This window comes from Acinetobacter sp. GRABPA_MV_2, assembly GCF_056725885.1.
Map to the genome: position 1 here is coordinate 57,672 of NZ_JBWZNA010000015.1, position 47,133 is coordinate 104,804.

The window sequence follows — 47,133 nt, forward strand, 5'->3', positions numbered from 1 at the left end:
CAGGGCCGATCAATATACAAAAATGCTTTGGAAAAATGGTGCGGGTTTTACTTTGGAAATTGCTCGAAGCCAAGGTGAGGCTGATTTCGATTGGCGTATTTCGATGGCAGATGTGACCACTTCTGGGCCATTTTCACTATTTCCCAGTAAGCAGCGCATTATTAGCGTACTTGATGGACAGGGCATGGTATTGCATGTCGATGATCTTCCTGCCAAAAAGCTGAACCAAGGCGATATTTTTGCTTTTGACGGTGAAAGTCAGGTCAAAAGTGAATTGGTCGATGGGGCAATTCGAGATTTAAATTTAATTTATGATCCTGCAAAATTTCATGCCCGTTTTCAGCGGTTGAATGATGCGGCGGAGCAGACATTTATTAGCTCGGCAGACCTGATTTTTATTTTTAATCAGGGCGCTGAAACGGAAGTAAATGTTGATGATCATTCCTTTCAGATTGCTGCTACTGAGACTTTAAAAATTGAAAAAAATAGTGGGTTAACATCGGTTCATTTTACGCAAAATCAGCCAAACGGTTGTTACGTTATTGAGCTAATTCAACGTTAAAACTTAAGTAATTCGCTTATTTGAAAGCACATGTCTAGTGAAAAGATATGTGCTTTTTTTATGCTAGATACAAAAATAAATTAATTTAATTCATAAGTTTATTCAATTTCTCTAAAAAAATATAACTAACCCTCTTCACGCCAAAAAATATTTGTGTAGTATATAGATGTATATACAAGTTAATACATTACTATACAAATGCAGAAACAAGTGATGTTCTGCTGATGTAAGCTCAAAGGAAGGAGTCCGCCTGTGACAACAATGACAACAAAATTTCGTGATGTAGAAATTCGTGCGCCACGCGGCACTGAATTGACGGCTAAAAGTTGGTTAACTGAAGCTCCATTACGTATGTTGATGAATAACCTTGATCCGGACGTTGCAGAAAACCCGAAAGAGTTAGTTGTATACGGCGGTATTGGCCGTGCAGCACGAAACTGGGAATGTTTCGACAAAATTGTAGATACTTTAAAAAATCTTGAAACTGATGAAACGTTATTAGTTCAATCAGGTAAGCCAGTAGGCGTATTTAAAACTCATAAAGATGCTCCACGCGTTTTAATTGCAAACTCAAACCTTGTACCGCACTGGGCAAACTGGGAACACTTCAACGAGTTAGACGCAAAAGCTTTGGCGATGTATGGTCAAATGACAGCAGGTTCGTGGATCTACATTGGTAGCCAAGGTATTGTACAAGGTACTTACGAAACTTTCGTTGAGGCAGGTCGCCAACACTACAACGGTGACTTAAAAGGCCGTTGGGTTCTTACTGCTGGTTTAGGTGGTATGGGTGGTGCTCAGCCTTTAGCTGCAACACTTGCAGGTGCGTGTTCTTTAAATATTGAATGCCAACAAGCAAGTATCGATTTCCGTTTACGTACGCGTTATGTAGATGAACAAGCGACTGATTTAGACGATGCTTTAGCGCGTATTGACCGCTATACAAAAGAAGGTAAAGCAATTTCAATTGCGCTTCATGGTAACGCTGCTGAAATTTTACCTGAGCTTGTACGTCGTGGTGTACGTCCAGATATGGTGACTGACCAAACAAGTGCGCACGATCCCCTTAATGGCTACTTACCAGTAGGTTGGACTTGGGATGAATACCGTGCACGTGCGAAAACTGAACCAGAAGCTGTTGTAAAAGCTGCAAAACAGTCGATGGCAAAGCATGTACAAGCGATGCTTGATTTCCAAAAAATGGGTGTTCCAACTTTTGACTATGGTAATAACATCCGTCAAATGGCGAAAGATGAAGGCGTAGCAAACGCTTTTGATTTCCCAGGCTTCGTACCTGCATACATCCGTCCATTGTTCTGCCGTGGTATTGGTCCATTCCGTTGGGCAGCGCTTTCTGGTGACCCAGAAGACATTTATAAAACAGATGCCAAAGTTAAAGAGTTAATTCCTGATGATGAACATTTACATCACTGGTTAGACATGGCACGTGAACGTATTAGCTTCCAAGGCTTACCAGCGCGGATTTGCTGGGTAGGTTTAGGCTTACGTGCAAAACTTGGTTTGGCATTTAACGAAATGGTTCGTAGCGGTGAATTGTCTGCACCAGTTGTGATTGGTCGTGACCATTTAGACTCAGGTTCGGTTGCGAGTCCAAACCGTGAAACCGAAGCAATGCAAGACGGATCAGACGCAGTATCAGATTGGCCTTTATTAAACGCGTTGCTCAATACAGCAGGCGGCGCAACTTGGGTGTCTTTACATCACGGTGGTGGTGTAGGTATGGGCTTCTCTCAACATTCAGGCGTTGTGATTGTGTGTGATGGTACAGATGAAGCTGCTGCACGTATTGCTCGCGTATTAACCAATGACCCTGCAACAGGTGTTATGCGTCATGCTGATGCAGGTTATGAGATTGCGATTAACTGTGCGAAAGAGCAAGGCCTACACTTGCCAATGATCACGCAATAAAAATACACGGAAGAACTGGCGGTGCTTTTTGCAATTGTGAAAAGCACCGTCTCAGCAGAATATAGTGCAAAAAATTAGGAAGCCAACATGGAATTACTGATCCAACCGGGAAAACTAACCTTAGCCGATTTACGTCAAGCTTACCTCAACCCAATTAAAGTTAAATTAGATGAAAGTGCTTCATCTGCAATCAATGCAAGTGTGGCTTGTGTAGAGCAGATTGTAAATGAAGGGCGTACAGCTTACGGCATTAATACTGGTTTTGGTTTACTTGCTTCGACCAAGATTGCTCCTGAAGATTTAGAAAAATTACAGCGTTCATTAGTTCTCTCGCATGCGGCAGGTGTAGGTGAAGCACTTGATGATGCAATGGTTCGTTTAATTATTCTATTGAAAGCAAATAGCTTGGCGCGTGGTTTCTCTGGTATTCGCCGTAAAGTCATTGATGCTTTGTTGGCTTTAATTAATGCTGAGGTTTATCCGCATATTCCTCTTAAAGGTTCAGTAGGTGCATCAGGTGACTTAGCACCACTTGCACATATGTCCCTAATTTTATTGGGTGAGAGTAAAGCACGTTATAAAGGTGAATGGTTACCAGCAGTTGAAGCTTTAAAAATTGCAGGCTTAGAACCAATTTCTTTGGCTGCTAAAGAAGGTTTAGCACTTTTAAATGGTACACAGGTTTCGACTGCTTATGCTTTACGCGGCTTATTTGAAGCGGAAGATTTATTTGCTGCTGCGACAGTTTGTGGTGGTTTAAGTGTTGAAGCGATGCTGGGTTCACGCTCACCGTTCGATGCACGTATTCACGAAGTACGCGGTCAACGTGGTCAAATTGATGTTGCTGCGGCTTATCGCGATTTATTGACTGATTCGAGTGAAATTTCTCGTTCGCATGAAGAATGTGGCAAAGTTCAAGACCCGTATTCATTACGTTGCCAACCACAGGTGATGGGTGCATGTTTAACTCAAATCCGTCAGGCTGCTGAAGTATTAGAAATTGAAGCCAATGCCGTATCTGATAACCCGCTTGTGTTTGCTGAACAAGGTGACGTGATTTCTGGTGGTAACTTCCATGCAGAACCTGTTGCAATGGCAGCCGACAATTTAGCATTGGCAATTGCAGAAATTGGTTCACTGTCTGAACGTCGTATTTCGATGATGATGGATCGTCACATGTCACAACTTCCACCGTTCTTGGTGGCAAATGGTGGTGTTAACTCAGGCTTTATGATTGCTCAAGTTACCGCTGCTGCTCTTGCAAGTGACAACAAAGCGCTTGCACATCCAGCAAGTGTTGATAGCTTACCGACTTCTGCCAACCAAGAAGACCATGTATCAATGGCTCCGAATGCGGGTAAACGTCTTTGGTATATGGCTGACAACGTCCGTGGCATTTTAGCTGTTGAATGGTTAGGCGCTTGTCAGGGGTTAGACTTCCGTGAAGGCCTAAAAAGCTCGCCTAAACTTGAACAAGCTCGTAAAATCTTGCGCGCTCAAGTGCCTTACTACAGTGAAGACCGTTTCTTTGCTCCTGATATTGAACAAGCAAGTGAATTACTCTCAAGCGGCTGCTTAAACGAGTTACTTATTCCAAAACTACTCCCTAGTTTATCTGAAGTGTGATTAATAAAACGGTCACATGGAGTGGCCGAATCTAACTAAATATCCTCAAGGATTGGAGATTATAATGTCACAAAGCTCCACATTACAGCGGGGGTTGAACACCCGCCACATTCGTTTCTTGGCATTAGGCTCAGCAATTGGAACTGGGCTTTTCTATGGTTCGGCAACTGCCATTAAAATGGCAGGGCCTTCAGTATTACTTGCGTATATCGTTGCAGGGATTGCAATTTATATCGTGATGCGTGCACTGGGTGAAATGGCAGTCCAAAATCCAGTTTCTGGTTCGTTTAGCCACTATGCTTCGCAGTACATTGGTCCTTTAGCGGGTTTCACCACAGGGTGGACTTATGTCTTTGAGATGATCATTGTTGCTTTAGCTGATGTCACTGCTTTTGGTATTTATATGGGGTTCTGGTATCCCGATGTGCCACGGTGGATCTGGATTCTATCGCTGATTATGTTCTTGGGGGCAATTAACCTGATTCACGTTAAAGTCTTTGGTGAACTCGAGTTTTGGCTTTCTATTGTCAAGGTGAGTGCCATTGTTGCCATGATTTTAGGTGGAATAGGCTTAATGTTCTATGGATTCCATGCTGACCATAGCAGTGTGGTACCGGGGATTCAAAATTTATGGATTTATGATGGCTTTATGCCACATGGGATTGCAGGCCTAGTGGCATGTTTATCTGTGGTTGTATTTGCTTTCGGTGGTATCGAAATTATTGGTATTACAGCAGGTGAATCACAAGATCCAAAAACCACGTTACCAAAAGCAATTAATGCAGTTCCAGTACGTATTTTACTTTTCTATGTACTGACCATTTTTGTACTGATGTCGATTTTTCCATGGAACCAGATCGGTAGCCAAGGTAGTCCTTTCGTACAGATTTTTGAGAATTTAGGCATTAAATCGGCGGCAACAATTTTAAATATTGTTGTTATTACAGCAGCAGTTTCAGCGATTAATAGTGATGTCTTTGGTGCAGGGCGTATGCTTTATGGCATGGCAAACCGTGGTCAAGCACCTCGAATTTTCCAAAAATTGTCACGTAATGGTGTGCCATGGATGACTGTTGTGGTTATGGCTGGTGTGCTATTAATTGGTGTAGTGCTGAACTATCTGATTCCTGAAAATGTATTCATGATCATTGCCTCAATTGCAACTTTCGCAACTGTTTGGGTGTGGCTCATGATCTTGCTTTCACAAGTCGCGATGCGCCGTAAGTTATCTACTACTGAAATTAAAGCACTTGATTTCCCAGTTATTGGCTGGCCTTATGCTCCTGCTTTTGCAATTGGTTTTATGGTGTTCATTTTAGTCATGATGGGTTATTTCCCAGACTCGCGTCCTGCAATTTATGTCGGAATCACATGGCTTGTTCTGTTAATGATTGCTTATCGTATTTGGGTAAAACCTCAGCAAAATTTGGGAAAGCAAAATAATTCAGTCCCGCAAAATATTGAGATGGAAAGCTAACAAGTCAACTGCCTGATAGTATTGCTATTGGGCAGTTTTGAGGAAAGGCGAATGAAAAAACTTTGGCAAAATTGCCACATTGCGACCATGCAAAATGGGCAATATTCCTACATTGAAGATGCTGCAATCGTCACAGAAGGGCATCTCATTCAGTGGATTGGAAAACAACAAGAACTTCCTGCCGACACTTATTCCGAAACATTTGACTTAAATGGCGCTTGGGTAACCCCCGGGTTTATTGATTGTCATACGCATAGTGTTTTTGGTGGCAACCGTAGTGTTGAGTTTGAAAAGCGCTTACAAGGCGTGAGCTATGCTGAAATTGCTGCAAGCGGTGGCGGTATTGCCAGCACAGTGCGTGCAACGCGTGAAGCAAGCGAAGAACAATTACTTAAATCAGCCCTTAAGCGTATTCGCTGCATGCAGCAAGACGGTGTAACGACTATCGAAATTAAGTCTGGTTACGGACTCAATTATGAAAATGAACGCAAGATGTTGCGTGTGATCCGTCAAATTGGTGAAGCTTTACCAATGACAGTCAAAAGCACCTGTTTGGCTGCTCATGCTTTACCGCCAGAATACAAAGATCAAAGCGACGCTTATATCGAGCATATTTGTACAGAAATGCTGCCGAAACTGCACGCTGAAGGTTTAGTCGATGCAGTAGATGCGTTCTGTGAGCATTTGGCATTTTCGCCCGCTCAGGTTGAACGTGTTTTTAAAACGGCACAATCATTGGGTCTACCCGTTAAGCTTCATGCTGAACAGCTCTCATCGCTAGGTGGTTCAAGCTTGGCAGCACGTTATCATGCTTTGTCGGCTGACCATTTAGAGTACATGACCGAAGATGATGTGAAAGCCATGGCAGAGTCGGGTACGGTTGCTGTATTACTACCAGGTGCTTTTTATTTATTGCGTGAAACACAATATCCACCAATTGAAAGTCTCATTAAACATGGCGTGCGTATTGCGCTGTCGAGTGATTTAAATCCGGGTACATCTCCAGCACTTTCTGTACGTTTAATGCTGAATATGGGCAGTACGTTATTCCGCTTAACACCTGAGCAAGCTTTAGCGGGTGTCACCATTCATGCGGCACAAGCGCTCGGTTTAGAGCAAACACACGGCAGTTTAGAGCAAGGTAAAGTCGCTGACTTTGTGGCTTGGGATATTGAACATCCATCTGAAATAGTTTACTGGCTGGGCGGAGATTTGCCTAAGCGAGTCGTTCAGCATGGAAAAGAAGTTATTTTTTAGACGGTGGCACATGAATCACACATTTAAATGGCAAGGCCGACATGATGGCGAGGGTGAGGCACACCAACGTATTCACCATATTATGAATAAAACCCAACCTGCTGAATTTGCCCTGATTGGCTTTAGTTCTGATGAAGGTGTGAAGCGTAACAAAGGCCGAGTCGGAGCTGCCGATGCACCAGATGCAATCCATACTCAACTTGCTAACTTACCTATTCATCGCCCAGTCAGTATTGTCGATTTGGGTACGGTGACCTGCGAATCTGAGAATTTAGAGCAAGCCCAAACCGAGTTGGCGGAGCAAGTCGCAACTAGCCTACAAAATGGTTTAAAACCGATTGTACTTGGTGGTGGACATGAAGTTGCATTTGGTAGCTTTAGTGGTCTGTTCCAATATATACAAGCCCACGCGCCAGATAAAAAAATAGGCATTATTAATTTTGATGCCCATTTTGATTTGCGTGAAGCTGAACATGCCACCTCTGGAACACCATTTTTACAGGCAGCTCGACTTTCAGAACAGCATCAAAAACAATTTAATTATTTATGTATTGGGGTCGCCAACCATGCCAATACTAAAGTTTTGTTTGATACAGCTGATGCTCTAAATTGTTCATATTTAAGAGATCATGAGGTTAATATTTTTAACCTAAACAACGTGCTCGCAGCGGTTGATGCTTTTATTGAAAAAGTAGACTGCTTGTACGTTACGATTGATTTAGATGTTTTCGCGGCTGCGGTTGCACCCGGAGTCAGTGCGCCAGCTGTAAAAGGAATTGATTTAGCCACTTTTGAGGCAATTTTTAAGCATATTCAAGAGACTGGGAAAATCAAACTTCTAGATATTGCTGAGTGCAATCCTAAATTTGATTTAGACAATAGAACAGCAAAACTGGCTGCCTATATTGTTTATCAATATTTGTTTTCTTGAGAAACAATTTTTAATGTAGAAATTCAAAAGTGCACTGAGATTGCTCATGTGCACTTTTTTTTAAGTTCTTGGTCTATTAAAGTCAGATGTGGAATATAGATAGCAACTATAAATAATATAATTAAAAAGAAAATTAATTTATAAAATCATTTAGTTAAAAAAATACTCGATTTTTACACCATTTTATATGCTGCTTGGCACGTAATTTGTTTTGTCTTTATTTTAACCTTTGTTAAATATTTCTGGATAATTAAATGAAAAACAGAACCTTACAATTGGCTTGTATCAGTGTTTTATTTTGGATGTCTCATTCTTCTAATGCTACAACCCCCGAAATAAATACAAATAGCATCGAAAAATCACAATCTAAACAAAAGAGTGATATCTCTGTTCGGGTGAAAGCTTTAAACCAACTTTTACAGGAACAGTGGGAATATACTTTGAAAAATAGTCCTGAAACTGCAACCGGTTTAGGAGATTTACGCTACAACAATCGATGGACAGAGCTTTCAAAAAATCAGATCGAGAAAGATAAAAAAAGTACCCAAAATTTTTTAAAACGTTTTGAAGCGATTGATAGCACAGGATTTTCAGCAACTGATCAATTAAATAAAGATTTAATGATTTATCAGTTGAAAGAAACACTTAAAAATTATGATTTGAAATTGTATGAGATGCCTTTTAATCAAATGTGGGGACTACATTTACAATTTCCGGGATTTATTAGTTCGATTCCATTTGATAATGCTAAGCAATATCAAGACTATATTTCTCGTTTAAAACAAATTCCTCTTATTCTTGATCAAGGTATTCAGTTAGCGAAACAAGGTCAAAAAGATGGTTTGATGCCACCCAAATATTTAATTGAAAAGGTGGCAAAGCAGATTAATAGCATTGCAACTCCCGCAGGGAAGGACAGTGTTTTTGCCTCTCCATTAAAGCAATTTCCAAAAAATATTTCGAAAGCAGAACAAGAGCGTTTAAGCCGTGAATTACTACAGGCCATAGATCAAAATGTTCGACCTGCCTATCAAAAACTCGGGATGTTTATTCAGAAAGATTACTTACCCTATGGACGACAACACGAGGGTATATGGAGCTTGCCAAACGGTGACGAGCTCTATCGCTTTTATGTAGAAAACAATACGACAACCTCTGAAAGCCCTGAAAATATTCATCAGCTCGGGTTAAAAGAAGTTGCTCGTATAGAAGCGGAAATGTTGAAAATTGCCAAAGCGCAAGGTTTCAATGACTTAAAAAGTTTCCAACAATCCTTAAAAACAAATCCAGCGGTTTTCCCAAAATCTCGTGAAGAAATTTTAGAAATTTATCGCGGGTATATTGCGCAAATGCAACCGGAGTTGCCGAAGCTCTTTGGTTTATTACCTAAAAATAAAGTCGAAGTTTTACCTGTAGAGCAATATCGAGAAAAAGAAGCGGCAGGTGCGGAGTATCACCAAGGCACACCTGATGGTTCACGTCCCGGACAAGTGTATGTGAATACAGGGGACTTCTCTGAACGTTCAAAAATATCAATGGAAGCGACCGCTTACCATGAGGCAATTCCTGGCCACCACATGCAGATTGATATTGCCCAAAACTTGCCAAATTTACCGATGTTCCGAAAGCAACCCAACCATACCGCTTATATTGAAGGATGGGCACTTTATGCAGAGCAGTTGGGTAAAGATGTGGGTTTCTATAAAGACCCGCTTTCAGACTATGGAAGACTATCGAGTGAGTTGTTCCGTGCTTGTCGTCTAGTGGTTGACACTGGGGTACATTATAAAAAATGGACCCGTCAGCAAATGATTGATTTTATGCGAGAACATTCTGCTTTAGATGAACCAGATATTCAGGCAGAGACAGATCGCTATATTGCTATTCCTGCCCAAGCATTAGCTTACAAGATGGGACAACTAAAAATCCTAGAGTTACGGGAGCTAGCCAAACAAGAGCTTGGAGACCGTTTTGATATCAAAGCATTCCATGACATGGTTTTAGATGCAGGAACATTGCCTTTAAATATTCTGGATGCACGTATTAAAAATTGGATTAAGGAACAAAAAGCTGCAGCTTAAAACAAAAATCGAAATTTAGGTCAGGTCCTCGTTGGGCCTGATTTAAAAACCGATAGAAAACAGAATATAATAATGAAAAATATAGTTTCTTTTAGAATTTTAAATTGGAAAAAATAATGAACCAGAAGAATAACCCGATAGGAATGATTGATTCTGGTTTAGGCGGGCTGTCTCTATTTAAGTACATTCGGCAGGCCCTTCCGAATGAAGATATTATCTATTTCGCTGACTCGAAATATGTCCCGTATGGAGACAAAGAAAGCGACTGGATTGTTTCACGAACCACACATTTAATTTCAAACTTAGTTGCTCAGGGCAAATGCAAAGCGATCGTGATTGCTTGTAACACCATGACGGCTGTAGCGATTGAAACGATTAGAGCGCAAATTAATGTGCCACTTATTGCGATAGAACCAGCGGTAAAACCCGCTGTAGCAATGACCATGAGCAAGCATATTGCTGTCTTGGCAACAGCAACGACGGTTAAGGGAAAAAATCTTAAGAATTTAATCGAAACTTACGCACAAAATATCAAAGTGTCTTTAGTACCTTGTATTGGTTTGGCCGAAAAAATTGAAACGGGCAAAGCGCATACCGCGGAAGTTAAGGATTATTTAGAAAATATTTTGGCGCCGTTAGTCGAGCAAAAAGTCGATACGATTATTTTAGGATGTACGCACTATCCATTTGTCTCGGATACGATTCAGGAAATTGTAGGTCGTGATATTCAAATTATTGAGCCTTCGGAAGCTGTAACAGCGCAATTAATTCGGCAGCTCAATCAATATCATTTAAGTTCTGAAAGTCCAAATGAGGGAAATCATATTATTTGGACCAGTTCAGACCCGTTGGAAGTTGCGGAAGTGACTTTTTCTTTGTTAGGTGCACGTTTACCTGTAAAAGCTATAGAAAAGTAAACTCTAGAAAAGATGATAAGAGGTATATGCTTATCATCTTATATATTTATATAAACTGTTAAATTAAAATTAACGATAAATATATTTTATTAACTAAGTGTATATAACCAAATTTTATATTTTAAATTTAATTAAAAGCCATAAGTATAATAAAAAGATTAATATTATTTGAATATGAATAAAATTATTATATTTAAACTTTTTTATTAAAATAAATTGACGTTCTTTATTATACCAATTATTATTTCGTTGCTGGCCTACATCGCCAGTCGGTTTTGACAGACCGTGTCTAGCGTGTCGGGTTATACTTTCTCAGTATTTCCCGTGTGGAACCTTTGTGCCCCCTTTTTCTCTATGGTAGGGCGGAAGGGGGACGCGTACGCGCGTGCTGATCGCTAGGCTCAGTCTGTCAACCCTCTTTCGTTCTGCCACCCTAATCAATTGACGGTGATTTGGTGGTAGGACTCCATTTTTAAGGAGTTGGCCATGCCACTATTTAAATTCATTTTCTCTCTCAGTTAATAATTTTATTTATTTAAAATTGGGATTCTTACAACCTAATTTTTAAAATTTATAAATTATTTTTATTTTAAAATTTTAATTATTTTATTTTCCTATATTTGTGGGAGGGTTGATTGTTATTTAAAAAATTATTTTAATATTAAGATTGATCATATTTTTATTTTATTTAAAGATATAAATAATCATGAGAATAATATGAAACTTCATAAATTTATATTAGTTTTAAACCTTGTGTTCGGTGCTTACAGTATTACAAATGATGATGCCAATGCTCAGCAGGAATTTAAAAGAATTTGTTCGTTAGGTGAACACAGGCAAGCCAGTTGCAATTGTATTTGCCAACAGCTTGCACAGGTGTATTCACCTCAAACCGTACAACGTTTAAAACACACCAGTTTGCAAAGTCCTGATCTCCCACAGGACTTTGCCCCTAATTTGTTCAGCAGCATTCAACGCTGCGACAAAACTGAAATGGGCTAAGTTCGCTTAGCTCCTTTATCTCTGTGTCGCAATGATCTCTCAAACTTTAAATCAGCGCAAAAGTAAAAGTCCATTGTGACATAGGGTCCTAGAGGGGCTTTACTATCAAACTAGATTTTCTTTCACATAAAAGCGTCTGTGGAGCGATATGAACGCAATAAAAAAGCCCGATAGGCAATTAATGCATATCGGGCTTTCTAATCAGCAGAAGCGATCTACACCTTTTATGGCATAGATAGCATGTCTGATTATTATTCTACAGTTACTGACTTCGCCAAGTTACGTGGCTGGTCAACGTCTGTACCACGTAATACAGCAACGTGATAAGACAACAACTGAACTGGCACGCTATAAACGATTGGAGCTAGCCATTCGTTTACTGCTGGAATATGCACAACGTGTTGACGGTCTTTTTCATTGATTCCGCTATTTTCGTCAGCGAAAACAAATAACTCACCACCACGTGCCTGAACTTCTTCCATATTTGATTTGAGCTTATCAAGCATTTCATCATTTGGAGCAAGAATGACGATCGGCATTTCACTATCAACAAGTGCTAATGGACCGTGTTTTAACTCACCAGCTGCATAGCCTTCTGCATGAATATATGAAATTTCTTTTAGCTTTAATGCGCCTTCCAACGCGATTGGATAATTCGTACCACGGCCTAAGAATAAGCAGTGATTTTTTTCAACGAATAATTCAGACAAACGCAAAATTTCTGGGTCATTTTTGAGGGTATCAAGAATAACTTTCGGGCTGTGCCATAACTCACGTGTAATTTCTTCAAGCAGAGCAGGGCTAATACGTTGTTTCACTTGACCAATTTTCAAGATCAACAACATAAGCGCAGCAAGCTGAGTTGTAAACGCTTTAGTTGAAGCAACACCAATTTCAGGACCAGCAAGCGTCAATAAGTGATGATCAGTTTCACGAACCATTGAAGACGTAGCAACGTTACAGATGGTTAAAGTCTGAATGTCGATATTGTTTGCTTTCGCACGCTTTTGAGTTTCACGTAGTGCAGCTAAAGTATCGGCAGTTTCACCTGACTGTGAAATACAAATATAAAGTGTATTTTCAACAATTACAGGGGTGCGATAGCGGAATTCACTTGCGATTTCAACTTGGCAAGGCACACCAATCAGTTGCTCAAACCAATATTTCGCAATCATTCCTGAGTGGTAACTTGTACCACACGCAATGATTTGTACGCTTTGAATTTTGTTGAAATCTGCATCAGCATTTTTCAAGAAATCATCACGTAAGCTGTTGCCATCAAGTGCTTGAGAAATCGTTTGCTTGATTGCTTCTGGTTGCTCATAAATTTCTTTGAGCATGTAGTGCTTGTATTCACCTTTTGATGCACTACTTACAGTTGCATCAAGCTCTCGCACTGGACGCTCAACGCGTTCGCCATTTGCAAATACTTCAATTGAAGTACGGGTAAGACGGGCAATATCACCTTCTTCTAGGTACATAAAACGATTAGTTACAGGCAAAAGTGCAAGTTGGTCTGAACTAATAAAGTTTTCACCAATACCTACACCAATCACGAGTGGTGAACCTTCACGTACAGTAATCAGTTCATCTGGATAATCGCTATGGATAATACCTAACGCGTAAGCACCTTTAAGTTGAGGTACAACAGTTTCAACAGCTTCTAAAAGGCTATCTGTACTTTTTAATGCTTCAGCAACTAAGTGTGCAACAACTTCTGTATCTGTTTGAGAAGTAAAAACGTAACCTAAAGCTTGAAGGTCATCTTTTAGTTCTTGATAGTTTTCAATGATACCGTTATGTACAACAGCAACCTTACCAGACATATGCGGGTGAGCATTGTTTTCAGTTGGTTTACCGTGTGTTGCCCAACGGGTATGTGCAATCCCGATAGCCCCTGTAAGCTGGTGTTCAGCAACTGCATCGGCAAGATTGATTACTTTACCTACACGACGCTCACGTAAAATTTGTTGGTTATTCAGTAAAGCAACACCCGCAGAATCATAACCGCGGTATTCAAGACGTTTTAAACCTTCAATTAAAATCTCGGTTACACAACGCTGTGCAACGCCTCCGACGATACCACACATACTTCAATCCTCTTATTTTTTAAGCTTTTGGGGACGTTGATAATTTGCTTTTGAAATTTGTTGCGCACGTTCAAAGGAGAGACTTTGTTCGGCTACATCTTTCGTAATCACAGAACCTGCACCAACTGTTGCACCATTCCCAATGGTCACCGGGGCAACCAGCGAGCTATTAGAACCGATAAAAACGGCATCGCCAATAGTGGTTTTGTGTTTATTTGCACCGTCGTAATTACAAGTAATCGTACCTGCCCCAATATTCGATTCAGCACCGATTTCTGCATCACCTAAATAGGTGAAATGGTTGGCTTTACTGCCCAATCCAATCGTTGTGTTTTTAACTTCAACAAAGTTGCCGATATGTACTTCATTTGCCAATTTAGCACCCGGGCGTAAGCGTGCAAATGGTCCAATTTGAGCATTTTCACCGACAATGGCACCATCAAAAACGCTATAAGCCTGAACTTTGGTGCCTGCGGCAATTTTTGTATTCTTTAGAATACATCCAGCGCCGATTTCTACAAAATCGCCCAGTTCACAGTCACCTTCAATAATCACATTTACGTCAATACGAACGTCATGTCCAACTTTCACAGAACCGCGTAAGTCAAAGCGTGCAGGGTCTGCAAAAGTTACGCCTTGTTGCATAAGCTCTTTTGCTTGCTGTTGCTGGAACTCACGTTCAAGTGCAGCAAGTTGTAAGCGGTCATTGACGCCTTCAACTTCAAAAGCGAGTTCTGGTTGAATAGATGCGATTTCTAGACCATCTGCAACAGCCATTGCTACGATGTCAGTTAGATAATATTCGCCTTGCGCATTTTCATTTGAAAGTTTAGGCAACCACTCATGAAGTTTTGCATTGCTAACACAGTAAATACCTGTGTTGATTTCTTGAATCTGACGCTGAGCTTCTGTTGCATCTTTATGTTCAACAATCGCTTGAATCTTACCTTCTTGACGAACGATACGACCATAACCTGTTGGGTTGTCGACATGTAAAGTAATCATGCCAATGCCCGTTTTACTTGAAACTTCAACAAGTTGCTCTAGCGTTGTTTGACGTACTAAAGGTACATCACCATAAAGAATTAATGAAATACCGTCTTTAGGAAGTACGGGTAAGGTCATTTGTACTGCATGGCCTGTACCTAGTTGTTCTGCTTGTTCAACCCACTCAATATTTTCTTGTGCAAAAGTTTGTTTGACGTGGTCACCACCATGTCCATAAATTGTAATAATATTTTCTGCGTGTATTTTTTTTGCTGTTTGAATGACATGTCCTAAAAGTGGGCGACCCGCTAAAGGTTGTAGTACTTTAGGAAGCTGAGAACGCATACGCGTTCCTTTGCCTGCAGCAAGAATAATGACGGTAGTTGACATGAATAACTCTAATGATTTAACTCAAATGGATAATAATTAGTGTACAAAGAGCAGCCCATACACCGGCAATAATATCGTCAAGCATAATACCAAAACCACCATGCACTTGACGATCAATAACGCGTATAGGCCAAGGTTTCCAAACATCGAAAATCCGAAATAATATAAATCCCCCAATCACCCACATCCAATTCATTTGTTGTAAATAAAGCAGAGGAAGAAAGGTAATAGATTGACCTGCAAACTCGTCCCACACAATTCGACCATCATCGTGTACATCAATAACTTTTGCAGTTTGACCACAAATATAAATTCCTACCAAGGACATGATAAGGATAGCGATTAAGCTTAAGTTAAAGCCAAGCGATAACCAGATTGGAACGAAAAGTAGGGCAAAGGCAGAGCCAAAAGTACCGGGAGCTTTAGGTGCGAGACCAGATCCGAAACCAACTCCACAGAAAACGATGCAGCGGTTGAACCAAGACATGTCCTTAAAATGAATCGGTGGCTTATGCAAAGTGTTGGTATCCATGAATTTGCAATGGGTAATCTGAACCCAAATGCTCAAAAGTTAGTTGTGTTTGCTCAACGATCTCTCCGATCATTGTAATCTTAATGTCTAGTTGTATTTGCAAAAGTTTTTCATAATTTTGCGGTGTTATTGTAAAACATAACTCGTAATCATCACCACCAGCTAAAGCATATTGCCAGCGCTGTTGTTCTGGTAGTGCTTGTAGTGTTGAATCAATCGGTAACTTTTCTAAAAGTAACCGAGCACCGACCTTTGAAGCTTTTAAGATATGGCCTAAATCTTGGGCTAATCCATCAGAAATATCAATCATACTAGATGCTAATCCCTTCAGCTGTTGTCCAAGCTGACAACGTGGTGTCGGGTAGTCTAGTCTTTCTTGTAATGGATGACCTAGGTGCTGTAAACCATACGCGGCATCACCAACTTGACCGCTCACACAAACATAGTCACCGACTTTGGCACCTGAACGTAACACGGCTTGGCCGGTTTCAACCCAGCCCATGGCTGTGACAGTAATAGTGAGATGAGGGCCTTGGGTCGTGTCTCCACCAATGAGAGCAACCCCAAATTGATTACAGCAGTCATAAATTCCCTGACTGAATCCTTCAAGCCATTCATGATCAATTGTAGGTAGGCTGAGCGCCAGTAAAATACTATGCGGTTTTGCCCCCATTGCTGCAATATCTGAAAGATTGACAGCTACGCTTTTCCAGCCAATTGCATGGGCAGAGGTATCAAGAGGAAAATGACGTCCAGCAACGAGTGTATCTGCACAGATCACCAATTGTTGGTTTACGGGAGGGGTAATTAAGGCTGAGTCATCTCCAATACCCAAGGTGACATCTGTGTAAGATTGTCTGTTAAAGTATTGGTCAATAATAGAAAACTCAGCCATATCAACTTCAAACCTATTAGTTTGCTTGTTGTTTTTCAGCACTACGTAGTGTTGAACTTAAACGATCTAAAACGCCATTAATGTATTTATGGCTATCTGCTCCACCAAAGTGTTTAGCGAGTTCAATAGCTTCATCTAGAACTACTCGATAAGGTACTTCTAAATGATCACGTAATTCATAAGCACCCAAGCGTAATGTTGCTAGCTCTACACCATCAAGTGCACTAAGTTCACGGTCAAGTACCGGAATAAGTAATGCATCAAGATCTTCGTGCTGTGCAATCACTTGTGTTAGCAGTTCGTGATAGTAGTTTAAGTCTACCTTGTGCATTGCATTTTCAGCACGAGTGCGTGCTTCGATTTCATGTACAGGGTTGTGACTCATTTGCCACTCATAAATACCTTGTACAGCAAAACGACGTGCTTTACGTTTTGCTGCATAAGCGGCTTGCAGTGTTTGAGACATGCTTTAAATTGCCTTTAATAAATTAACCATTTCAATAGCAGTCAATGCAGCTTCGCTACCTTTGTTTCCTGCTTTTGTACCTGAACGTTCGATGGCTTGCTCGATGCTATCAGTAGTTAATACACCATTGATGACAGGCAAGCTGCTTTCTAACGCGACTACACCTAAACCTTTTGCACATTCACCTGCAACGAAGTCAAAATGTGGTGTGCTACCACGAATAACTGCGCCAAGTGCGATAATGGCATCAAACTGGTTTGATGTAGCTAATTTTTTAGCAACAATCGGGAGTTCCCATGCGCCAGGAGCGTGAATAACAGTAATGTTATCTTCATTTACACCATGGCGTTTTAATGTGTCGATTGCACCATCCAATAAATGTTCAACAACAAAGCTGTTGAAACGACCCACTAAAATCGCATAACGACCTTCGCTTGCGAGATGTAATAAACCTTCAATACGGCGAATTGCCATAGCAACCTCGATTATTTCGTTGTGATTTGATCAGCAGTGACATATTCCACTACTTCTAAATTAAAGCCAGATAAGGCATTGAAACGTAATGGTGAGCTGAGAAGCTTCATTTTTTCAACACCTAAGTCACGCAAAATTTGAGCACCGACACCAATGGTTTGATATTGATGTGAAAGTGCTGCATTGGATTTCACCGGTTTTGGCTTATTTAAATCATCCAACGCTGGTCCCAAGTCTTGCAAATGATCTTGTCCGATCCAGACTAAAACACCGCGATCACTCGCTGCAATCGTCTGTAGGGCACGGTCTAAATTCCACGCAGGTTCACCATCAGCTTTATTTAGCTTAAGCAAATCGCGAATTGGACTAAAACCATGTACACGTACTGTTGTAACACCTTCTTTTGGCTCGCCTTTAACTAAAGCCAAATGAATGTCTGGGTTACCAATCTCACGATAACGATAAAGTTCAAATGAACCATATTCTGTTTGAATCGTTTTTTGATCCAGACGTTCAACCGTTTGCTCATTGGTCATGCGGTAGTGAATCAAGTCCGCAATTGTACCAATTTTTAAGCCATGCTTCTCAGCAAAAATTTCTAAATCTGCACGGCGTGCCATTGTGCCATCTTCATTAATGATTTCACAAATGACAGAAGCTGGTTCAAGACCTGCTAAACGTGCTAAATCACAACCTGCTTCAGTATGACCTGCACGATGTAAAACACCGCCTGGTTGTGCCATTAACGGGAAAATATGACCCGGCTGTACGATATCAGTTGGTTTTGCATGCGCTGCGACAGCAGCTTGAATTGTATGTGCACGCTCTGCTGCTGAAATACCCGTGGTAATACCTTCAGCGGCTTCAATTGATAAGGTAAAGTTTGTACTGTGCTGAGCACCGTTTTGGTCAACCATCAACGGAAGGTTTAACTGTTTACAGCGCTCACGGCTTAGCGTTAGGCAAACTAGACCACGTGCATGGGTAATCATGAAGTTAATATCTTCAGGACGAACATGCGTTGCTGCAATGACAAGATCACCTTCATTTTCGCGATCTTCGTCATCCATCAAGATAACCATTTTGCCTGCACGAATATCGGCGACAAGATCTTCAACACGACTCAGCGGCATTCGCTTTCACCTTTTTTTGTCGTAAGACAATTTCTATTTAATAAATTTTGCATAGTTTACGCTGTTTAGAGAATTTTGCCTATGATTCTGATTTATCCAAATTTGTGACATCTAAGAATAGATCGAGATTTATTTATACAAATAAATCATAAGAAAATGGAGTGGTTTTAAATAAAAGCCATGAATTTAAATAAAAAAAACCTAGCCAAAAGGCTAGGTTCTGATGCGCGTAGTTACTTTTTATGAAGCTGCACTACTTGGACTATCATTTTGTGGGATTGATTTTTTCCCCATTAAAATTTCAGTCCGGATATTTTGAGCAAGTTCAGCACATTCTGCATTCATACCATTGATCATAAATGCATGACGTGTCATCACATTGCTTGGGTTTGGCATTGCAACAAGTTGGTAGCTGTCTTGAATTGCTTTGAGCTGTTCATTTTCGAGATATAAAGCTGACTCTTTAGCGTGAAGATGCTGTGCTAAACGTTGAGCAGCTTCTTTTGCATCGATTTGCATAGCTTCTACAGCATTACACGTTGCACTACGAGTTTGCAGCGCAAAACGTTTATCTTCACGGTAACGTTTATATAAAACATCTGAAAGTAATTGGAATACGGTTCCAATCATAAGCAGACATTCTACGGCATGCGTATGAGGGGTTGAAATCGCAAGTGTCGCGCCTTCGGCATTAAATTCATCTACTACTTCAATATCTGTGAGCTTCAATTGGTAATGCTTAACGCATAACTCAATACTCTTGTTTAAAAAGAGCTGGCAGAGCTTGAAATAAGGAACAGATACCGATTGATTAACACTGCTTAATAATTGTTTAGGGTCATAAAACTGAATATTGAGTGCCAACGTATGTTGGTCAGCTGAATCTGAAGTTTTCTCGGCTTGTTGGCGAACTGCTGGTTTCGCTTTAGCTTGTTGCTGAGCTTGTGCAACCAAGGTTACCGTATTTTGTTTTTCTAGAGCCAATGCTTGAGTTAACTGCTGAATTTCATGCTTCAAGCGGTTTTCTTCATTAATGCGTGCCAAATATTCGCTTCGTGTTGGACGAGCAATCGCGCGATAGGCAAGCCACAATAAAACATGCAAAAACAGAGAAGCTAAAATTGCAAGCCATTGAGTACGAAGAATTTCTCCAATACTTGGCTGAATCAACGTAACTTCGATAGATCCCACTTTCTTTTCATTTTGAAGGGCATCACGAGCAAAAATTTCGCCTTGGCGGGTTTTTGAAATTCCGCTTGTTGCTAGAACCTGTTTGTTCGCATCAAGAATGCGAATAGAGGCAACACTTGGATTGGTCGCATAGCGATTGGCAATCAGAGCTAAAGACACCGTATTAGCAGGTTCAAGCTCAGATAAGCTGTCTGCAACGAGCTGACTGGTCATGAGCTGACCTTGACTCGCACGGTTTTCATTAAGCTGGTGTGTCGTTGCAATGACCAATAAAAAGGTATGCAATGCAAAACTAACGATCAGTAGGCTAGCAAATAGCCCTTGTCTAGGCGCAATCAAGTTAAACTTCCAAGGCAATTATATTGAAATTCGATTATGATTCTTACAATAGTTGTCACTCAGACTAGAGTCAATTCATGCGAGAAATCATTCTTATATCCTTTTTAGGACCGGACCAACCAAACCAGTTTACCCGATTAATGCAAGTACTATCCGTACATTCATTGCAAATACTGGATGTAGGTCAGGCTGTTATTCATAATCAACTTACATTAGGCATTGTGGTCGCTTCTGATAATGAAACTGCGACCGCATTGGCAATGAAAGAGATTTTGATTTTAGCACATGATATTGGCTTAACAGTGCGCTTTAAACCAATCACGGGCGCAGAATACGATCAATGGGTAAGTGAAGGTGGTCGGACTCGTTATATCGTCACGGCTTTAGCGCCAGAACTCACTGCGGCACACTTACAAGCAGTTACAAAAATTGTGTCTAGCCAAGGCTTTAACATCGAAACAGTAACGCGTTTATCAGGTCGTGTAGACTTCGAAAGAGATAATAAATTCCCACGTCGTGCCTGCGTACAGTTTGGTCTAAGTAGCGGCCTAACTTTAGATGCACAAGCCATGCGTGCCGCATGTTTACTTCTTTCAAGCGAATTAAATATTGATGTTGCTGTTCAAGAAGACAATGCTTATCGCCGTAACCGCCGTTTGGTGTGTTTCGATATGGACTCAACATTAATTGAACAAGAAGTAATTGATGAGTTGGCGATTGAAGCAGGGGTAGGTGCACAAGTTGCTGAAATTACTGAAAGAGCAATGCAAGGTGAGCTTGATTTCCAGCAAAGCTTCCGTGCACGTGTTGCATTATTAAAAGGGCTTGATGCTGCTGTTTTGCCTAAAATTGCAGAGCGTTTAACCATTACCGAAGGTGCGGAGCGTCTTATCTCGACCTTAAAGGCACTTGGTTATAAAACGGCAATTTTATCTGGTGGATTCCAGTATTTTGCTGAATATTTACAAGGCAAACTCGGTATTGATGAAGTTCACGCCAATATCTTGGATGTCCAAGACGGCTTTGTAACAGGCGAAGTGAAAGGTGCGATTGTAGATGGTGCCCGTAAAGCTGAGCTATTACGCGAGCTTGCAAATAAGATGGGGATTTCTCTAGAGCAAGCGATGGCAGTAGGCGATGGTGCAAACGATTTACCAATGCTTGCGATTGCAGGCTTAGGCGTTGCCTATCGTGCAAAACCATTGGTACGCCAAAATGCAAATCAAGCGATTTCAAGTGTTGGTTTGGATGGTGTGCTGTATTTACTCGGTATGCATGATAAAGATTTAAATCGTGCTTAACCTATATGAATAAGCTTTAAGCGCTACTTCAGAGTAGCGCTTTTTTTATGCAGAATAGTTATAAAAACAAGCAAGTTATGACAAAATTTTGCACAGAAAAAAGGCAATAAAAAAATCTGAAAAAAACTTATTTTGGGCCTTAAAAACAGCATATTTTTTTGTAATGACACGCCAGAATTGATGCCATATAGGGAATCGAACTTTTTGAATTTTACAAAAATGTAATGACAAAAGAATGTTGCGACAAAGTATGTCGCATTAAGAAAAAACGGGTCTTTTTTTCTAAAAAAAAACATCCATAATGCATCGTAAGCTTCAACACAAATCATGAATTAAAGTTGTTTTTGGAATGAGGTCGGGTATTTAAGACCGAATGTTTTTAGACGTTTTCATTAAGACGGAGGTTTCTATGGTAACAGCGAATTTTGCCGCTATCGCCGGATTCAGCTTAATTGCTGTCGCGCTTGTTGCTGTTTTCTTTTCTCCTTACCGTCGTTGGCTTGGTTTTATGCTTGCAGGGATGTTCTTTTGGGGGCTATTGGAAGTGGTCCGTTTTGGAGTTCAAGTCACTTTTGAAATGCCAGTCACATATAGTTATTTAACTGCACTAAGTCTAGCGATGGTAATGGTTACATTTATTCTGTTACGTGAGGATAAACAAGCACAAAAGGCATTGGCAAATCGCCAATATATAGAACACACGCCAGTATATGAAGATGATCAGCAGCAATGTTCTAGCCGATAATTAAATTGTTATCTAACGGTAAAAAGGTATGCACAGCATGCCTTTTTCATTTACGAAACGTGATTTTTATTATACAAAGCATTTATTAAAAAATAGCCAGTTATGCTACGATAGATGCGTCTGTTGACGTTTCATCTAGATTGCGTTGCCAGCTAAAAAATTATCAATTGATGCATAAAACACAGGCAATGGTATGTCGTTGCTAAGTTTTGCTCTAAAGTTTTCATAAAAATACAATAGGCGTGAATGTTCATGAAACTTTCTTCCATACCTGTAGTCAAGTTACCTCTCGTTGATGTCAGTACAGACCCGTTAGATTTATTGGTAGCAGGTTTAGTGCTGCGTATGAAGCAGTTGGCGCGTACTAGCCCTAAGTTTATTGAACTGATTCATGACCGCGCGTTCCGTATTCAGATTGGTACAGACCTAGGCGTTGCACGTCAGATCATTATTAATAATGGTCAAATTGACACGGTTGCAGGTGCACCTGAGAAAGCTGATTTTATTTTGCAATTCGCAGACAGTGAGCAAGGTGTAAAAACTTTGATTAAAGGTGACCCAACAGCATTTATGACGGGTATGCAAGACGGCAGCATTAAAATGGAAGGTGATTTCAGCCTATTGGTATGGTTTAACCAAGTCGCTAAGCTCATTCCACCTAAGTTACCAAAGCCAGTAAAAGAAAAAGTACGTCAGGCGCGTGCTTTCATTAAAGAGAAAACTGGACGTTAATTGCTAGACATAAAAAAAACTCCCATTTGGGAGTTTTTTTTATGTCTATGCTTCAACTTCCAAATTGAAAGTTACTGGCCCATCATTAATGAGGTGTACTTTCATATCCGCAGCAAAAATTCCTGTTTGAACGTTTTCAAATTGAGAATGTGTATATTCAACCAATTGTTCGTATAACGCTTTTGCATCGCTAGGTGGCATCGCTGGGCCAAAGTCTGGACGCAAACCTTTTTGTGTTTGTGCCATTAAGGTAAATTGCGACACAAGCAGGATTCCACCATTTGCTTGAGATACATTCCAGCCCATTTTGCCTTGCTCATTATCAAAGATTCGATATTTCAAAATTTTATCAATAAGCTTTTGGCCAATAGCCAAATTATCATCTCGGCCAATGCCTAAAAAGACTAATAGGCCTTGTTGGATTTCGCCTGTAGTTTCACCGTCTACCACCACTTTGGCTTCAAGAACTCGTTGTATTAAAGCGCGCATAGTTAAAGCAAATTTCTTTAATTAATTGAATTAACTTAGTTTAGCAGAATTTAAATTAAATGATTTTTAAAAGGAAATTTCATGGAACTGCAACAATGGTATAAAACCTCGCAATTCATCCATAAAAATATGCTTTAATGCTAAGAAGCAAGCGAATAATCATTGACTATGTCTCCAATTATCCATTCTTTACTAGATACAGACTTGTACAAATTTACGATGTTACAAGTGGTTTTGCATAAATTCCCGCAAACCCATAGTGTCTATCATTTCCGCTGTAGAAATTTAGAAGATACTGTCTATCCACTAGTAGATATTTTGGATGATTTAAATCAGCAACTCGACTATTTGTGTAGCCTTAAATATAAAGAAGATGAGCTTCAATATTTACGTAAATTACGCTTTATCAAAAGTGACTTTGTTGATTATTTAGAACTATTTCAACTGAAACGACGTTTTATTCAGGCTAGCATTGATGCAGAAGGTCGTTTGGATATTCGTATTGAAGGTCCAATGGTCCAGGCCATGATGTTCGAGATTTTTGTTCTGGCAATTGTAAACGAGTTATATTTTAGCCGTATCAAAACAGACCAAGTTTGGGCTGAAGGCGAACGCCGTTTACAAGCAAAACTTGATTTGATTCAGCAATATGAAAAATCTCAACAGCCGAATGATCCACCGTTTTTAGTTTCTGATTTTGGTACACGCCGTCGTTATAGCTTTGCATGGCAAAAGCATGTCGTAGCGGCATTTCATAAAACTGTACCAAATGTGTTCCGTGGTACAAGTAATGTGTTGCTGGCTAAAGAGCTTAACATTACACCAATCGGGACCATGGCACATGAGTTCCTGCAAGCTTTTCAGGCACTTGATGTACGTTTGCGTGATTTCCAAAAAGCTGCTCTGGAAACGTGGGTACAAGAGTACCGTGGAGATTTAGGAATTGCCCTAACCGATGTGGTAGGGATGGATGCTTTCTTACGCGACTTTGACCTGTATTTTGCCAAACTCTTTGATGGTTTACGTCATGACAGTGGCGACCCGTATGAGTGGGGCGATAAGGCGTATGCGCACTATCGTAAATTAAAAATTGATACTAAAACCAAAATGTTGACCTTTAGTGATGGTCTTAATTTGCCAAAGGCATGGGAATTGCATCAGTACTTTAAAGATCGTTTTCAGGTGAGTTTTGGCATTGGAACTAATTTGACCAATGACATGGGGCAAAAGCCGCTGAATATTGTGTTGAAACTGGTTGAATGTAATGGTCAGTCAGTTGCGAAAATCTCAGATAGTCCGGGTAAAACCATGACTGACAACGATACTTTCTTGGCCTATTTACGTCAGGTTTTTGAAATCGAAGAACTTGAAGAAGCGGTTTAAGTAAAAAGTAGTCTCGCTATTTTTTATTTTTAAAAGTGAGAATGCTGATATCTGATTTTCTGCTAAAGCGTAGCAGAAAATCAGAGTTTGTTAGATATATGCTTATGCTAAGATTGAAAATAAGCTGGTATAAAAAGAAACCATGACGATGACACTCCCTGATTTTAAACTCGATTTATTAATAGAAGCAGAAGAATTAGTGCCTTATTTAGGCAATGAATATATTCGCATTATAGATTTGAGCCGTGCATCGGTTTATGAACAACTCCATATTCCACATGCCATTCATTTACAGCCTAAATGGTTAGTGGCTCAGCATGAAGAAGCAACTGGTGTTTTGCCGGATGAAGCGGGTTTACAAGCACTTATTGAAAAATTGAATATTTCACCTAATCATCATGTTGTAGTGTATGACGATGAAGGTGGGGCATGGGCTGGACGTTTAATCTGGAATTTGCATTGCCTAGGATTTACCCGTACCAGTTTAATTAACGGCGGTATCCATGCATGGTTAGGTGCAGGCTTACCCACTACAGCAGAAGTCGAAAAAGTTTCTCCTGTTACAGACTTAATTCAAATTGATTTATCACATGCCGCTCAGTTCCGTGTGAACTATGAAGAGTTGCGCAAACAAGTTGAACAAGAAAGTGTGCAACTATGGGATTGCCGTACGAGTGATGAATATAGTGGTGTCCGTTTAGCAGCGCGACGCGGCGGTCACATTCCAAATGCCCTCCATTTTGAATGGAGTACTGCACTTAATCGTCAAAATCATCTAAAATTGCATCCGCTTGAACGCACGCGGCAGCGCCTTGAACAACTTGGGTTCGATTTACAACAACCTGTAGTCGTGTACTGCCAGTCACATCATCGTTCCGGTTTGGCCTATATTCTGGCTAGACTCTTGGGCTGGGAAGCAAAAGCCTATGATGGTGCGTGGAGTGAATGGGGCAATCGCCTCGATAGTCCTATTATTACTGGAGAATCACCCTCGTGAGTTTCACATCTCGATTAAAAAAAGAATTATTTATTAAGGCACAAAACCTTGTACCACAGCACCAATTGAGCCGTGTGGTAGGTAAAGTTGCTGCGAGTGAAAATCCAGTTGTAAAAAACGCTGTTATTCATGCGTTTAAAGCTAAGTATGGGATTGATTTATCGATTGCTGAACAAGGCAATGCACTGAAATATAAATCTTTTAATGACTTTTTTACCCGTGCATTAAAAGAAGGTGTACGTCTAATTGATGAAAATGCAGATAGTATTGTGTCACCAGCGGACGGCGCAATTTCCCAAATTGGTAAAATTACTGCGGGTGAAGTCTTTCAAGCAAAAGGTCAAAGTTTCTCTGTAGAGAAATTAATTGGCGATCCACAACTTGCTCAACCATTCCAAGATGGTGAGTTCGCGACAGTTTATTTATCACCACGCGATTACCACCGTGTTCATATGCCGTTTGCAGGTACTTTAACAGAAACGTTATATGTGCCAGGTGAGCTATTTTCGGTAAATCAGGTCACTGCTGAAAATGTACCGGGATTATTTGCTCGTAATGAACGTATGGTGTGTTTGTTTGATACTGAACTTGGCCGTATGGCTGTTGTTCTAGTGGGGGCGATGATTGTTGCTGGTATTGAAACTGTGGCAACAGGCAAGGTAAAACCTTCAGGTCGTATCGAATTACAGCATCATCAGTTAAAGCTAGAGAAAGGTGCTGAGCTTGGACGTTTTTACTTAGGTTCTACAGCCGTTATTTTATTTGAAAAAGATAAGATCGAATGGGAACAACGTTTTAAAGCTGAGTCTGTGGTTGTAATGGGCGAGCGCATGGGACATACAGTTTAGTAAAAGATATAACCACTATAAAATAAGTAAACCCTGACTTTAATTATTCAGGGTTTATTTTTTTGATTTAAGTTATATAAAATTAAAATATATAACTATGTTTGGATTTATATTATATAGAAAAATAATTATTATTAAGTGATCTAAATGAGTACGTTATATGAGCTAGTCTATAAATATGTATCTGAAGAGAGCAAAAATATTAATATGATTAAAAATTAATAAATAAAAATAGAATGAAATATTTAAGTTAGACTTAAGTCGAGGTTTTAATTTTATTTGAAGATAAGTTATTAAATCTAAAAAAATTATTTATTTTTTATAACCATGAAGCGCTTTTTTGATATTACACAACTTTAGCCTTGGCACAATGCTTGCTACTTGTTTAGGACTTTACTGTAACTTTCATATTTTTTAGGTTCTGAAATCATGTTAAAAGTTAAACGCCTGACAGCTTCGGTTTTATCTGTACTTTGTATTTCACTCACCCATGCCAATGATTTTAAAGTTTTAAATCAAATTTCAAAACAGCCTACTCAACTTCAAAGTGGCGAATATAAAGGTAATTATTATGTTCCCTCTACTTTAAATACCATTACATGGGGCTATTTACCAAATCGAGATGCTAAACCCGTGCTTACTGTTCCGTCGGGTAGTGTAGTGACATTCGATACGGTTTCTCATGAAGGTTTGCTTGAAGACCAGGGGCGTAATGCTGAAAAGTTCTTTAAATCGAAGGGTGTAAATTCTAATCAAATATTGGAAGATGCAAAAACAATTACACAGTCAAATTTAAAGCATGATTTTCATAAAGATGGGCCACATATTGTGACAGGTCCTGTTGCCATTGAAGGCGCACAGCCCGGTGATATTTTGAAAGTTGAAGTACTTAAAGTTGAACCGCGTGTTCCTTACGGTGTGATTTCAAATCGACATGGTAAGGGGGCTTTAGTCGGGGAGTTTCCTAAAAAAGCGAAGCAAGAAAATGCATCGGCTGAACATCCTGAACGCTATGGAAATGTATCGATTTTCACCCCAATTGAAAAAAATGCACAAGGTGAATATGAAGGGGTATTAAAAGCAGAATCTGGTAAATCAATACGTTTTCCGCTGTATCCTTTTATGGGAATTATGGGGGTAGCAGCCAATACATCTGAGCCTGTTCACTCTGTACCACCTGCAATGTATGGCGGAAATATTGATATTAATGAACTAGGGGCAGGTTCAACCGCGTATTATCCTGTTCAGGTTAAAGGTGCATTATTCTATACGGGTGATAGCCATTTCGCGCAAGGCGATGGGGAAGTGGCATTAACGGCACTAGAAGCTTCAGCCCGCGCCACGCTCAAATTTACCTTACTCAAAGCAGGTAAGGACAAAATACCGGGCAAAGATTTAAAACAACCTTTAGCTGAAAATGCTGAATTTTGGATTACACCGGGACTTGATGAAGATCTTGATGAAGCGATGAAGAAATCTACACGTGAAGCCATTCGTTTCTTAAACCAAGAATACGGTATTGACGAAGCAACAGCGTACGCCTATTTAAGTGCCGCGACTGATTTTGAAGTTTCACAAGTAGTAGATAAAACCAAAGGTATTCATGCAAAAATAAGAAAAGCTGATTTTAAAGAATTTGAAAGTAAATAATTGAGATGATCTGAGCTTGGTATTTAAAATATTAAATACCAAGTTAATCTTATCTTAACTATTTATAAGTATTATATAATTTATAATTAAGTATAATAAATATCACACATATTTATTAGTATAAAATCTAATGCAATCACTTCCAAACGTTCTACTATATCTTGCTGCTTTATTAACATTCTGTGCTGCATTACTTCATTTTGTTTGTGTGTTCTGGGGAGCAAATGGTTTTCGGTTTTTAGGGGCGGGGAAAAGTATTGTCCATATGGTTGAAAGAGGGCACTGGTATCCTAATTTTACAGCTATAACTGTGGGGTTAATTCTAACTGTATGTGCTATTTATGCCTTCTTTGCAGCAAAGGGAATACAGGTATTACCATTTACTAAACTTATTTTGTCACTTGTTTCAGCGGTTTTTCTTATCCGTGGTTTTGCTTTTCCATGGTTAAAGTCAAAATTTGTGGGAAATAGTGATTTATTTTGGTATATCAGCTCAGCCTTTTGTTTAATACTCGGTGCTTTATATGCCGCAGGCGTATATTTAATTTGAAACGAATATATTCTAAGTGAACTAGAGTGAATAATTTTAAAAATTAAAAAGGGAGCAACGCTCCCTTTTTAATTATTTAGTCCAGCCATATTTTTTGAAAATAGTATTGCCTTGCTGTGAAGATAGAAAATCTACAAAACGTTTAGCCTCAGCATCTTTTAGACTATGTTTGGTTAATGCAACACCTGTATCACGATAGACAACTAGCTCTGGTTCGATAGGGATAATTTGTCCAACATCTGGGTTACTGATTCCCCAAATATTAAAGACTAACCAAGCATCATAGCTGCTATTTTCTTCCCAGCTTTTCTTGGCAATCCCTGTATTGGCTGCATAGGTGGCAATATTCTTTCGAAAAGCTTTTGTTAATTGAATATTTCCGGTTCTGCCAGCAATATCTTCCCACATACCGACTTGACCTGCACCATGTGTAACTAAAACTTTAATATTGGGTTTAGCTAGGTCTTTAAATCCTTTAATATTTTTAGGATTACCTTTGCGTACTAAAATGGCTGCGGGGCGTAAATATAAAGGTTCCACCGAGTCTTTTATAATTTGCTCAGAAAAGGTATTTTCGAAATCAGACATCATGGCTTCGGAACCACTATAGATAACATCTGCATCTAGTTTCGCTTTTTCAGACCATTGAGCAGTAGGACCAGAAGTCACATGGACTGCTATGCCAGTTTTATTGGTGAATTGTTTGGCGGCTTCTTTCATGGCGGGTGCGGGCCCACCCGGACCATAGACTTGTACGTCTGCAAAACTATGGATAGATAGAGAACCGAGAATAAGAAAAATCAGGTAGGGTATAAATTTTTGTTTTGACATTTTAATCACTATAGTAATTAAGAAAATATCAGCATATATTTTTTATTATTGAAATTGGATTAATTTTTGCAACGATATTTATAATACATTTCTTTAAAATATATTTAATGAGATTTTAATAGACTATATATAAATGTAAATTATTTTGAGTTAAATATAAATATAGAAGATTCTATGGTAATTTATATTTTATAAATTAATTATTTAAATAGATGTAATGTAAATAATAGAGGAGTAATCCCTTGATTAAAAAAAGTAATTCTTTTTTTAAAATTTTATTTAGCAGTATTTGTTTGGTGTCTGGCTCTGCTATGGCTGCTCAAATTACCGATTTGGGTAAGCAAATTGTGAGCGAAAAACCAGGCTCAATACTCTCTATAGCACAACAAGATGTGACAAATTTATTTCCTCATGCAGATCAGCGCTTGTTGGTTAATTATCGTAGTCGAGGTATTCAGGGCGAGCCCATTGTGGCATCAGCTTTTATTTTATTACCGAAAGGAACACCACCAAAAAATGGCTGGCCGATACTGGCTTGGGCGCATGGTACGACAGGAGTTGCTGATACTTGTGCACCTTCGGGTGACTATGTGGGTGGACCAGTTCACTCATATCAAGAGGTTGCTTCCAAAGCTTTAGATGGTTGGCTTGCCCGTGGCTATGCAGTTGTTGCACCTGATTATCAGGGCTTAGGTACACCGGACGGGCATCCTTATATGAATGCAAAGAGCCAACTACATACGGTTGTCGATGCAGTGCGTGCATTGCATTTGCTTAAGCCCAAGAGCTTTAATAAACAGTGGTTGGTGATGGGGCACAGTCAAGGTGGGGCTGCGGCAATTGCAGTGTCTGCCTATGGTCAAAAAGATGCACCTGAACTAGATTTAAAAGGGGCAATTGCTCTTGCGCCAGGCGGCTATCAATATGAAGGCATTGCAGAATATGTGAAAACTAATCCGAACCCAGAACCTAGTGTGGCCGCTTTTTTCCCGATTGTGTTATTGGGAGCACAAGCAGCAGAACCAAGTATTGTTCTTGAAAACTTAGTCAGTGCAGAAATGAATGCGGTGCTAACTCAAGCGCGCAGTCGCTGTTTATCTGAACTTCAATCTGATTTGAAGAAGTCTCCTTCTAGCATATTTCTGCCTAATGCAGACTTAAAACCTCTTCTGGCTTATCTAAAACAACAGTCCATTGAAAATATGGTGCCGACTGTGCCGTTAATGATTGTTCAAGGTTCTAAAGATCATTTAGTCGACCCTAGAGGCACATCTGCTTATTATCAGCAGTTATGTAAATTAAAAAAACCAACTATATATCAAACGATTGATGGCGGAGACCATCGTGATGCATTACGCCAGAGCAATACTTTTGCCACTAGTTTTTTAAACGTAATTGAGAAAAATCAGACAAAATCGTATTGCTCTAATTTTAAGTAAATTATTTTAAATAATACAAAAAAGCCGACTTTTCATGAGTCGGCTTTTTTGTATGTGCAGGGAATAGTTTTAGGTCATGTTATATAGTCTTTCTTTTGGAAAAACTGCGGTAAATGTTGATCCCTCGTTTTCTTTAGACTGCACATCTAAATACGCACCGTGTTGCATAAGCACATGTTTTACAATTGCTAAGCCTAAACCTGTACCACCTGTTTGACGGCTACGGTCGCTGTCCACACGATAGAAGCGTTCAGTCAGGCGTGGTAAATGTTTAGGATTAATTCCGATGCCCGTGTCTTGTACACTAAAGTAAGCATGTTCGCCATCATCATGCCAGCCTATGGTAATGGTTCCACCTTTTGGCGTGTACTTGATGGCATTGGTAATTAAATTACTAAATGCGCTGGCAATTTCCATGTCGGAACCAATCAGGTCGCAGTGGCTATCAATGTGTAAATTGAGCGTATGTCCATAATCGGCATTATAGGCCTGAGCATCATCAAATAATTGATTCATTAAACTCGGCATTTCAATAATCTGATTTTTCGCAATTTTCTTGTTATTTTCTAAATTCGATAATAGCAGTAAATCATTGACCAAAGCATTCATACGCTTGGTTTGTGATTGCATTTGATCAAAGGCTCGTTTCCAGCGTGGACTAATATCTTCCTGATCTGTAAAGGTTTCGATATAACCACTCAGCACGGTTAGTGGTGTACGAAGTTCATGTGAAATATTATCGACGAAGTCTTTACGCATTTGCTCAAGGTTATGCATACGAGTCACGTCGTAAGCTACTAATAAACGACTTTCTCCACCAAATCGAGTGAGCTTAACCTGTACATAACGGTCATCATCAAAATTGGAATGGAGTTTAATCCCATCGGGTGCCTGATCAATATTGTTAAAATATTCAATAAAGGTCGGCTGACGTAAAATCGTTAAGAGGTTTCGGCCACGGTCAAGTGGACTAATCCCTAATAAACGCTCTGCGGCTGGGTTCCACCATTCGATTTGATGTTGATCATCAATTAGAACTACGGCCTCAGCAAGGGCAACTAAGGAAGATTGTGCTCGGTCAATTAAACCGACCATTTCGGCCTGAACAATTCGTTCCTGACGCTGAGCACGGTAAACATTAAATAATAATGCACCCCAAATCCCGTTAAGATTTGGAGGCACATCATAAGGTTTATTGGCAATCCAGTCATTGACCAGATATAAAGAACGCAACTGGAGTGTAAAAAACACCACGAAGGCGATAAAAATACAACTCCAGAAATACCCGACACCTAAACCGACTAAACCGGCAATAATTAGAAAAAATAATAAAAGCCGTAAATCTTGTTTGGCAAACGTCCATAAACTACTGTAACGAGAAAGTTTTTGTTCACGTACCTGTTCAGGGACGGGGTAAGGTTCATACATAAATCTTGGTTAACCTGCGGCTAAATCTGCACGTGTTGAGAAACGGTAGCCAGTTCCACGTACAGTCTGAACAAATCGGTCAACACCAAAAGGTTCTAAGACTTTACGCAAACGGCGGATATGCACATCGATAGTGCGGTCTTCAATATATACATTACCGCCCCATACCTGATCGAGCAACTGGGCACGTGTATATGCACGCTCTGGATGGGTCATAAAAAATGCAAGTAAGCGATATTCAGTTGGGCCCATATCTAAAATGCTGTTGCCAAAGCTAACACGCTGGCTTACAGGATCAAGAATTAAGCCATTGGCATCAATTGTTTTTTCACCACTTAATGCATTCGCACGACGTAGAACTGCCTTAATACGTGAAACCAGTTCACGTGTTGAGAAAGGCTTCGTCATGTAATCATCTGCACCCGCATCAAGACCTTGTACTTTATGGTCTTCTTCTCCACGAGCGGTGAGCATAATCACTGGAATTTCTGCTAGGTTCTCATCACGTTTTAAGCGGCGACATAAATCGACACCACTTACGCCTCCAGGTAACATCCAATCAAGCAAGATAAGCGCCGGACGTTGGTCGACGATAATTTGATGAGCCTGTTTGGCATCTTCAGCCTGTAAACACTGAAAGCCTGCCATGTCCAAAGAAGTATGGATCATTTCACGAATAGGGAGCTCATCATCGACAATTAAAATATAGTCATCTTTCACAGCGCAATATCCTATAGATTTAACGGTGAACCGTTTTGTAGTTATGACAGGCTTATTACAAAGATTAATTATGACAATTTCATTGCAGAAAAGTCTATAAAATTGAATTTAGCAATAATTTGTGACAAAACCAAGGCAAAGGCATGACCAAATGATGACATATAAACTTTAAACTTCTTAAATTCATTCAATGGGTTATTACCATAATTGCTTAACCGGTTTTTTAGATTATTAGCTGTCAAAAAACTTTAATATTATTTTGAAACTTGGGCTAATAGGGATAAGAAAACAATACGGCATGCGGTTAAAACCTGCTCAAGAGACTGCTCAAATCCTCCCATGACCCATCGAATCGCAATTTGGGTGACATATCCATTCAAGCCAGTTGCGATTAAAGAGAGCTCATTTTCATGGTGTTGAATTTGCGGCATGGTTAGCATAACAAAGGCCTGAATCATGCGATCAAATTGCGCAAGCGTTTCTTGAATGGTGGCTTGATTATGTAATTCTTGTACCAAAACGGCATCGACATAGATGATACGAGCTAATCTTGGATCATCTTTTAAGGTGGTCAGCAGTGCTCTTAAACCCGCATCGACCATTTTTTCTGGATCGGGTGCAGCTTTAATCACGGCTTGCATCAGATTTTGCTGTAATTCTTCAATCATTTTTAAAAAGATGGTTTGAAATAAATCTTCACTCTTCTTAAATGATTCATAAAAATAACGTTCTGTGAGTTTTGCCTCTTGGCAAACATCTTTTACCGTCACTGAAAAAAAACCGAGCGTTCCGTAGGTCGCAATACCTGCTTCAATCAGTTTTTCACGGCGTGCCTCTTTACGTTCAGATAGAGATAACCCTTTGAACTGACGTTCTTTACTCACACTTTTTGTTTTCTTTTTACTGGTTGAGTCGTTAGTCGCCATAAATAAGTCGTTTCCTAAAGAATGGTGTCCTAATTTATAGGTTTTGGCCAAATATGCTCACTATGATAAAGCCCTCAGAAGAATTGTGCCATTCTATCTGAAATTACAGTGTACTATATTGACAATGAATATTGTCAAAATTATATTGAAGATGTCTGAACTGCACATGCAATGAACCGACTGTGCAAATATCGAAAAACAAAGGATGGACAATGAAAAATTTTAAAAACAAAGTCGCTGCAATTACGGGCGCGGGTTCTGGCATTGGGCAACAGTTAGCAATTCTTTTGGCAAAACAAGGCTGCCATCTTTCGTTGAGTGATATTAATGAAAAAGGATTACAACAAACTGTCGAGCTTTTAAAGCCATACAGTAATATTACTGTTACCACCAAAAAGCTTGATGTATCTGATCGTGAAGCAGTAAAGCAGTGGGCACAAGAAACTGTGCAAGATCACGGTTCTGTTAACCTGATTTTTAACAATGCGGGCGTTGCATTAGGTTCAACTGTCGAAGGTGCGACCTACGAAGATTTAGAATGGATTGTTGGAATTAACTTCTGGGGTGTTGTGTACGGTACGAAAGAATTTTTACCGTTCATTAAGCAAACTCAAGATGGACACATTATTAACATCTCGAGCTTATTTGGTCTGACTGCCCAACCTACACAGTCTGGCTATAATGCAACCAAATTTGCTGTACGTGGTTTTACCGAGTCATTGCGCCAAGAGTTGGATATTGAAAAAAGTGGCGTGAGTTCTTTGTGCGTACATCCAGGGGGAATTCGTACCAATATTGCTAAAGCTGCAAAAATGAGTGACAGTTTGACTAGTTTAGGTATGGACCCGACTAAATCGATTCAAAACTTTGACAAGCTACTTCGTACTCCTCCAGAAGAAGCTGCCCGTCAAATCTTGGATGCTGTTTTGAAAAATAAACGCCGTTTATTGATTGGTAGTGATGCAAAAATTCTTGATGCATTCCAGCGTTTATTCCCGACCGGATACCAACGTGCTTCAACCATTGTGACTAAGTTAATGAAATAATTTTCAATGCAAAAAAGCCATCAATTGATGGCTTTTTTTATAATATTTAAATAGTTCTAAATAAGAACTTTGATCGTCTTTTTCTTCCAGATAAATTGATAATACAAGCCTTGAATAATACATAGACTGACAAATGCCAAGGCATAGGCAACCCAAATGCCTTTAAGTCCCCACATTGAGCTAAACCAGTAAGCACATGGAATCTCAATAAATAAAATGGCAGAGATGTTAATCAGCATTGGAACAGTTACGGTACCGCTCGAACGCATGATAGATGCAAAAATGGCACCTGCGCCAAAGAATAAAATTGCCCAAAGTACAATAAATAAAAGCTGCTGTCCTAACACCACCACAGTTGGGTCTGTGATAAATAAAGCCATCAAATATTTTGAAAATAGATAACCAAGTGCAATTAAGGCACCTGTAAATAAAAAGTTCATTCCCAGAGCGGTGCGTGTAACACGTGCGAGTAGATCTGATTTACCCGCACCAATCGCTTGCGCTGCAAAAATTGAGGCTGCGATGGAGATCGAAATCGCTGGAAACTGAATGTAGTTGAGCACCTGATTCACTGCACCATACGCTGCTGTAGCATGTGAACCATAATGGTTAACCAACCCAACAATAACCAAGCCAGCCATTGAGGTCGTAATCATTTGAATACCCGTTGGGACGCCTAAGCGTAAAATGATTTTGCTCAGTTCTGGATTATGACGGATATGTTGCAGAAGCTGACGATTAGGCCGAAGTGAATGATTTTTCTTATTTAGATAAATCGCAAGAAAAATTAATATTGCGATATAACTAATAATTGATGCTATAGCAGGAGCAATAATCCCTAGGGCAGGAAAGCCAAAATAACCTTTGAGAAGAATTGGTGTAATAATTACACCGATGACACTGGTTAAAGCGAGGGCCAGTAAAGGGGTTGTACTGTCTCCCACACCACGTAAAATTGAGGTATAGATAATATAAACGAACAGAAGAGGGCTACCCGCCAACATCCATTGAACATAAGGCAAAGCAAGATGCATTACCTTGGGATCAGTACCCAATAACTCTAAAATATCTTTAGCAAAGAACACACCAAGAATCGCGGTAACGATTCCACCAATGATGGTCATAAACAGGGTAGAACCGACCACACTTTGGACTTTCTCTATATTTTGCGCACCCCATGCTTGTCCTACTAAAACAGTCGTACCTGTTGAAATTCCGATAATAAAAGCGAGGAGCAAAAATAAGATAGGGAAATATACAGAAACTGCCGCAATTGCATCTACTCCCATCATTTGACCAACAAAGATGGTGTTAATAGTTCCCGACAAGTTCTGCAAAATATTGGTTGCAATCAAAGGTAGCAAGAAAACAAAAAATGTTTTCCATAGATTTTGTTGTTGAATTAAGGACTGTCTTGGTGGCATGTGTTCTCCATCGCCCATCTCTTTGATGAGCGGGGCGGATATTCAACTTAGCATAGTTGGAGCGAATGACTTGTAGTATTTTTACAGCGCTAAGTGGCTAAATTTATTAACATTGATTCAAAATTTCTCCTGCTTTTTGCAGAGTGTCATCATTTTTAGCAAAGCAGAATCGAATCAAGCGTAAAGACTCAGGCGCTTGCTGATAGAAAACCGAAACTGGAATAGCCACAATCTTATGTTGTTCGGCAAGAAACTGGCACATTTCTACATCGTTTAAGTCGGGACGAATTTGACTGTAATCGAGGTTTTGGAAATAAGTACCTTGAGAAGGTTTAAGTAAAAAACGACTATTATGAATTGCCTGATTAAATCGATCTCTTTTCGTTTGGTAAAACTGCGAGAGCTCTTGAATATGTTCTGGATGTTGCTCCATATATTGTGCTAGAGCAATCTGACAAGGAGTCGTACCACAGAAATTCGCATATTGATAAATCTGACGGAATAAACGCATCAGTTCAGGTGAAGCGACGCAGTAACCTGTTTTCCATCCCGTCACATGAAAGGTTTTTCCAAAAGAACCAATTACAAAACTACGCTCTCTGAGCTCTGGAAAATGCAATGCACTAAAGTGTTGTTGACCATCAAAAACTAAGTGTTCATAGACTTCATCGGATAAAACTAAAATATTTTTATCTTGAATCAGTTCAATGAGTTCTAACCAGTCTTGTTTTGCCCAGATCGTCCCAGTTGGATTATGGGGCGTATTCACCACAATCATACGGGTTTTGTCATTGATCAGATCTTTAACCTGTTGCCAGTTCACTTTAAAGTCAGGTGCTTGCAGGGCAATATGAACCGCTTTGCCGCCTGCTAACTCGACAGAAGGGCCATAGCTATCATAACTTGGGTCAAAAATAATGACTTCATCTCCTGCATTGATGCAGGCTTGTATGGCACAAAAAATTGCTATGGTTGCGCCTGGTGTAATCGTGATTTGAGTAACAGGATCAAGTTGAAGTTGATCACGCTGCTGAAATTGTAAAGCGAGTTGCTCCCGTAAACCGAGAATACCATCGCCAGGCGGGTACTGATTATGTCCAGCTAAAGTCGCTTGAGATAAGGCTTCAAGTAAGGCTTGTGGCGCTGGAAAATCTGGAAAGCCCTGTGACAGGTTGAGTGCACCTAGACGATGTGCCAGTGCCGTCATGGTACTAAAAATAGTCACGCCTTGAGTGGCCAATTTTGACTGTAGCTGAAGCATATTGTTCTCTTATTAAAAATATTTAAAGTTATAAAATTGATTCAATCACTGCCCGAATTACACCGAGTGTCAAACCAATAAATGCACCCACTACAACACCATTTACACGGATCATGTGTAAGTCGCCACCGACTTCATTTTCAATTTTCCCGATCATTTCACGTGAATCCCATTCATGAATTCGTTCACTCACATAGCGTATGATTTTATGGCTATATTGATCCGTAAAATTCATGGCAAGTCCTGTCATTTCTTTGTTGAGAACTTCACGTACTTTTACATTTTGAACAAGGTTTTCACCGAGCTGCTGAATCGCAGCCCGCAGGTTCATTGCAATGCCAGAGTCTTCTTTCATTAAATCTTCTTTAATGGCATCACACAAAATGGTGACAGCACCACTAATGAAATTTAGAACTTGAGGACTATCAAGGAGCGCATCTTTACCACTGTTAAGACGTTGACTGGCAACACTATCGGGTTTCGCTAGTTCCAGCATGAGTGAATGTGCAATTGTTTCAATTTCTTGCCGCCATGGGTGTTCATGGTCTGCCAGCATCGATTCTACTTTTTCAACCAATGAGTCGATGGTACGTTGTTGAACATCAATTCCAATCCAGCTTGCACCTCTTGCAAGTGACCAGACGCCTAGTGCTTTAAACATTTTTCGGGTTAATTCACGAGTTTTATCTGGATTTTGTACGACCCATTCATGAGCGATATCGAGACCACGCTGTAAAACGTCTTGGTGGAAATCATTTTCCAATACCGCGCGTAGCATCTCACTGGCGAGTTTGTTGACTTGGGTATTACGTACCCATTGCACACTGTTGTTTTGCACGAAATTAGCAATTTGCTCTTGGCTCACAAATTCAAAAATTTTCGGTACAGTTTGCTGAATGAGCTGCACTACTTGAGTATTGTTTTGTGGACTTGCCAACCATTGACCAATTGCGAGACTTAAGTCTGTTTTTTCTAAGCTTCTTTCGACTACTTGAGGCGAAAGAAAATTTTCCTGTACAAAACGGCCCATTGACTCTGCAATGCGTGCCTTATTACGCGGAATAATCTCGGTATGGTCCCGTAAAAACTTAGGAATCGGTAACTTACCAAAAGGGTTCCGAAATAGAACTGTAATCGCGTACCAATCGGCTAGACCACCAACTACACCTGCTTCGGCTCCTAGCATTAAAATATGAATAAAACCTGTGTACTCTGGCAGAAAACGGTCGGCTACCATCAGTGCAATCCACAGCACAACGACGATGATCAGCGCTAGGGTAGCAAAATATTTACTACGTTTAAGACTGGGCACGTGGTGAACTTCTTCTGCCATGCTCATAAATTTATCCTATTCATTTTTGTTTTACTGGAGGCTCGGGCGGTGGCAACAGCGCTCCTGTCGGACTCAATCCATATTTTTGTCCGATTGATTTCAAGATCAAGGTTGCATCAAAAGCGTCTTGAGGAGCCTGCTTTTGATCCCGATAACATTCAATAGTATACGACACTTGAACAGGGTCGATATTGACCACTTGTGGGAAATCATAGAATGGATCATGCCAGAAACCCGGATAGCGACGACCATAGCCATAAGGATAAAAGCTCGGCGCAGATGGATAAACCACAGCCTGACGTGGTGGTTTCTGACTTTGGTTACTTGGGTCATTCAGTACTTTAAAAAAGCGGAAACCTTTTTGCACGGTCGTTTGTGCTGATTTTACCAAAGTGATTTCTTCAGCTGCACCGTAACTCATATTCGGATCGGCTTGGAAACTAATACGAAACGTTTGCGCATTTAAAGGGTATGCGGAAAACTGGCCAAGTTGATCAAAGGTTTTTGGTTTACTTGGAGTCGTCGCACAAGCAGTTAAAGTTAAGGCAACGCCTAATGCTAAACAAAGAGAGAGATATTTCATGGTGAACTCCCAGCTGAGCATTAAAACAAAGATGACTCAGCATTAAAAATTAATAAGCTTTAAAAACTACTGTTCGGTTCTAATAAAAATTCGGTTTCCTCTGGAGTAGAAACACGCCCAAGAATGGTATTGCGATGAGGATAGCGTCCAAATCGATCAATAATGACTTTATGCTTTTTCTCAAAGCTTAAGTTAATTTCATTGCCAAGACGTTGAAATAGTTTCAAGGCAAATTCATGGATCAATTTTGATTCACTATGCATAAACGGCATATATAAAAAAGAGCGTTGCTCTGGATTAAGCTGTGCGTCTAATTGCAAACTAATTGCTTCTTGTGCCAAAGCTAATGCCAAGCTGTCATAGGCAAAAGATTGGGGCTGATCACGATAGATGTTGCGAGAAAACTGGTCTAGTACAATAATCTCTGCCAAACGACCTTCTGCTGTTTTTCGCCAAGACCAGAGTTCTGCTTGAGTTGCCTGTCGATGAACATCAGAAAAATTTTCACGGATTTTTTTGTCAAAATCATCACTTTTTGCAAACCAAAGTGAACGGTGTTCAGGAGAAAACCAGAAGTTTAAAATGTCTTGTTCGTTCATGATATTGACAACTCTTTAGCAATTATTCTTCAATAAAATCACAATTCTTTCGTGTCTTAAATAACAAGATTGTGATAAAAATTGCCAAACTGGAATGATGTGATTATATAAGTAACCGTATCATCTCACGATTTTGTATATAGTGATCTTTAATAAGCGAGCAAATGCATGAGTCAACCCACTACACCATCTCAATCAGTTATTCCTGCTTGGGTGGATTCGTCGCTACTACAAGGCATGTTACGTGGAATAGAGCGTGAAAGCCTACGTATGCAAAGTAATGGGTTCTTATCACAAGAGTTACATCCGAAAGCATTAGGTTCAGCTTTAACACATCCAAAAATTACGACTGATTATTCAGAAGCGTTGATGGAGTTTATTACTTCACCTAAGGCAACCATTGAAGAAGCTCTGCATGAGCTTACCGATATTCATGCGGTTGTGCATCGTCATTTAGAAAATGGTGAAAAACTCTGGCCGCTGTCTATGCCATGTATGTTAGATGACAATGAAGAACGCATTCGTCTAGCGCAGTACGGCACCTCTAATATTGGTCGTTTTAAAACACTATATCGCCGTGGGTTAGGAATTCGATATGGTCGTCGTATGCAGACCATTTCAGGGGTGCATTACAACTTATCTTTCCCAGATACACTTTTTGCTGAGTTACAAGCTCATGAAACTGACGAACAATTAAAATCATTAAGTTTGCAGGATTACCGTAGCCATCGTTATTTTGGCCTTATTCGTAATTTTATTCGTTTAACACCATTGGTTATGTTCTTGGTGGGCGCGAGTCCAACAGTATGTCGTTGTTTCTTGACCGGACACAAACATCATTTGTTGCCTTTAATCAAAGGGTCATACTATTTACCGTATGCTACAGCACTCCGTATGGGGCGATTGGGCTATCAAAACTCAGCCCAAAAAAGCTTAGGTATTCATTACAACAATTTGTCTGGCTATCTGGATGGTTTACAAAAAGCCGTTCATTCTCCTTACCCACCATTTAGCCGTTTAGGGTTAAATGATGCATCTGGTGAGCCGTTGCAAATTAATGATCATGTTTTGCAGATTGAGAATGAATATTACAGTTTAGTACGTCCAAAACAGGTGCCTCAAGCAGGTGAAACACCGTCTCAAGCTTTAAAAAATCGAGGCGTGGGCTATGTTGAGTTACGTGCTGTAGATGTAAATCCATACTCGGCAATTGGCATTGATGAAACGACAGCAGGCTTTCTTGAAGTGTTAGCACTTTATTGTTTGTTAAGTGATAGCCCAGACTTGTTATGTTCTGAGCAAGACTTGGTTGAGAAAAACCAGACAGAGGTGGTGAACCGAGGTCGAGCGCCAAACGCAACCATTACAGATTTAACTGGGTCATATCACATCGAAGATTGGGCACGTTTACATATTGCAAAAATGCAAGATTGTGCACAGCTACTCGATCAGACCTATGCAACGGACTTGTATGGTTCAGCTTTGGCGGTCATGCAAGCACGAATTGATGAAGTTGATGAAACTTTATCTGCCCATGTCATTGACGATACGTTAAAGCATGGTGGAACTTGGAGTTTTGGTAGCCACATGGCTCAGTTACATGCTGAAAGTTATGAACAGCATGAGCTTAGTGTGGAAACTTTGAAACATTTTGAACAGTTGGCTGCGCAATCTTTACAGCAGCAAGAAAAACTTGAGCACGATACCAAGATCAGTTTTGATCAATATCTTGAACAATATCGATAATAAAACGAGGTTTTACATGCGATTAAGTTACCGTTTGGTGAGTGGACTACTTGTTTTAGCAAGTATAGTCGGCATGTCTTTTGCGTTGTATCTGGAACATGTAAAAGGTTTAGAGCCATGTCCGCTCTGTATTTTTCAACGTGTTGGCTTAATGGCGATGGGCCTTGTAGCACTCATAGCCTTTTTGCATAACCCAGTTTCCAATGCGGTTAAACGTTTTTATGCATTTTTAGCAGGCATTGGAATTTTATGGTCAGTGGGTGTGGCAGGACGTCATGTCTGGTTACAACATTTACCACCAGATCAAGTACCAAGCTGTGGCCCGGGTTTAAATTATTTAATTGATGCCTTACCAATGAAAACGGTTTTACAAGAAGTATTGTCGGGTTCAGGTGAATGTGCAGCAATTGATTGGACCTTTTTAGGTCAATCTTTACCAGTTTGGTCATTGGTCTACTTCCTCTTACTATTACTGGTCTGTTTATGGCAGTTATTCCGTTTTTATCCAGTATTTAAGACAACCAAAAAAAGAGCTTAAAGCTCTATAAAAAAGCCCAACACTATGTTGGGCTTTTTATTACTTAGGAATAGGTCAAAATATAAGAAAACAAATTAAAAAAAAGAATAATGATGTAGACAGATAGGTCTGTTTTTTATAAAGTGCAGCCGTTTTATATCCTTATGATTATAAAAAATGCTTTTTAATATCTTTAATGTTTTGGAAAAAATAGGGTTAAGTGCGCAGAAACGTGCCGTCCATGTGCAATTTTCTAATGAACTACTCAATAGCCAAGTTTTTTTACAACGTATAGAAGGCCAACATCAGCTAAATGGGGGATTGGAAGCTGAGTTGATCTGCCTTTCAACGAGTGCACAAATTGCATTGAAGCAGTTTATAGGTGTGCAAGTTGCTGTTGATCAGGTCACTGATTCTGGACAATTATTTCGAACTACTGGAATTGTGACAGAAGCGAGTTATGGGCAGAGTGACGGTGCTTTAACACTTTATAAACTCACCTTAAAAGACGCGACAAACTTATGGCACAAGCGCCGTAATAGCCGTGTTTTCATGAATAAAAGCATTATTGAAGTCACGGAAGTTTTATTTAAAGAGTGGCAAGAAAAAAGTCAGCTATTTGCGACAAGTTTAAGTCTCGATCTTAGTGGGTTAAGCCAGAGTTATGATATTCGCCCATTTATCATGCAGCACAATGAGTCTGATTATGACTTTCTTACACGCTTGTGGCGAAGTGAAGGCGTTAGTTGGGTAATTGATGAAGCAGAGCTTTTTGTTCCTCACTTTACTGCATTTATACAACCTCAAAAACTTAGATTGGTTGATGATAATAGCCAGTATCAAGCTTTAGCACGTCGTAGTATTCGCTATCACAGAAGTAGTGCAACAGAATATCAAGATAGCATTACAGGTTTTGTTGCAGTGCGGACTTTGCAGCCGACTGCTGTACATGTGCAACGTTGGCAACCTGATGCTCTAGCACATGAAGAAGGTGTAGGTTCAGTTATCACTACACACCTCCATTCAGAGCAATTTGATTCAGCGAGTTTGAGTCTTGAACAAGCATGGCATGTTAGTCCTGCTTGGATGCAAGATTTGAAAGGGGAAGATCAGGCCACTGCTTCAAGTAGTAATCAGCTAGAGAAATTAAATCAGCACTTCACTGACATGTATGCGAGTCAGGCCAAATACTTTAAGGCCTATAGTAGTGTCCGTGATAGCCAAGTTGGTTATTGGTTTAATCTGCAGGAGCATCCTGAAATTGATCAGCATGAAGGGGCTGATCAAGAGTTCCTGATTATTGCTAAAAATTTCTATAACCAAAATAACTTACCAAAAGATTTACATCAGCAAGTTAGCCAGTTGTTAACCCAAAGTCGTTGGGATAAACATGGTTATGATGATATTGAGCGCCAAGGTAATGAGCTGACCCTAATACGCCGTCAGATCAAGACGGCACCTGAATATAATCCAGAACAGCATCGCCCAATTGCTTACCCGCAAAGAGCCAAAGTCGTGGGGCCAGAGGGAGAAACTATTCATGTTGATGAATGGGGGCGCATTAAGGTGCGTTTTCTATTCACCCGTAGTGATGATCATGGCCATGACGGTGGCGCGGGTAGCAATGACAATGATACCGACTCAGCTTGGGTGGATGTACTAACTCCTTGGGCAGGCGAAGGCTATGGAGCACGCTTCTTACCACGTATTGGTGAAGTGGTGGTCATTGACTTCTTTGATGGCAATATTGACCGTCCATTTGTGACTGGGCGCATCCATGAAGCGCAGCGTTCACCAACCAAGTTCGATGTGAAAGGGCAGCTTCCTGATACTAAAAAACTGAGCGGAATTCGCAGTCAGGAAATCAGTGGTAGTGGCTTTAACCAATTACGCTTTGATGACACAACGGGGCAAATTAGTACCCAATTACAAAGTAGTCATGCAGCAACACAGCTGAATTTAGGCAACTTGAGCCATCCGAAAGAACAAGCGACGAGTCAGGGTCGTGGTGAAGGCTTTGAGCTTAGAACAGATGCTTGGGGAGCTGTGCGTGCAGGTAAAGGCATGCTCATTAGTACCTATGCACAAGAGCAAGCTATTGCAGACCATTTAGAGGCGGCACAAGCACAATCCTTACTTTCACAAGGTTATGAAAGCATGAAAATGCTCAGTGAAGTTGCAGCAAAGCAACAGACTGATGCTTTGAACGTGATTAATCGCTTACCCAAATTCATCCAGTCACTTGAGCTAAAAACCACAGGACAGGCATTAAATAGTACGGTAAACCTATTTAAAGAAGGTATTAATAACGATCCTATTCATGCTTTAAAAGACTGTGGCGGCTTTATTCAAGACATTGGTGCACTAGGTGGAAATGCAAAAGGCGTTGTAGACGAATTTAATGCTTTCTTTACTGATGCCAAAGATGCGGTAGAAAATTTAAAAGCATTTATTGAAAATGTTGAAGAGCATGGTGCCGACATCGTTAAAGGAAAACTTGCCAGTATTAAAGACCGCATTCATAAAAATCCATTTGAAAGTATTCAAGAGGTTGGAAAAGTCTTGGCAAATGTCGAGACTAAAGACTTTGACATGATGAGTGTATGTGGAACATTTAGTAAAGGCAGTAAATTGGAAGTATCACCTTCTAAAGCATTAAGTTCTTTGCAAGGCTTTATGGAAGGTTATACCCAAGGTTTAGAAAGTAGTTCCGATAGTAAACAGCAAGAACAAGGCAAAATTTTTAGACAAGCGCTGATGTTATTAGCATCGCCAAATGGCATAGCCTTGACGACACCTGAAAATATTATTTTGCAAGCTTCGCAAGATATTGCAGAAAGTGCTAGTGGCTCCATTAATTTAAGTGCACAGAAAAATATCATTGGGCATGCGCAAGATAAAATAAGCTTGTTTGCCGCGCAAAAGGGTTTCCGTGCTTATGCAGCAAAAGGAAAGCTCGAACTACAAGCACAAGACGATGCTATTGAAGCAATTGCTAAAAAGGTCATCAAGCTCATTTCTACTGAAGAAAAAATCGAGCTTACCAGTCCAAAAGAAATTGTTTTAACAGCAGGTGGATCTCAGCTCAAAATTAATGCGGATGGCGTATTTTCAACAACAGGTGGCAAGTTTGAAAGTAAAGCTGGGCAGCATTTGTTTACGAGTGGGGCAACAGTAAATGCTGAGTTGCCGAAAATGCCTGAGAGTGGAATTTTTAGTCGAAGATTTGATTTTAGTGATATTTTCAATTTAGAAAATTTGAAAGAGGAAATTAGATTTAAAGTTATCAATAAAACAAAGAATACAGAATATGTTGGAATGTTAGATGAAATGGGTCGAACACCAAGAATATTTAGTGATTCATCAGATACTATTGAAATTCAATTTATTAGCAATAATGACAATAAAAGTATTATACCTACGAAGGAATTAAATGAAGATATTTATGATCATGATACTGGGGATTTTGTAGATGATGGAATTCAGAGCCAGCTTGCAGAAGCGCTAGATGATGAATATAAAGATGATCTAGAAGATGATTTTAATAAATTTGGAGTTTAAGAGATGAAACGCAGTCTAATATTGCTACTGAGCACATTTATCTCAATACAAGCTTTTGCTGAAGAAAATGCTTGTGAAAAAATTTGGGATAGCTTCAAAAATAAGAATGAAAGTATCAAAATTGATAAAGTTAATGTCCCATGTAAACAAATTTGGGAAGATAACAATAAAGCAAAGCTTGTAAAGACTATTGGCTTAAACCCAAAAGATCCTCAATGGATGTCAACAGGGGAATGTCAAGTTATTGAAGTGAATAAAAATAAATACCAAGTTTATTATGCTTATCTAAAAAATGATCATAGTGATATAAATATCATTAGTGATACTAATGATAATTATTTTTCATATTTTAGAAATTTAGGTCGCTATGATATGTTTGAAGATAAATTTTTTCCAACAAAAAAAGCGAATAAAAATGGTGTTGAGTTAAGTTGCCCTGGATTGGGGAATTTTGAGAAAATGAAACCTATTTTAAGTTCATATATCAATAATAAAAAAATTGATATTAAACGATTTAGTTTTGAGGACTTAAATAAATGAAAAATGGTAAATCTATAAATCAAAAGTCATATCCATTAACGCGATATGGATTTATTTGTGCCGTTTCAAGAATGGAATCTTCATCAGATTTAAGTTTGCCCTTAACGGCACCAGTAAACATTAGAGCAAGCCAAAATAAAAATTCTCTGGGTTATATTGGTTTTTTCCAGTTTGGGGAAGCTGCACTTATCGATCTTGGTTATTA

Annotated in this window: 42 protein-coding genes and 1 pseudogene (1 of these 43 cut by a window edge); 24 read left to right on the plus strand and 19 right to left on the minus strand. The window is 39.7% G+C overall.

Annotated elements, in window-relative coordinates; translation table 11 throughout:
- The 9 genes and pseudogenes from ACXM0J_RS13485 to ACXM0J_RS13525 form a co-directional block, all read left to right on the plus strand.
- Positions 1-562, plus strand: partial view of a HutD/Ves family protein gene (locus tag ACXM0J_RS13485; RefSeq protein WP_213034445.1) — the 3' portion only. The gene continues 14 nt to the left of window position 1, outside the view; the window shows 562 of its 576 coding nt (coding positions 15-576); its start codon lies beyond the left edge, outside the window; its stop codon occupies positions 560-562.
- A 261-nt stretch (positions 563-823) separates the two neighbouring features.
- Positions 824-2,491 carry a urocanate hydratase gene (hutU, locus tag ACXM0J_RS13490; RefSeq protein WP_080947673.1) on the plus strand — a complete coding sequence of 556 codons (1,668 nt, stop codon included), beginning with the start codon at positions 824-826 and terminating at the stop codon, positions 2,489-2,491.
- An 87-nt stretch (positions 2,492-2,578) separates the two neighbouring features.
- Positions 2,579-4,117 (plus strand): histidine ammonia-lyase, encoded by a 1,539-nt coding sequence (hutH, locus tag ACXM0J_RS13495; protein WP_046812104.1) that lies wholly within the window; start codon positions 2,579-2,581, stop codon positions 4,115-4,117.
- A gap of 64 nt (positions 4,118-4,181) precedes the next feature.
- A complete protein-coding gene (locus ACXM0J_RS13500; protein ID WP_086265714.1) occupies positions 4,182-5,594 on the plus strand; it encodes an amino acid permease in 1,413 nt (470 codons plus the stop codon).
- A 51-nt stretch (positions 5,595-5,645) separates the two neighbouring features.
- Positions 5,646-6,851, plus strand: coding sequence for an imidazolonepropionase (hutI, locus tag ACXM0J_RS13505; RefSeq protein WP_086265713.1), 1,206 nt, complete (start codon positions 5,646-5,648; stop codon positions 6,849-6,851).
- A 10-nt stretch (positions 6,852-6,861) separates the two neighbouring features.
- Positions 6,862-7,782 (plus strand): formimidoylglutamase, encoded by a 921-nt coding sequence (gene hutG / locus ACXM0J_RS13510; protein WP_086265712.1) that lies wholly within the window; start codon positions 6,862-6,864, stop codon positions 7,780-7,782.
- 254 nt (positions 7,783-8,036) lie between these two features.
- The gene (locus ACXM0J_RS13515) at positions 8,037-9,863 is read left to right on the plus strand and encodes a DUF885 domain-containing protein (protein ID WP_086265711.1); all 1,827 of its coding nucleotides are present in this window, start codon (positions 8,037-8,039) and stop codon (positions 9,861-9,863) included.
- 116 nt (positions 9,864-9,979) lie between these two features.
- Positions 9,980-10,780 carry a glutamate racemase gene (gene murI, locus ACXM0J_RS13520; RefSeq protein ID WP_086265710.1) on the plus strand — a complete coding sequence of 267 codons (801 nt, stop codon included), beginning with the start codon at positions 9,980-9,982 and terminating at the stop codon, positions 10,778-10,780.
- Positions 10,781-11,497: 717 nt separating this feature from the next.
- A pseudogene (locus ACXM0J_RS13525) lies at positions 11,498-11,792 on the plus strand (hypothetical protein).
- Positions 11,793-12,033: 241 nt separating this feature from the next.
- Here ACXM0J_RS13525 and glmS read toward each other — a convergent pair.
- From glmS to ACXM0J_RS13565, 8 genes are all read right to left on the minus strand, one after another.
- Positions 12,034-13,872 (minus strand): glutamine--fructose-6-phosphate transaminase (isomerizing), encoded by a 1,839-nt coding sequence (glmS, locus tag ACXM0J_RS13530; RefSeq protein ID WP_086265709.1) that lies wholly within the window; start codon positions 13,870-13,872, stop codon positions 12,034-12,036.
- Positions 13,873-13,884: 12 nt separating this feature from the next.
- Positions 13,885-15,249 (minus strand): bifunctional UDP-N-acetylglucosamine diphosphorylase/glucosamine-1-phosphate N-acetyltransferase GlmU, encoded by a 1,365-nt coding sequence (gene glmU / locus ACXM0J_RS13535; RefSeq protein WP_086265708.1) that lies wholly within the window; start codon positions 15,247-15,249, stop codon positions 13,885-13,887.
- A gap of 16 nt (positions 15,250-15,265) precedes the next feature.
- A complete protein-coding gene (locus ACXM0J_RS13540; protein ID WP_016143831.1) occupies positions 15,266-15,781 on the minus strand; it encodes a phosphatidylglycerophosphatase A family protein in 516 nt (171 codons plus the stop codon).
- Positions 15,759-16,676, minus strand: coding sequence for a thiamine-phosphate kinase (gene thiL / locus ACXM0J_RS13545; RefSeq protein ID WP_086265707.1), 918 nt, complete (start codon positions 16,674-16,676; stop codon positions 15,759-15,761). Before thiL ends, ACXM0J_RS13540 begins: the two co-directional genes overlap by 23 nt.
- Positions 16,677-16,692: 16 nt before the next feature.
- Positions 16,693-17,142, minus strand: coding sequence for a transcription antitermination factor NusB (gene nusB, locus ACXM0J_RS13550; RefSeq protein WP_002119137.1), 450 nt, complete (start codon positions 17,140-17,142; stop codon positions 16,693-16,695).
- A 3-nt stretch (positions 17,143-17,145) separates the two neighbouring features.
- Positions 17,146-17,616: a 6,7-dimethyl-8-ribityllumazine synthase gene (gene ribH / locus ACXM0J_RS13555; protein ID WP_002119264.1), complete on the minus strand. Its 471-nt coding sequence runs from the start codon at positions 17,614-17,616 to the stop codon at positions 17,146-17,148.
- Between the two features lie 11 nt (positions 17,617-17,627).
- The gene (gene ribBA / locus ACXM0J_RS13560; RefSeq protein ID WP_002119278.1) at positions 17,628-18,749 is read right to left on the minus strand and encodes a bifunctional 3,4-dihydroxy-2-butanone-4-phosphate synthase/GTP cyclohydrolase II; all 1,122 of its coding nucleotides are present in this window, start codon (positions 18,747-18,749) and stop codon (positions 17,628-17,630) included.
- A 240-nt stretch (positions 18,750-18,989) separates the two neighbouring features.
- Positions 18,990-20,297: a hypothetical protein gene (locus tag ACXM0J_RS13565; protein WP_086265706.1), complete on the minus strand. Its 1,308-nt coding sequence runs from the start codon at positions 20,295-20,297 to the stop codon at positions 18,990-18,992.
- 59 nt (positions 20,298-20,356) lie between these two features.
- On the opposite strand from ACXM0J_RS13565, the gene serB reads away from it, so the two are divergent.
- Positions 20,357-21,580 (plus strand): phosphoserine phosphatase SerB, encoded by a 1,224-nt coding sequence (serB, locus tag ACXM0J_RS13570; RefSeq protein WP_086265705.1) that lies wholly within the window; start codon positions 20,357-20,359, stop codon positions 21,578-21,580.
- Between the two features lie 23 nt (positions 21,581-21,603).
- Here the strand turns inward: serB and ACXM0J_RS13575 are convergent, their stop codons facing one another.
- Complete coding sequence (locus tag ACXM0J_RS13575) at positions 21,604-21,876, minus strand: hypothetical protein (protein ID WP_086265704.1); 273 nt, start codon at positions 21,874-21,876, stop codon at positions 21,604-21,606.
- Between the two features lie 113 nt (positions 21,877-21,989).
- Here ACXM0J_RS13575 and aciT point away from each other — a divergent pair, with 113 nt between their 5' ends.
- Both aciT and ACXM0J_RS13585 read left to right on the plus strand, forming a co-directional pair.
- Complete coding sequence (aciT, locus tag ACXM0J_RS13580) at positions 21,990-22,325, plus strand: ciprofloxacin tolerance protein AciT (protein ID WP_002119105.1); 336 nt, start codon at positions 21,990-21,992, stop codon at positions 22,323-22,325.
- Positions 22,326-22,577: 252 nt separating this feature from the next.
- Positions 22,578-23,057, plus strand: coding sequence for an SCP-2 sterol transfer family protein (locus ACXM0J_RS13585; RefSeq protein WP_033849133.1), 480 nt, complete (start codon positions 22,578-22,580; stop codon positions 23,055-23,057).
- 45 nt (positions 23,058-23,102) lie between these two features.
- Here the strand turns inward: ACXM0J_RS13585 and dtd are convergent, their stop codons facing one another.
- Complete coding sequence (gene dtd, locus ACXM0J_RS13590; RefSeq protein WP_086265703.1) at positions 23,103-23,546, minus strand: D-aminoacyl-tRNA deacylase; 444 nt, start codon at positions 23,544-23,546, stop codon at positions 23,103-23,105.
- 168 nt (positions 23,547-23,714) lie between these two features.
- On the opposite strand from dtd, the gene pncB reads away from it, so the two are divergent.
- The 5 genes from pncB to ACXM0J_RS13615 all read left to right on the plus strand — a co-directional run bounded on the left by pncB (position 23,715) and on the right by ACXM0J_RS13615 (position 28,974).
- Positions 23,715-24,929, plus strand: a complete 1,215-nt coding sequence (pncB, locus tag ACXM0J_RS13595; RefSeq protein WP_046812089.1) for a nicotinate phosphoribosyltransferase — start codon at positions 23,715-23,717, stop codon at positions 24,927-24,929.
- A gap of 148 nt (positions 24,930-25,077) precedes the next feature.
- Complete coding sequence (locus ACXM0J_RS13600; protein WP_086265702.1) at positions 25,078-25,926, plus strand: sulfurtransferase; 849 nt, start codon at positions 25,078-25,080, stop codon at positions 25,924-25,926.
- On the plus strand, positions 25,923-26,774 hold the full coding sequence (asd, locus tag ACXM0J_RS13605) for an archaetidylserine decarboxylase (protein WP_014207963.1): 852 nt from the start codon (positions 25,923-25,925) through the stop codon (positions 26,772-26,774). The genes ACXM0J_RS13600 and asd overlap by 4 nt, the downstream gene beginning before the upstream one ends.
- A gap of 429 nt (positions 26,775-27,203) precedes the next feature.
- Complete coding sequence (locus ACXM0J_RS13610) at positions 27,204-28,424, plus strand: acetamidase/formamidase family protein (protein ID WP_086265701.1); 1,221 nt, start codon at positions 27,204-27,206, stop codon at positions 28,422-28,424.
- A 130-nt stretch (positions 28,425-28,554) separates the two neighbouring features.
- Entirely contained in the window at positions 28,555-28,974 is a 420-nt protein-coding gene (locus tag ACXM0J_RS13615) for a hypothetical protein (protein WP_139841482.1), read from the plus strand.
- A gap of 72 nt (positions 28,975-29,046) precedes the next feature.
- On the opposite strand, the gene ACXM0J_RS13620 is transcribed toward ACXM0J_RS13615, so the two are convergent.
- Positions 29,047-29,805 (minus strand): AcfC family putative adhesin, encoded by a 759-nt coding sequence (locus ACXM0J_RS13620; RefSeq protein WP_086265700.1) that lies wholly within the window; start codon positions 29,803-29,805, stop codon positions 29,047-29,049.
- 242 nt (positions 29,806-30,047) lie between these two features.
- Between ACXM0J_RS13620 and ACXM0J_RS13625 the strand changes: the two genes are divergently transcribed.
- Complete coding sequence (locus ACXM0J_RS13625; protein ID WP_213034443.1) at positions 30,048-31,244, plus strand: alpha/beta fold hydrolase; 1,197 nt, start codon at positions 30,048-30,050, stop codon at positions 31,242-31,244.
- A gap of 69 nt (positions 31,245-31,313) precedes the next feature.
- Here the strand turns inward: ACXM0J_RS13625 and phoR are convergent, their stop codons facing one another.
- From phoR to ACXM0J_RS13640, 3 genes are all read right to left on the minus strand, one after another.
- Positions 31,314-32,672, minus strand: a complete 1,359-nt coding sequence (gene phoR, locus ACXM0J_RS13630; protein ID WP_068564604.1) for a phosphate regulon sensor histidine kinase PhoR — start codon at positions 32,670-32,672, stop codon at positions 31,314-31,316.
- Positions 32,673-32,681: 9 nt separating this feature from the next.
- Complete coding sequence (gene phoB, locus ACXM0J_RS13635) at positions 32,682-33,392, minus strand: phosphate regulon transcriptional regulator PhoB (RefSeq protein WP_000650776.1); 711 nt, start codon at positions 33,390-33,392, stop codon at positions 32,682-32,684.
- Between the two features lie 254 nt (positions 33,393-33,646).
- Entirely contained in the window at positions 33,647-34,318 is a 672-nt protein-coding gene (locus ACXM0J_RS13640; protein WP_031949648.1) for a TetR/AcrR family transcriptional regulator, read from the minus strand.
- Between the two features lie 212 nt (positions 34,319-34,530).
- On the opposite strand from ACXM0J_RS13640, the gene ACXM0J_RS13645 reads away from it, so the two are divergent.
- Positions 34,531-35,364 (plus strand): SDR family NAD(P)-dependent oxidoreductase, encoded by an 834-nt coding sequence (locus ACXM0J_RS13645; RefSeq protein ID WP_039766441.1) that lies wholly within the window; start codon positions 34,531-34,533, stop codon positions 35,362-35,364.
- Between the two features lie 56 nt (positions 35,365-35,420).
- Here ACXM0J_RS13645 and ACXM0J_RS13650 read toward each other — a convergent pair whose 3' ends face one another.
- The 5 genes from ACXM0J_RS13650 to ACXM0J_RS13670 form a co-directional block, all read right to left on the minus strand.
- Entirely contained in the window at positions 35,421-36,788 is a 1,368-nt protein-coding gene (locus ACXM0J_RS13650; RefSeq protein ID WP_213034442.1) for an MATE family efflux transporter, read from the minus strand.
- A 106-nt stretch (positions 36,789-36,894) separates the two neighbouring features.
- On the minus strand, positions 36,895-38,049 hold the full coding sequence (locus tag ACXM0J_RS13655) for a pyridoxal phosphate-dependent aminotransferase (RefSeq protein ID WP_086265698.1): 1,155 nt from the start codon (positions 38,047-38,049) through the stop codon (positions 36,895-36,897).
- A gap of 28 nt (positions 38,050-38,077) precedes the next feature.
- Positions 38,078-39,388: a DUF445 domain-containing protein gene (locus tag ACXM0J_RS13660; protein WP_005078711.1), complete on the minus strand. Its 1,311-nt coding sequence runs from the start codon at positions 39,386-39,388 to the stop codon at positions 38,078-38,080.
- Between the two features lie 13 nt (positions 39,389-39,401).
- Positions 39,402-39,965, minus strand: coding sequence for a CC0125/CC1285 family lipoprotein (locus ACXM0J_RS13665; RefSeq protein ID WP_086265697.1), 564 nt, complete (start codon positions 39,963-39,965; stop codon positions 39,402-39,404).
- Positions 39,966-40,024: 59 nt separating this feature from the next.
- Positions 40,025-40,564, minus strand: a complete 540-nt coding sequence (locus ACXM0J_RS13670) for a DUF924 family protein (RefSeq protein ID WP_002121850.1) — start codon at positions 40,562-40,564, stop codon at positions 40,025-40,027.
- Positions 40,565-40,732: 168 nt separating this feature from the next.
- Between ACXM0J_RS13670 and gshA the strand changes: the two genes are divergently transcribed.
- From gshA to ACXM0J_RS13695, 5 genes are all read left to right on the plus strand, one after another.
- Positions 40,733-42,310, plus strand: a complete 1,578-nt coding sequence (gshA, locus tag ACXM0J_RS13675; protein ID WP_086265696.1) for a glutamate--cysteine ligase — start codon at positions 40,733-40,735, stop codon at positions 42,308-42,310.
- A 16-nt stretch (positions 42,311-42,326) separates the two neighbouring features.
- Positions 42,327-42,848, plus strand: coding sequence for a disulfide bond formation protein B (locus ACXM0J_RS13680; RefSeq protein WP_086265695.1), 522 nt, complete (start codon positions 42,327-42,329; stop codon positions 42,846-42,848).
- Positions 42,849-43,004: 156 nt separating this feature from the next.
- The gene (locus ACXM0J_RS13685; protein ID WP_086265694.1) at positions 43,005-46,388 is read left to right on the plus strand and encodes a type VI secretion system Vgr family protein; all 3,384 of its coding nucleotides are present in this window, start codon (positions 43,005-43,007) and stop codon (positions 46,386-46,388) included.
- A 3-nt stretch (positions 46,389-46,391) separates the two neighbouring features.
- The gene (locus ACXM0J_RS13690; protein ID WP_086265693.1) at positions 46,392-46,928 is read left to right on the plus strand and encodes a hypothetical protein; all 537 of its coding nucleotides are present in this window, start codon (positions 46,392-46,394) and stop codon (positions 46,926-46,928) included.
- Positions 46,925-47,133, plus strand: a 209-nt coding sequence (locus ACXM0J_RS13695; protein WP_479750595.1) for a hypothetical protein, incomplete at its 3' end; no start/stop codon positions are given. The genes ACXM0J_RS13690 and ACXM0J_RS13695, both read left to right, overlap by 4 nt.

Bases quoted from the DNA above. Each gene is read 5' to 3' on its own strand.
- ACXM0J_RS13690 (WP_086265693.1), top strand. From the start codon at position 46,392: ATGAAACGCAGTCTAATATTGCTACTGAGCACATTTATCTCAATACAA.
- ACXM0J_RS13650 (WP_213034442.1), bottom strand. From the start codon at position 36,788: ATGCCACCAAGACAGTCCTTAATTCAACAACAAAATCTATGGAAAACA.
- gshA (WP_086265696.1), top strand. From the start codon at position 40,733: ATGAGTCAACCCACTACACCATCTCAATCAGTTATTCCTGCTTGGGTG.
- ACXM0J_RS13640 (WP_031949648.1), bottom strand. From the start codon at position 34,318: ATGGCGACTAACGACTCAACCAGTAAAAAGAAAACAAAAAGTGTGAGT.
- nusB (WP_002119137.1), bottom strand. From the start codon at position 17,142: ATGTCTCAAACACTGCAAGCCGCTTATGCAGCAAAACGTAAAGCACGT.
- ACXM0J_RS13685 (WP_086265694.1), top strand. From the start codon at position 43,005: ATGCTTTTTAATATCTTTAATGTTTTGGAAAAAATAGGGTTAAGTGCG.
- dtd (WP_086265703.1), bottom strand. From the start codon at position 23,546: ATGCGCGCTTTAATACAACGAGTTCTTGAAGCCAAAGTGGTGGTAGAC.
- ACXM0J_RS13500 (WP_086265714.1), top strand. From the start codon at position 4,182: ATGTCACAAAGCTCCACATTACAGCGGGGGTTGAACACCCGCCACATT.
- ACXM0J_RS13585 (WP_033849133.1), top strand. From the start codon at position 22,578: ATGAAACTTTCTTCCATACCTGTAGTCAAGTTACCTCTCGTTGATGTC.
- hutH (WP_046812104.1), top strand. From the start codon at position 2,579: ATGGAATTACTGATCCAACCGGGAAAACTAACCTTAGCCGATTTACGT.
- glmU (WP_086265708.1), bottom strand. From the start codon at position 15,249: ATGTCAACTACCGTCATTATTCTTGCTGCAGGCAAAGGAACGCGTATG.
- ACXM0J_RS13680 (WP_086265695.1), top strand. From the start codon at position 42,327: ATGCGATTAAGTTACCGTTTGGTGAGTGGACTACTTGTTTTAGCAAGT.
- ACXM0J_RS13655 (WP_086265698.1), bottom strand. From the start codon at position 38,049: ATGCTTCAGCTACAGTCAAAATTGGCCACTCAAGGCGTGACTATTTTT.
- hutG (WP_086265712.1), top strand. From the start codon at position 6,862: ATGAATCACACATTTAAATGGCAAGGCCGACATGATGGCGAGGGTGAG.
- ACXM0J_RS13515 (WP_086265711.1), top strand. From the start codon at position 8,037: ATGAAAAACAGAACCTTACAATTGGCTTGTATCAGTGTTTTATTTTGG.
- glmS (WP_086265709.1), bottom strand. From the start codon at position 13,872: ATGTGTGGTATCGTCGGAGGCGTTGCACAGCGTTGTGTAACCGAGATT.
- ACXM0J_RS13665 (WP_086265697.1), bottom strand. From the start codon at position 39,965: ATGAAATATCTCTCTCTTTGTTTAGCATTAGGCGTTGCCTTAACTTTA.
- murI (WP_086265710.1), top strand. From the start codon at position 9,980: ATGAACCAGAAGAATAACCCGATAGGAATGATTGATTCTGGTTTAGGC.
- ACXM0J_RS13670 (WP_002121850.1), bottom strand. From the start codon at position 40,564: ATGAACGAACAAGACATTTTAAACTTCTGGTTTTCTCCTGAACACCGT.
- ACXM0J_RS13615 (WP_139841482.1), top strand. From the start codon at position 28,555: ATGCAATCACTTCCAAACGTTCTACTATATCTTGCTGCTTTATTAACA.
- ACXM0J_RS13645 (WP_039766441.1), top strand. From the start codon at position 34,531: ATGAAAAATTTTAAAAACAAAGTCGCTGCAATTACGGGCGCGGGTTCT.
- ACXM0J_RS13540 (WP_016143831.1), bottom strand. From the start codon at position 15,781: ATGGATACCAACACTTTGCATAAGCCACCGATTCATTTTAAGGACATG.
- pncB (WP_046812089.1), top strand. From the start codon at position 23,715: ATGTCTCCAATTATCCATTCTTTACTAGATACAGACTTGTACAAATTT.
- phoR (WP_068564604.1), bottom strand. From the start codon at position 32,672: ATGTATGAACCTTACCCCGTCCCTGAACAGGTACGTGAACAAAAACTT.
- hutU (WP_080947673.1), top strand. From the start codon at position 824: ATGACAACAAAATTTCGTGATGTAGAAATTCGTGCGCCACGCGGCACT.
- aciT (WP_002119105.1), top strand. From the start codon at position 21,990: ATGGTAACAGCGAATTTTGCCGCTATCGCCGGATTCAGCTTAATTGCT.
- ACXM0J_RS13575 (WP_086265704.1), bottom strand. From the start codon at position 21,876: ATGTTTTTTTTTAGAAAAAAAGACCCGTTTTTTCTTAATGCGACATAC.
- hutI (WP_086265713.1), top strand. From the start codon at position 5,646: ATGAAAAAACTTTGGCAAAATTGCCACATTGCGACCATGCAAAATGGG.
- thiL (WP_086265707.1), bottom strand. From the start codon at position 16,676: ATGGCTGAGTTTTCTATTATTGACCAATACTTTAACAGACAATCTTAC.
- ACXM0J_RS13600 (WP_086265702.1), top strand. From the start codon at position 25,078: ATGACACTCCCTGATTTTAAACTCGATTTATTAATAGAAGCAGAAGAA.
- ACXM0J_RS13660 (WP_005078711.1), bottom strand. From the start codon at position 39,388: ATGAGCATGGCAGAAGAAGTTCACCACGTGCCCAGTCTTAAACGTAGT.
- ribH (WP_002119264.1), bottom strand. From the start codon at position 17,616: ATGGCAATTCGCCGTATTGAAGGTTTATTACATCTCGCAAGCGAAGGT.
- ACXM0J_RS13610 (WP_086265701.1), top strand. From the start codon at position 27,204: ATGTTAAAAGTTAAACGCCTGACAGCTTCGGTTTTATCTGTACTTTGT.
- serB (WP_086265705.1), top strand. From the start codon at position 20,357: ATGCGAGAAATCATTCTTATATCCTTTTTAGGACCGGACCAACCAAAC.
- ACXM0J_RS13620 (WP_086265700.1), bottom strand. From the start codon at position 29,805: ATGTCAAAACAAAAATTTATACCCTACCTGATTTTTCTTATTCTCGGT.
- ribBA (WP_002119278.1), bottom strand. From the start codon at position 18,749: ATGCCGCTGAGTCGTGTTGAAGATCTTGTCGCCGATATTCGTGCAGGC.